This window comes from Amycolatopsis eburnea, from assembly GCF_003937945.1.
GTDB lineage: Bacteria > Actinomycetota > Actinomycetes > Mycobacteriales > Pseudonocardiaceae > Amycolatopsis > Amycolatopsis eburnea.
Genome location: NZ_RSEC01000059.1, coordinates 113,325 through 169,216, shown reverse-complemented (window position 1 = coordinate 169,216; position 55,892 = coordinate 113,325). Strand labels below are relative to the sequence as shown.

Annotated in this window: 57 protein-coding genes (1 of these 57 only partly in view); 33 read left to right on the top strand and 24 right to left on the bottom strand. The window is 71.0% G+C overall.

Annotation, left to right across the window (positions count from 1 at the left end; translation table 11 throughout):
- Positions 1-70: 70 nt before the first annotated feature.
- Positions 71-283 carry a hypothetical protein gene (locus tag EIY87_RS32830; RefSeq protein ID WP_125313798.1) on the bottom strand — a complete coding sequence of 71 codons (213 nt, stop codon included), beginning with the start codon at positions 281-283 and terminating at the stop codon, positions 71-73.
- A 42-nt stretch (positions 284-325) separates the two neighbouring features.
- Positions 326-1,498 carry a glycoside hydrolase family 64 protein gene (locus EIY87_RS32825; RefSeq protein WP_125313797.1) on the bottom strand — a complete coding sequence of 391 codons (1,173 nt, stop codon included), beginning with the start codon at positions 1,496-1,498 and terminating at the stop codon, positions 326-328.
- A gap of 324 nt (positions 1,499-1,822) precedes the next feature.
- On the opposite strand from EIY87_RS32825, the gene EIY87_RS32820 reads away from it, so the two are divergent.
- From EIY87_RS32820 to EIY87_RS32810, 3 genes are read left to right on the top strand one after another with little or no spacing between them, the layout of a single operon-like run.
- Positions 1,823-2,719: a glycoside hydrolase family 16 protein gene (locus tag EIY87_RS32820; protein WP_125313796.1), complete on the top strand. Its 897-nt coding sequence runs from the start codon at positions 1,823-1,825 to the stop codon at positions 2,717-2,719.
- Positions 2,720-2,736: 17 nt separating this feature from the next.
- Entirely contained in the window at positions 2,737-3,231 is a 495-nt protein-coding gene (locus EIY87_RS32815; RefSeq protein ID WP_125313795.1) for a methylated-DNA--[protein]-cysteine S-methyltransferase, read from the top strand.
- Positions 3,232-3,288: 57 nt separating this feature from the next.
- Positions 3,289-3,819, top strand: a complete 531-nt coding sequence (locus EIY87_RS32810) for a hypothetical protein (protein ID WP_125313794.1) — start codon at positions 3,289-3,291, stop codon at positions 3,817-3,819.
- Between the two features lie 49 nt (positions 3,820-3,868).
- Here the strand turns inward: EIY87_RS32810 and EIY87_RS49165 are convergent, their stop codons facing one another.
- Entirely contained in the window at positions 3,869-6,088 is a 2,220-nt protein-coding gene (locus tag EIY87_RS49165; RefSeq protein WP_125313793.1) for an extracellular catalytic domain type 1 short-chain-length polyhydroxyalkanoate depolymerase, read from the bottom strand.
- 135 nt (positions 6,089-6,223) lie between these two features.
- Here EIY87_RS49165 and EIY87_RS32800 point away from each other — a divergent pair, with 135 nt between their 5' ends.
- The 4 genes from EIY87_RS32800 to EIY87_RS32785 are packed head-to-tail and all read left to right on the top strand — an operon-like array spanning position 6,224 to position 10,261.
- Positions 6,224-7,786 carry an alkaline phosphatase D family protein gene (locus EIY87_RS32800; RefSeq protein WP_125313792.1) on the top strand — a complete coding sequence of 521 codons (1,563 nt, stop codon included), beginning with the start codon at positions 6,224-6,226 and terminating at the stop codon, positions 7,784-7,786.
- A 54-nt stretch (positions 7,787-7,840) separates the two neighbouring features.
- Complete coding sequence (locus EIY87_RS32795) at positions 7,841-8,659, top strand: helix-turn-helix transcriptional regulator (RefSeq protein WP_125313791.1); 819 nt, start codon at positions 7,841-7,843, stop codon at positions 8,657-8,659.
- Between the two features lie 40 nt (positions 8,660-8,699).
- A complete protein-coding gene (locus EIY87_RS32790) occupies positions 8,700-9,542 on the top strand; it encodes an oxidoreductase (RefSeq protein ID WP_125313790.1) in 843 nt (280 codons plus the stop codon).
- On the top strand, positions 9,539-10,261 hold the full coding sequence (locus EIY87_RS32785) for an SDR family oxidoreductase (RefSeq protein ID WP_125313789.1): 723 nt from the start codon (positions 9,539-9,541) through the stop codon (positions 10,259-10,261). The genes EIY87_RS32790 and EIY87_RS32785 overlap by 4 nt, the downstream gene beginning before the upstream one ends.
- Here EIY87_RS32785 and EIY87_RS32780 read toward each other — a convergent pair whose 3' ends face one another.
- Positions 10,262-11,104, bottom strand: a complete 843-nt coding sequence (locus tag EIY87_RS32780; protein ID WP_225440173.1) for an NAD(P)H-hydrate dehydratase — start codon at positions 11,102-11,104, stop codon at positions 10,262-10,264.
- Positions 11,105-11,108: 4 nt separating this feature from the next.
- Complete coding sequence (locus EIY87_RS32775) at positions 11,109-11,828, bottom strand: histidine phosphatase family protein (RefSeq protein ID WP_125313787.1); 720 nt, start codon at positions 11,826-11,828, stop codon at positions 11,109-11,111.
- A gap of 82 nt (positions 11,829-11,910) precedes the next feature.
- On the opposite strand from EIY87_RS32775, the gene EIY87_RS32770 reads away from it, so the two are divergent.
- The gene (locus tag EIY87_RS32770; protein ID WP_125313786.1) at positions 11,911-13,131 is read left to right on the top strand and encodes a PP2C family protein-serine/threonine phosphatase; all 1,221 of its coding nucleotides are present in this window, start codon (positions 11,911-11,913) and stop codon (positions 13,129-13,131) included.
- A 22-nt stretch (positions 13,132-13,153) separates the two neighbouring features.
- Here EIY87_RS32770 and EIY87_RS32765 read toward each other — a convergent pair whose 3' ends face one another.
- A complete protein-coding gene (locus EIY87_RS32765) occupies positions 13,154-13,537 on the bottom strand; it encodes an STAS domain-containing protein (protein WP_125313785.1) in 384 nt (127 codons plus the stop codon).
- Between the two features lie 167 nt (positions 13,538-13,704).
- Here EIY87_RS32765 and EIY87_RS32760 point away from each other — a divergent pair, with 167 nt between their 5' ends.
- The 6 genes from EIY87_RS32760 to EIY87_RS32735 all read left to right on the top strand — a co-directional run bounded on the left by EIY87_RS32760 (position 13,705) and on the right by EIY87_RS32735 (position 21,622).
- The gene (locus EIY87_RS32760) at positions 13,705-14,085 is read left to right on the top strand and encodes an STAS domain-containing protein (RefSeq protein ID WP_125313784.1); all 381 of its coding nucleotides are present in this window, start codon (positions 13,705-13,707) and stop codon (positions 14,083-14,085) included.
- The gene (locus EIY87_RS32755) at positions 14,085-15,662 is read left to right on the top strand and encodes a PP2C family protein-serine/threonine phosphatase (protein WP_125313783.1); all 1,578 of its coding nucleotides are present in this window, start codon (positions 14,085-14,087) and stop codon (positions 15,660-15,662) included. Before EIY87_RS32760 ends, EIY87_RS32755 begins: the two co-directional genes overlap by 1 nt.
- Entirely contained in the window at positions 15,659-16,084 is a 426-nt protein-coding gene (locus tag EIY87_RS32750; protein WP_125313782.1) for an ATP-binding protein, read from the top strand. Before EIY87_RS32755 ends, EIY87_RS32750 begins: the two co-directional genes overlap by 4 nt.
- Positions 16,085-16,163: 79 nt before the next feature.
- On the top strand, positions 16,164-20,243 hold the full coding sequence (locus EIY87_RS32745) for a SpoIIE family protein phosphatase (protein ID WP_125313781.1): 4,080 nt from the start codon (positions 16,164-16,166) through the stop codon (positions 20,241-20,243).
- Positions 20,240-20,542: an STAS domain-containing protein gene (locus EIY87_RS32740; protein ID WP_125313780.1), complete on the top strand. Its 303-nt coding sequence runs from the start codon at positions 20,240-20,242 to the stop codon at positions 20,540-20,542. The genes EIY87_RS32745 and EIY87_RS32740 overlap by 4 nt, the downstream gene beginning before the upstream one ends.
- A gap of 357 nt (positions 20,543-20,899) precedes the next feature.
- Positions 20,900-21,622, top strand: a complete 723-nt coding sequence (locus EIY87_RS32735) for a GAF and ANTAR domain-containing protein (protein WP_125313779.1) — start codon at positions 20,900-20,902, stop codon at positions 21,620-21,622.
- Positions 21,623-21,627: 5 nt separating this feature from the next.
- Here EIY87_RS32735 and EIY87_RS32730 read toward each other — a convergent pair whose 3' ends face one another.
- On the bottom strand, positions 21,628-22,038 hold the full coding sequence (locus EIY87_RS32730; RefSeq protein ID WP_125313778.1) for an ATP-binding protein: 411 nt from the start codon (positions 22,036-22,038) through the stop codon (positions 21,628-21,630).
- Positions 22,039-22,161: 123 nt separating this feature from the next.
- Between EIY87_RS32730 and EIY87_RS32725 the strand changes: the two genes are divergently transcribed.
- Positions 22,162-25,428: a glucodextranase DOMON-like domain-containing protein gene (locus tag EIY87_RS32725; protein ID WP_125313777.1), complete on the top strand. Its 3,267-nt coding sequence runs from the start codon at positions 22,162-22,164 to the stop codon at positions 25,426-25,428.
- A 152-nt stretch (positions 25,429-25,580) separates the two neighbouring features.
- On the opposite strand, the gene EIY87_RS32720 is transcribed toward EIY87_RS32725, so the two are convergent.
- Positions 25,581-26,597, bottom strand: a complete 1,017-nt coding sequence (locus EIY87_RS32720; RefSeq protein ID WP_125313776.1) for an aldo/keto reductase — start codon at positions 26,595-26,597, stop codon at positions 25,581-25,583.
- A gap of 177 nt (positions 26,598-26,774) precedes the next feature.
- Here EIY87_RS32720 and EIY87_RS32715 point away from each other — a divergent pair, with 177 nt between their 5' ends.
- The 3 genes from EIY87_RS32715 to EIY87_RS48595 are packed head-to-tail and all read left to right on the top strand — an operon-like array spanning position 26,775 to position 29,205.
- A complete protein-coding gene (locus EIY87_RS32715) occupies positions 26,775-27,281 on the top strand; it encodes a YbaB/EbfC family nucleoid-associated protein (RefSeq protein ID WP_125314289.1) in 507 nt (168 codons plus the stop codon).
- The gene (locus tag EIY87_RS32710) at positions 27,278-27,592 is read left to right on the top strand and encodes a hypothetical protein (RefSeq protein WP_225440172.1); all 315 of its coding nucleotides are present in this window, start codon (positions 27,278-27,280) and stop codon (positions 27,590-27,592) included. Before EIY87_RS32715 ends, EIY87_RS32710 begins: the two co-directional genes overlap by 4 nt.
- Positions 27,592-29,205 (top strand): WXG100 family type VII secretion target, encoded by a 1,614-nt coding sequence (locus EIY87_RS48595; RefSeq protein WP_225440171.1) that lies wholly within the window; start codon positions 27,592-27,594, stop codon positions 29,203-29,205. The genes EIY87_RS32710 and EIY87_RS48595 overlap by 1 nt, the downstream gene beginning before the upstream one ends.
- On the opposite strand, the gene EIY87_RS32700 is transcribed toward EIY87_RS48595, so the two are convergent.
- The 7 genes from EIY87_RS32700 to EIY87_RS32670 form a co-directional block, all read right to left on the bottom strand.
- A complete protein-coding gene (locus EIY87_RS32700; RefSeq protein WP_125313775.1) occupies positions 29,202-30,683 on the bottom strand; it encodes a helix-turn-helix domain-containing protein in 1,482 nt (493 codons plus the stop codon). The genes EIY87_RS48595 and EIY87_RS32700 overlap by 4 nt on opposite strands.
- A gap of 118 nt (positions 30,684-30,801) precedes the next feature.
- Positions 30,802-31,869 carry a DUF917 domain-containing protein gene (locus tag EIY87_RS32695; RefSeq protein ID WP_125313774.1) on the bottom strand — a complete coding sequence of 356 codons (1,068 nt, stop codon included), beginning with the start codon at positions 31,867-31,869 and terminating at the stop codon, positions 30,802-30,804.
- A 21-nt stretch (positions 31,870-31,890) separates the two neighbouring features.
- On the bottom strand, positions 31,891-32,601 hold the full coding sequence (locus EIY87_RS32690) for an SDR family oxidoreductase (RefSeq protein ID WP_125313773.1): 711 nt from the start codon (positions 32,599-32,601) through the stop codon (positions 31,891-31,893).
- Positions 32,598-33,692, bottom strand: a complete 1,095-nt coding sequence (locus EIY87_RS32685) for a DUF917 domain-containing protein (RefSeq protein WP_125313772.1) — start codon at positions 33,690-33,692, stop codon at positions 32,598-32,600. Before EIY87_RS32685 ends, EIY87_RS32690 begins: the two co-directional genes overlap by 4 nt.
- Complete coding sequence (locus EIY87_RS32680; protein ID WP_125313771.1) at positions 33,689-34,759, bottom strand: DUF917 domain-containing protein; 1,071 nt, start codon at positions 34,757-34,759, stop codon at positions 33,689-33,691. The genes EIY87_RS32685 and EIY87_RS32680 overlap by 4 nt, the downstream gene beginning before the upstream one ends.
- Positions 34,759-36,300, bottom strand: a complete 1,542-nt coding sequence (locus EIY87_RS32675; RefSeq protein ID WP_125313770.1) for a hydantoinase/oxoprolinase N-terminal domain-containing protein — start codon at positions 36,298-36,300, stop codon at positions 34,759-34,761. The genes EIY87_RS32680 and EIY87_RS32675 overlap by 1 nt, the downstream gene beginning before the upstream one ends.
- Before the next feature lie 20 nt (positions 36,301-36,320).
- Positions 36,321-37,646, bottom strand: coding sequence for a purine-cytosine permease family protein (locus tag EIY87_RS32670; RefSeq protein ID WP_125313769.1), 1,326 nt, complete (start codon positions 37,644-37,646; stop codon positions 36,321-36,323).
- A gap of 159 nt (positions 37,647-37,805) precedes the next feature.
- On the opposite strand from EIY87_RS32670, the gene EIY87_RS32665 reads away from it, so the two are divergent.
- Positions 37,806-38,423 carry a TetR/AcrR family transcriptional regulator gene (locus tag EIY87_RS32665; protein ID WP_125313768.1) on the top strand — a complete coding sequence of 206 codons (618 nt, stop codon included), beginning with the start codon at positions 37,806-37,808 and terminating at the stop codon, positions 38,421-38,423.
- 21 nt (positions 38,424-38,444) lie between these two features.
- Positions 38,445-39,275, top strand: coding sequence for an alpha/beta fold hydrolase (locus EIY87_RS32660; RefSeq protein WP_125313767.1), 831 nt, complete (start codon positions 38,445-38,447; stop codon positions 39,273-39,275).
- 7 nt (positions 39,276-39,282) lie between these two features.
- Here the strand turns inward: EIY87_RS32660 and EIY87_RS32655 are convergent, their stop codons facing one another.
- Positions 39,283-39,654, bottom strand: a complete 372-nt coding sequence (locus tag EIY87_RS32655) for a DUF742 domain-containing protein (RefSeq protein WP_125313766.1) — start codon at positions 39,652-39,654, stop codon at positions 39,283-39,285.
- 102 nt (positions 39,655-39,756) lie between these two features.
- A complete protein-coding gene (locus EIY87_RS32650) occupies positions 39,757-40,779 on the bottom strand; it encodes a LacI family DNA-binding transcriptional regulator (protein ID WP_225440170.1) in 1,023 nt (340 codons plus the stop codon).
- Between the two features lie 124 nt (positions 40,780-40,903).
- On the opposite strand from EIY87_RS32650, the gene EIY87_RS32645 reads away from it, so the two are divergent.
- Together EIY87_RS32645 and EIY87_RS32640 are read left to right on the top strand one after the other, a co-directional pair.
- Positions 40,904-42,190, top strand: a complete 1,287-nt coding sequence (locus EIY87_RS32645) for an ABC transporter substrate-binding protein (protein WP_125313764.1) — start codon at positions 40,904-40,906, stop codon at positions 42,188-42,190.
- 27 nt (positions 42,191-42,217) lie between these two features.
- Positions 42,218-42,601, top strand: coding sequence for a hypothetical protein (locus tag EIY87_RS32640; RefSeq protein WP_125313763.1), 384 nt, complete (start codon positions 42,218-42,220; stop codon positions 42,599-42,601).
- Here EIY87_RS32640 and EIY87_RS32635 read toward each other — a convergent pair.
- Positions 42,593-43,273, bottom strand: a complete 681-nt coding sequence (locus EIY87_RS32635; RefSeq protein ID WP_125313762.1) for a TetR/AcrR family transcriptional regulator — start codon at positions 43,271-43,273, stop codon at positions 42,593-42,595. The two genes, EIY87_RS32640 and EIY87_RS32635, sit on opposite strands and share 9 nt — an antisense overlap.
- Positions 43,274-43,339: 66 nt before the next feature.
- Here EIY87_RS32635 and EIY87_RS32630 point away from each other — a divergent pair, with 66 nt between their 5' ends.
- The 3 genes from EIY87_RS32630 (at position 43,340) to EIY87_RS32620 (ending at position 47,716) form a co-directional block, all read left to right on the top strand.
- Complete coding sequence (locus EIY87_RS32630) at positions 43,340-44,449, top strand: FAD-dependent oxidoreductase (protein ID WP_125313761.1); 1,110 nt, start codon at positions 43,340-43,342, stop codon at positions 44,447-44,449.
- A gap of 702 nt (positions 44,450-45,151) precedes the next feature.
- A complete protein-coding gene (locus tag EIY87_RS32625) occupies positions 45,152-46,813 on the top strand; it encodes an ATP-dependent nuclease (RefSeq protein ID WP_158641397.1) in 1,662 nt (553 codons plus the stop codon).
- 249 nt (positions 46,814-47,062) lie between these two features.
- A complete protein-coding gene (locus EIY87_RS32620) occupies positions 47,063-47,716 on the top strand; it encodes a hypothetical protein (protein ID WP_125313759.1) in 654 nt (217 codons plus the stop codon).
- A gap of 16 nt (positions 47,717-47,732) precedes the next feature.
- Here EIY87_RS32620 and EIY87_RS32615 read toward each other — a convergent pair whose 3' ends face one another.
- On the bottom strand, positions 47,733-48,203 hold the full coding sequence (locus EIY87_RS32615; protein WP_125313758.1) for an NUDIX hydrolase: 471 nt from the start codon (positions 48,201-48,203) through the stop codon (positions 47,733-47,735).
- An 8-nt stretch (positions 48,204-48,211) separates the two neighbouring features.
- The gene (locus tag EIY87_RS32610; RefSeq protein WP_125313757.1) at positions 48,212-48,955 is read right to left on the bottom strand and encodes a helix-turn-helix domain-containing protein; all 744 of its coding nucleotides are present in this window, start codon (positions 48,953-48,955) and stop codon (positions 48,212-48,214) included.
- Between the two features lie 225 nt (positions 48,956-49,180).
- On the opposite strand from EIY87_RS32610, the gene EIY87_RS32605 reads away from it, so the two are divergent.
- The 4 genes from EIY87_RS32605 (at position 49,181) to EIY87_RS49160 (ending at position 50,955) form a co-directional block, all read left to right on the top strand.
- Positions 49,181-49,405 (top strand): hypothetical protein, encoded by a 225-nt coding sequence (locus EIY87_RS32605; RefSeq protein ID WP_125313756.1) that lies wholly within the window; start codon positions 49,181-49,183, stop codon positions 49,403-49,405.
- A gap of 26 nt (positions 49,406-49,431) precedes the next feature.
- Positions 49,432-49,887 carry a hypothetical protein gene (locus EIY87_RS32600; RefSeq protein ID WP_125313755.1) on the top strand — a complete coding sequence of 152 codons (456 nt, stop codon included), beginning with the start codon at positions 49,432-49,434 and terminating at the stop codon, positions 49,885-49,887.
- A 272-nt stretch (positions 49,888-50,159) separates the two neighbouring features.
- On the top strand, positions 50,160-50,384 hold the full coding sequence (locus EIY87_RS32595) for a hypothetical protein (protein ID WP_225440169.1): 225 nt from the start codon (positions 50,160-50,162) through the stop codon (positions 50,382-50,384).
- Positions 50,359-50,955, top strand: a complete 597-nt coding sequence (locus EIY87_RS49160) for a helix-turn-helix domain-containing protein (protein WP_125313753.1) — start codon at positions 50,359-50,361, stop codon at positions 50,953-50,955. The genes EIY87_RS32595 and EIY87_RS49160 overlap by 26 nt, the downstream gene beginning before the upstream one ends.
- Positions 50,956-51,086: 131 nt before the next feature.
- On the opposite strand, the gene EIY87_RS32585 is transcribed toward EIY87_RS49160, so the two are convergent.
- Positions 51,087-52,448, bottom strand: coding sequence for an NAD-dependent succinate-semialdehyde dehydrogenase (locus EIY87_RS32585; protein ID WP_125313752.1), 1,362 nt, complete (start codon positions 52,446-52,448; stop codon positions 51,087-51,089).
- Between the two features lie 109 nt (positions 52,449-52,557).
- Here EIY87_RS32585 and EIY87_RS32580 point away from each other — a divergent pair, with 109 nt between their 5' ends.
- The gene (locus EIY87_RS32580; RefSeq protein WP_125313751.1) at positions 52,558-52,992 is read left to right on the top strand and encodes a hypothetical protein; all 435 of its coding nucleotides are present in this window, start codon (positions 52,558-52,560) and stop codon (positions 52,990-52,992) included.
- Between the two features lie 11 nt (positions 52,993-53,003).
- The gene (locus tag EIY87_RS32575) at positions 53,004-53,492 is read left to right on the top strand and encodes a hypothetical protein (RefSeq protein ID WP_225440168.1); all 489 of its coding nucleotides are present in this window, start codon (positions 53,004-53,006) and stop codon (positions 53,490-53,492) included.
- Here the strand turns inward: EIY87_RS32575 and EIY87_RS32570 are convergent.
- The gene (locus EIY87_RS32570) at positions 53,447-53,884 is read right to left on the bottom strand and encodes a L,D-transpeptidase (RefSeq protein WP_125313750.1); all 438 of its coding nucleotides are present in this window, start codon (positions 53,882-53,884) and stop codon (positions 53,447-53,449) included. The genes EIY87_RS32575 and EIY87_RS32570 overlap by 46 nt on opposite strands.
- A gap of 66 nt (positions 53,885-53,950) precedes the next feature.
- Complete coding sequence (locus EIY87_RS32565; RefSeq protein ID WP_125313749.1) at positions 53,951-54,865, bottom strand: hypothetical protein; 915 nt, start codon at positions 54,863-54,865, stop codon at positions 53,951-53,953.
- A 124-nt stretch (positions 54,866-54,989) separates the two neighbouring features.
- Here EIY87_RS32565 and EIY87_RS32560 point away from each other — a divergent pair, with 124 nt between their 5' ends.
- The gene (locus tag EIY87_RS32560) at positions 54,990-55,295 is read left to right on the top strand and encodes a hypothetical protein (RefSeq protein WP_125313748.1); all 306 of its coding nucleotides are present in this window, start codon (positions 54,990-54,992) and stop codon (positions 55,293-55,295) included.
- Between the two features lie 3 nt (positions 55,296-55,298).
- Here the strand turns inward: EIY87_RS32560 and EIY87_RS32555 are convergent, their stop codons facing one another.
- Positions 55,299-55,748: a nuclear transport factor 2 family protein gene (locus EIY87_RS32555; protein WP_125313747.1), complete on the bottom strand. Its 450-nt coding sequence runs from the start codon at positions 55,746-55,748 to the stop codon at positions 55,299-55,301.
- An 88-nt stretch (positions 55,749-55,836) separates the two neighbouring features.
- Here EIY87_RS32555 and EIY87_RS32550 point away from each other — a divergent pair, with 88 nt between their 5' ends.
- A protein-coding gene (locus EIY87_RS32550) for a LysR family transcriptional regulator (RefSeq protein WP_125313746.1) crosses the window boundary here: on the top strand, positions 55,837-55,892 show its 5' end (the start). Its footprint extends 811 nt past the window's final position; 56 of the gene's 867 nt are visible here — the first part of the coding sequence; the start codon lies at positions 55,837-55,839; its stop codon lies off the right edge, out of view.

Here is a 55,892-nt window from a genome sequence, read left to right as displayed (position 1 = left end):
CCGGCCCCACGAAACCTCCCCGCCTACCAGCGCGGCCCCACCCTCACCCCCAAGAAACCCCCCACTCCCCTCAAGCCGCCCCAGCGAGGCGGACCAGCCTGTTCCGCGGGTACGAAACCAGCTCGCGCTCATCATCCGTCGTGAAGATCTCGACCGAGTCCTCGACCAGCTCCGCCGACGTCACCTGCAGTTGCCACGCGGGCAGTCCCGGCGCCGGCTCGTGCCAGAACCACTGGCCCTTGGTCAGCTGGTGCGCCGGGACCGTCGCGTCGTCCGTGTTCATGCGAAGAGGCTAGCCGCCACCACCGACAGTTTTCGCACTGCCTCAGCCGTGCGTGGCACCCACTGTGATCGTCAGCACTTCCGGGTCGCCCGCGAAGACCGCTCCGCTGAAGTCCGGGCCCGGGCTCACGTCGTCGTATGGGAAGGCGTAGCCGCGGTTGTCCGGGAGTTTCGAGTGGACGATCCGCGCGTAGTGGTTCGTCACGTCACCCTGGTAGAACTTCGCCGGGTCCTCGTCGGTCGGCTGGTTCGGGTTGTCCAGCAACGTCGTGCGGTTCAGGGCCGCCGCCAGGCGGGGGACGATGGCCTTGCGCGCGTCGCTCGCTCCCGCCGCCAGTGCGAACGGGCCGCTGTCGCAGCTCCACACGTCCGCCGTGGCCGGTTTGGCGAAGGACTCCGCGCCGAAGACCAGCTGGCCGCCCGAGACGCGGCCGGTGAACTTGCCGACGCCCGGGTTCTGCGAGTCCACCACCAGGTCCGTGCCCTCGTACTTCGCCCACACCTGGTCGATGTAGGCGTCGAGGTAGCCGCCGAACTGGGACGCGTGGTGGTGCGGGGACAGCACGCGCAGGTTCCCGCCGCCGCCGGTCTGGACCAGGCCGGGCCACTCGCCGCCCAGCGCGGTCAGCGACGACGCGATCTGGTCGACCGAACCGGCCGGCAGGCCTTGGACCGTCGAGGTTCCGGAGCCCGCGGTGGTCAGCGAGAGTCCCATCGGGATGCCCACGAAGTCGACGTAGCTGATGTTCGCGAACAGCTGCGTGTCGTTGAACGTGAACTCGCTGAAAGACCAGTTCTTGCCGTAGTTGGCATCACCGGAGTTGAGGAAGCTCGGGTGGACCAGGTTCGGGCCCGGGTCGAGGAAGAAGTCCAGCTTCGCGTCCGTGACGACGTAGACGCGCGCGCCGCCCATCTTGGGTACCGTCACCTGCGCGCCCGAGCCGATCGGGATCGCGCAGTCTTCGGGCAACGGGGTCGTGGGCGCGCCCGGCGAGGCCGGGTAGTACGGCGTGCCGTCGGCGCGCAGCAGCACCAGCTTGCCGTCCGGGGTCGTGCCGGTGACGTAGGCGTACACCGTGCCGGAGCCGGAGTTGTTGACGAACTTGAGACCGAAGGTGTCGGGCGTCGCGGCGTAGGCTGACCGCGCGAGGGGCAGCACCGTGGCCGTGGCGAGCGTGGCCGCCGAAAGACCGAGGAACGAGCGCCGGGAGATCATGGTGTCCTCCACGTTGAGGAGACGGCGGAGTCCATAGTGGACGTCCGAGGGCGGTACGCAGGATTCGTTGTGGACGTAAACAAACTATGACCCGGGTTTGGTTACCTGGCAACCCTGCGAAAGAAGGTCCAGACCACCGTTTCACCGGGCCCGCGCAGTGCCCGGCCGCGGCGAATTCCAAACGCGACTCCCCCGGGTGTGCCCGCGGGTACCGGGTGCCGGGTACTTCCGGGCACACCCCTTGACGCCGTCGCGGACCGGCGGCGACAGTGGACGGCCTCGCAGGTCGTGGACGGCCCCGTTCCCCTCAGGAAGCGAGACCCCATGCACACCGTCAAGCGGCTCACCGCCGCGCTGGCAACGTTGTCGTTCCTCGCCCCGGCCGCTCCGGCGCACGCCGAGGAGGCCTGGACCACCGTCTTCCAGGACGACTTCGACGGCGCCGCGGGCACCGGCCTGAACGCCCAGGACTGGCTCTACGACAAGGGAACCGGCTACCCCGGCGGCGCGGCGAACTGGGGCACCGGCGAAATCGAGACCGCCACCGACTCGACCGCCAACGTCTACCACGACGGCCAGGGCCACCTGGCGATCAAGCCGCTGCGCGACGCCGCCGGGAACTGGACGTCCGGCCGCATCGAAACCCAGCGCACCGACTTCGCCGCCCCCGAAGGCGGCCAGCTCGAGATCAGCGCGACCCTGAAACAGCCCTCCCCCGCCAGCGGGCTCGGCTACTGGCCCGCGTTCTGGGCGATGGGCGCCGACGCCCGCCCGGTCGGCGCCACGAACTGGCCGAGCATCGGCGAGCTGGACATCATGGAAGACGTCAACGCGCTCAGCAAGCACTCCACGACGTTCCACTGTGGACAGTGGCAGGGCGAGTGCCACGACCCGGACGGCATCACCAGCGACCTGCAGGACTGCCCCGGTTGCCAGGAGGGCTACCACACGTACTCGGTGGTCGTGGACCGCCGCGACGCCGCCGCCGAAGAGCTGCGCTTCTTCCTCGACGGAAACCAGACGTTCGCGGTGAAGCAGAACCAGGTTTCCGCCGAGACCTGGAAAGCCGCCGTCGACCACGGGTTCTTCGTCATCTTCGACGTCGCGATCGGCGGCTCGTACCCGAACAAGGTCTGCGGCTGCACGAGCCCGTCCGCCGACATCACGCCGGGCGCCGAGATGAGCGTCGACTCCCTGTCGGTCCGGACCAGCCAGGGCTGACCCGTAGGCTGGGCACCATGAAGCACGCCGTCATCGCGTCACCGATCGGACCGCTGACCCTGGTCGGCGACGGCGAGGCGCTGGCCGGGCTCTACTTCGACGGCCACCTGCGGACGCCGAGGATCACCGACCTCGGACCCCGGGACGACGACGCCTTCGGGACGGCGAAGCGGCAGCTCGGCGAGTACTTCGCGGGCGCGCGGCGCGAGTTCGACCTCGAACTCGCGCCGCGCGGCTCCGCGTTCGAGAAGCAGGTCTGGGCCCTGCTCACGAAGATCCCGTACGGCGAGACCCGCACGTACGGGCAGCTGGCCGCCGAGCTGGGCGACCCCGGCGCCGCGCAGGCGGTCGGGAACGCCAACGGCTGGAACCCGATCAGCGTCGTCGTGCCGTGCCACCGCGTGGTCGGCACCGGCGGCGGCCTGACCGGCTACGCCGGCGGCCTCGACCGCAAGCGGTTCCTCCTGAGCCTGGAAGAACCACCCGCGGCCGAGGTCGGCCGGTTGTTCTAGTACTGCCCGTATGCTGCGGTGATGGGGCAGCCGGAGCTGGGTCACGAACGTGAACGCGTGGGGGCAGTGGCCCTGCGGACGACGGCGTACGGCCTGGCCTGGATCCCGGGTCTCGCGTTCCTGCTCAGCTACGGCGATGATGCGCACCGGAATACCGCGACAGCCATCCTGGCGCCCCTCGCGCTGGTGCTCATCGTGGCGTCGTTGTGCGTTGCGCCGAGCGTGGTTTCGTGGTGGCGGCGCTACGAGTCGGTCCGGCGCACCGGCTGGCGAGCCGCGACGGTCACGATCGAGATCGTGGCGGAACCGGGAGGTTGCCTCCCGCCTTTCAGCCACAGGATCAACGATCCCGGCAGAAAGCGCGACTACGTCGTCCGGTACCGCGACGGTGGCGGTGTCCGGCTGCGAGGTACCGGGAGCAGGTGGCACCGTCCTCCGCTGGTGGCCTTCGACCACGCGCAACCCGCTTGGGTCGGTGGCTCGGGCCGCTCGACCGTGGTCCTGTTCGGCACCGGTCGCTGGGGCCCCCGCCGTCCGCGTGCGGTACCCGCGAAGTTCATCGCCGCCCTGCCCGAACCCGCGCAGTAGACCAGGGGCATACCAGGCCCGCCAGGACCTGGTATGCCCCGTCGGTGCCCTAGCCCGCCGAGCAGGCGACGGTCGGCGCCGTCAGGTTGCCGCCGTGCTGCACGGTGAACCCGATGACGTTGCCGCTGCCGTTGGGCCGGGCGGTCAGCACGTACCCGGTGCTGTCCCAGGTGCCGGTGTAGTTCCAGCTGCCGATGACCTTCTGGGGCGCGTGGAAGGTGATCGTGAGCACCCAGTTGTTCGAGCCGGTCACCGTCACCTGGCCGTTGAAGCCGACGTTCCACTCCGCCGTCTTGAGGTACGTCCCGGTGCACCCGCCCGGCGGCGGGGTCGTGGTCGTCGTCGGCGGCGGCGGGGTGGTCGTCGTGGCCGGCGGCGGGGTGGTGCCGCCGTTCAGCGCGTCGAGCACCGCGGTGTAGGCGGCCTTCTTCTGACCGTTGCCGTCGAACAGCAGCGGTGTGGCCGACGCCCGCCACGAGTCGGTGTCCCGGATGCCCCACACGGTCATCCCGGTGCACCGCGTCACCGCGAGGCAGGCGTTCGTGACCGTGCGGTAGTTGTCCGCCTGCGCGGTGCCCGACCCTTCGATGTCCAGCTCGGTGATCTGCACGTCGACGCCGAGGTCGGCGAAGTTCTGCAGCGTCGTCCGGTAGTTCGACGGCACCGGGCTGTTGGGGTTGAAGTGCGACTGGAAGCCGACGCAGTCGATCGGGACGCCGCGGGACTTGAAGTCCTGCACCATCCGGTACACGGCCTGGGTCTTCGCCTGGTTCCAGTCGTCGGTGTTGTAGTCGTTGTAGCAGAGCTTCGCGTTCGGGTCGGCCGCCCGCGCGGCGCGGAACGCCGCCTCGATCCAGTCGTCGCCGGTGCGCTGCAGGTTCGAATCGCGCCGGGCACCCGAACCGCCGTCCGCGAAAGCCTCGTTGACGACGTCCCAGGCGTAGATCTTGCCGCTGTAGTGCCCGGCGACCTGGGTGATGTGGTTCAGCATCGCCGAGCGCAGCGCGGCTCCCTCCATGCTCTGCATCCAGCCCGGCTGCTGCGAGTACCACGCCAGCGTGTGCCCGCGCATCCGGGCGCCCTGGCTCGTCGCCTGGCTGACGATCCGGTCGGCGTTGCCGTAGGAGAACTGGCCCTGCGCCGGCTCGGTCGCGTCGATCTTCATCTCGTTCTCCGGCGTGATCATGGAGAACTCACGGCTCAGGATGCCGGTGTAGACGCTGTCCGAGAGCCTGCTCGCCGACACCGCGGTGCCGAAGTACCGGCCGGTCCCGCTCGCCGCGCTCCCGAGCGTGCTGCCCGCCGGCGGCGGAGCGGTGGTGGTCGTCGTCGACGTACCGCCGCTGTTCAGGCCGAGGAACGCGATCGCGTAGGCCACCATCCCGTTCTGCGGCAGCGAATGCCCGGCGCCCTGCACGCTGATGCCCTCGACCGGCGCCTGGACGCCGGTGCCGCCGTAGCGCGTGCGCGTCCAGCCGGACTGCGGGGCGTCACTCGACGACGGCGTCTGGCTCACGCCCTGCAGGTTCGTCCACTGCTTGATCTCCTCGCCGAAGTTCGGGTAGCGCAGGGTGTCGTCGGCGGTGCCGTGCCACAGCTGCATCCGCGGGTACGGGCCGCTTCGCCCACCGCTCATCTGCCGGGCCTGGTCGCCCCACTGCTGCGCGGTCTTGATGAGCTGGCCGTTCGAGCACTGGCTGTTCCAGCTCGACCCGTCGGTGGTGGCGAAGCAGCCGGCCGGCACACCCATGAACGCCGAACCGGCCGCGAACACGTCCGGGTACTCCGCGGCGAGCACGTTCGTCATCATCGCGCCCGAGGAGAACCCGGTGACGAAAACCCGCGCGGGGTCGACGTTGTAGCGCTGCTTGGCCCAGTTCACCATCGACAGGATGCCGACCGGGTCGCTGCCGCCGCCCCGGGTCAGTGCCTGCGGGGACGAGACGTCGAAGCACTGGCCGCTGCGGGTGGCTTCCGGGAAGACGATGACGTAGCCGTACTGGTCGGCCGCGGTGACGTAGTCGCGGGCGTAGCCGTTGAACACCGCGGACGCCGAGCCGGTGCAGTAGTGGACCGCGACCAGCAGCGCCGGCTTCGCCGCCAGCCGGTCCGGGACGTAGGTGTACATGTTGAGGTTGCTGGGGTTGCTGCCGAAATCGGTCACGCGCGTCAAGGTGGCCGCCGACGCGGGCTGCGCCGAGATCACCAGCACGATGGCGGTGGCGATCGAGAGCGCGGCGGCGAGGAGGGCGGTGAAGAGTCTTCGCACTCGACGAATCCTTTCCGGGGGCGGGGCGCAGCTGGGACGATCGTTCGTTCGCCGCCCGGGACCGGTCAACGATTATCGGAATGTTTCGCGACCTTTCGAACTGCCGCCGAACGGGACTGCTGCGAGGATTCCGGGATGACCGAGCTGCTGCTGGGACCGCTGCTGCGCCACGTGAACGCCGACTCCGCGACGATCTGGGTGGAGACGGACGGGCCGTGCGAAGTCGCCGCCGGCGGGGCGGCCACCCGGACGTTCGAGGTCGCCGGGCACCACTACGCCCTCGTCGTGCTGACCGGGCTGGAACCGGGGCGGAGCACGCCGTACGAAGTGCGGCTCGACGGCGAACTCGTGTGGCCCGAACCGGACAGCGCCCTGCCTCCCAGCCGGATCCGGACGCTGAGACCCGGCGACCCGCGGTTCCGGCTGGTCTTCGGCTCGTGCCGCAAGCCGCGGGAGCAGGACGCGCTGGGCCCGGACGCGCTCGCCGCGTACGCCCACCGGATGGCCGGGCTCGACGAGGCCGAATGGCCGGAGTCGCTGCTCCTGCTGGGCGATCAGGTCTACGCCGACGAAACCACCGACGCGACGCGGGAATGGCTCGCGAAACGGCGTGACACGAGCGAACCGCCGGGCAACGAGGTCGCCGACTTCGAGGAGTACTGCCACCTGTACTTCGAAGCCTGGTGCGACCCGGCGGTGCGCTGGCTGCTCTCGACCGTGCCGACGTCGATGATCTTCGACGACCACGACGTCCGCGACGACTGGAACACCTCGCAGGCCTGGCGCGACGAGATGGCCGCGACGTCGTGGTGGCCGGAGCGGATCCGGGGCGCGCTGGTCTCCTACTGGGTCTACCAGCACCTGGGCAACCTCGGCCCCGACGAGCTCGCCGAGGACGACGTCTACCAGCGGGTGATCAAGTCGGGCGAGGACAACGCGGAGCTGCTGCGCGAGTTCGCCGACCGCGCCGACGCCGAAGCCGACGGCGCCAAGGGCACGCGGTGGTCCTACCGGCGCGACTTCGGCCCGGTCCGGCTGCTGGTCGTCGACTCGCGGGCCGGGCGGATCCTCGCCGGCGGCGCCCGCTCGATGGTCGGCGAGGACGAGTTCCGCTGGATCGAGGAGCAGGCCGACGGCGACTTCGAGCACCTGCTGATCGGCACGTCGCTGCCGTGGCTGCTGCCGACCGCGCTGTCGGCCGCGCAGTCGGTCAACGAGCGGCTCTGCGCCCGGCCCGGGCTCGTCGGCCGGGTCAGCGAGTGGTTCCGGCAGCTCGCCGACCTGGAGCACTGGCCCGCGTTCCGCGAGTCGTTCGACCGGCTGGCGAGGCTCGTCGCCGGCGTCGCGGACCGGGGCGTCGCGTCGGTGAACGTGCTCTCGGGCGACGTCCACCACGCGTACGTGGCGCGGGCCGACCTGCCGGGCGCGCCGGTGCACCAGCTCACCTGCTCGCCGGTGCACAACACCGTGCCCTGGTACATGAACCGGCTGTTCCGCGCCGGCTGGGCGCGCGGGCTGACGCGGCTGAGCGAGGGGCTGGCCCGGCGCGTCGGGGTGCCGCCCGCGCCGCTGACCTGGAACTGCGTGTCGGGACCACACTTCGGCAACGCCGTGATGACGCTCGACGTCGACGGGCGCGAAGCCACCGCCACGCTCCTGCAGCCCGGCGAAGACGGGAAGCCGGTCCGGCTCACCTGAGGGTGGGTGCGGCGCGGCCACCCAGGTCCGGCCGATCGGCGTTAGCCTCGGATCATGCCCAGTGAGAACCCGCTCGGGGAATTCCTCCGGGCCCGCCGCGAACAGGTGGGTCCCGAAGACCTCGGCCTGCCCGCAGGCGGGTCGCGCCGGGTCGCGGGGCTGCGCCGCGAAGAGGTCGCGGTGCTCGCCGGGGTCAGCACCGACTACTACGTCCGGCTCGAACAGGGCCGGGAGCGCAACCCGTCGGCGCAGGTCCTCGACGCGCTCGCGCACGGGCTGGCCCTCGACGAGGACGCCACCGCCCACCTGCACCGGCTGGCCCGGCCGGCGCCGAAACGCCGCCGCCCGCGCCGGCGGGAGCAGGTCAGCCCGAACCTCCTGCGGCTGCTGGACGGCTGGCCGGACACGCCCGCGCTGGTGCTCGGCCGCTGCCTCGACGTGCTCGCGCACAACGCGCTGGGCCAGGCGCTGTTCGGCGGCCACCAGCACAGCGGCGACCTGGTCCGGCTGGTGTTCCTCGACCCGGACGCGCGCGAGTTCTACCCGGACTGGGAGCGCGTCGCCGTCAACACCGTCGGCGGCCTGCGGGCGGCCGCCGGGATCGACCCGGACGACCCGCGGCTGATCGAGACGGTCGGCGAGCTGTCGGTCAAGAGCGCGGACTTCCGCCGGCTGTGGGCCCGCCACGACATCCGGCAGAAAACGCGTGAGACCAAGCGGTTCCACCACCGGCTGGTCGGCGAGCTCGTGCTGAGCTACGAGGCGCTGACCGTCAACAGCGCGCCCGGCCAGCAGCTGGTCGTCTACCAGGCCGAGCCGGGCAGCGCGTCGGAAGCGGCGCTCGCCCTCCTGGGCAGCCTCGCCGCTTCCTGAACCCCTTTTCCGCATTCCACAATGGACGGAGTACTTCGTCGTGCCCGAAAACTGGTTCATCACCGGCTGCTCCACCGGCCTCGGCCGGGCGCTGGCCGGAGCCGTGCTCGATCGCGGCCTGCGTGCGGTGGTGACGGCCCGCGACCCGGCGAGCGTCGCCGACCTGGTCGCGGAGCACGGCGACCGCGCGCTCGCCCTCCCGCTCGACGTCACCGACCACGCCCAGGTGGCCGGCGCGGTCAAGCAAGCGGAAAGCGCGTTCGGCCGGATCGACGTCCTCGTGAACAACGCCGGCTACGGCTACCTCGCCGCGATCGAAGAAGGTGAGGACGAGGAGATCCGGAAGCTGTTCGACGCCAACGTGTTCGGCCTCGCGGACGTCACCCGCGCGGTGCTGCCGGGCATGCGCGCCCGGCGGAGCGGGCACGTTGTGAACGTGTCCTCGCTTGGCGGGCTCGCCGCCTTCGGGGCCACCGGCTACTACCACGCGACGAAGTTCGCCGTGGAAGGGCTTTCCGAGTCGCTCGCCGCCGAGGTCGCCCCGCTGGGGATCAAGGTGACGATCGTCGAACCCGCCGCGTTCCGCACCAACTGGTCAGGGCCGTCGATGCGGCAGTCCGCGATCCGCATCGGCGACTACGCCGAAACGGCCGGGGCACGCCGTGCGGCGACCACCGCCACCTACGGCAGGCAGCCCGGTGATCCGGTCCGCGCGGCCGCGGCGATCCTCGCCGCCGTCGACGCCGAAGAGCCGCCGTTGCGGCTGCTGCTCGGCAAGGCCGCCTACGACATCGCCTCCGCCCGGCTCGACACCCTGCGAGCCGGTTTCGACACCTGGCGCGAGACCACCCTCGGCGCCGACTTCCCGGAAGGAACACCGTGAGCAAGACCGTCCTCATCACCGGTGCCAGCAGCGGCATCGGGCACGCCACCGCGCTGCGCCTGGCCCGCGAAGGCCACCACGTCGTGCTCGGCGCCCGGCGCGAAGACCGCCTGAACGCGCTGGCCAAGGAGATCCACGACGCCGGCGGCACCGCCGACGTGCACCGCCTGGACGTCACCGACCGCGCCGAGGTCGCCGCGTTCGCCGACGCCGCCGTCGAAGCGCACGGACGGCTCGACGTCTTCGTCGCCAACGCGGGCGTGATGCCGTTGTCCCGCCTGGACTCCCTGCACGTCGAGGAGTGGGACCGGATGATCGACGTCAACGTCCGCGGCCTGCTGCACGGGATCGCGGCCGCCCTGCCGCACTTCGGGCGCCAGGGTGGCGGGCACTTCGTGACGATCGCCTCCACCGGCGCGCACGAAGTCGTGCCGACGGCCGCGGTCTACTGCGGCACCAAGTACGCGGCCCGGGCGATCACCGAAGGCCTGCGCCTCGAAGCCGGCCCCGGGATCCGCGTCACGACGGTCTCCCCCGGCGTCGTCGAGTCCGAACTCGCCGACACCATCACCGAACCGGGCGCGAAGGAGGCGATGCGCACCTACCGCGCGGCGACGATGTCGCCGGACACCATCGCCGGCGCGATCTCCTACGCGATCGGGCAGCCGGACGGCGTCGACGTCAACGAGATCGTCGTGCGGCCGACCGCGCAGCGGTGATCAGCGCTCCAGCTCGGCGATGACCCGCGGGATCTCGGCGATGAGTTCCCGCGCCAGCAGGCCGGTGCTGCCGGTGGCCGGGATCAGCCGCTGGCCGGCCACGGCGTGGACGTGCGTCGCCCACCAGGCGGCCTGGTCGGGTTCGGCGCCCCGGGCGAGGAACCCGCCGGTCAGCCCGGCCAGCACGTCCCCGCTGCCGGACGTCGCCAGCCCGACGTGGCCGCTGCCGTCCCGCCAGGTGCGGCCGTCGGGCGCGGCGACCACGCCCATCAGCAGCACCACCCCGCGGTAGCGCCGGGCGATCCGCACCGCCGTCGCCAGGTCGTCGACGTCCTTCTCCTCGCAGCCGTCCAGGAAGGCCGCTTCGACCCGGTTCGGGGTGAGGAGGAGCCGGTCGGCCAGCGGTTCGGCCAGCTCCGGGGCCCGGCTCAGCGCGCCGAGCGCGAACGCGTCGAGCACCACCCGCGCGTCCGGCGCGATCGCGGGAACCAGGCGCCGCAGCAGCGCTTCGGTCTCCTCGGCACCGGTCAGGCCGGGGCCGACCACGACGGTCCCGGCGCCCGGGAGGACGTCGGCCAGCCGGTCGGCGGCGTCGGCGGCGATCGCGCCCGACGTGGTTTCCGGCAGCCCGAGGACCGACGCCTCGGGTACCGCGACGCCGAGCGCCGTCGCGTGGCGTTCGGCGACCGCCAGCTGGAGCGTGCCCGCCCCGGCGCGCAGGGCGGCGGTGCCGGACAACGCGGGCGCGCCCGGCACCGTCCGGGCGCCGCCGACGACGAGCACGGTGCCGCGCTCGCCGGTGCCGATCCGCCGGTCCCGCACCAGGGCCGGGCTGATCGGCACCGGCTCAGGAAAGCTGTCGCGCGGCATCGTCGTCCGCCGTCGGCGGGGTGTCGGTGGCGTGCAGGTGCCCGACTTCCTGGGCGAGCACCATGGTGAACCCGCCGTCGCGGTCACGCTCCCAGGACGTCACCGAGCCGTTGGGGACCTCGGTCGCGTCGGCGGCGCGGAGCAGGTCGGGCTCCGGCAGTCCTTCGAGGAGGTAGCGCAGGGCGAAGACGGTCATCTCGTGCGCCGCCAGCAGAACGCGCTGCCCGGCGTGCTCCGCGCTCAGCTCGTGCAGCAGGGAACGCAGCCGCAGCACGACGTCGGCCCAGGATTCGCCGCCCGGCGGGCGGTAGTAGAACTTCCCCAGCCGCCGCTTGCGCCGCAGCTCGTCGGGCCACCGCTCGCGGACGCCGTGAGAGGTCAGCAGGTCCAGGACGCCGAGTTCGCGGTCGCGCAGCCGTTCGTCGGGGACGATCGCGACCCCGTCGGGCGTGGCCAGCCGGGCGGTGTCCCAGGCGCGGCGGTAGGTCGACGTGACCACGAGGTCCGGCGGGTGCCCGGCGAACAGCTCCCCCGCCGCCTCGGCTTGTTCCCGGCCCAGTTCCGTCAGCGGGACGTCGGCGTCGCGCTCGGCGATGTCGATCACATCCGCTCCGGCCGACTCCGCTTCCTCCCGGGCCACGTTCCCGGTGCTCTGCCCGTGGCGCAGCACCGCCACCCACTCCAAGTCGACGCTCACGCCCCGATGACTACCCCCGGCAACCCGCCGTCGAAACCCGGGATGGTTAGGCCCGCGAAGGGGTGACGGCTAGGGTCGTTCCATGTCGCGAAGTCTCGACGCCCACGATCGGCTGCAACAGGTGGAGACGATCATCGGCGCCCCGGCCGCCCACCTCGCGCTGGCCCGGATGATCGCCGAGACGTTGCACCGCTTGCGGGACGTCATGGGAGTCGACACGGCGACCGTGCTGCGGTACCAGCCCAGCGCCCGCCAGCTCGTGGCGTTCGCCGCGGCCGGCATCGAGGAAGAGGTCCACCAGGGCGTGCGGGTGCCGGTGGGCAGCGGGTTCGCCGGCCGGGTCGCGCTCGAGCGGGTCCCGGTCATCATCGACCACGTCGACGAAACCACCGTCTCGAACTCCCTGCTGTGGGAGCGGGGACTGCAGTCGATGCTCGGCGTGCCCATGCTCGCCGGCAGCGAGCTCGTCGGGGTGCTGCACATCGGCTCGGTCGAGCACCGGCTGTTCGGCGAGCCCGACGTCGCGATGATGCAGCTGCTCGCCGACCGCCTCGCGACGGCGATCCAGCTGGAAGCCCGGGAAGAGAACCGCACCGCCACCATGGCGCTGCAGCGCAGCCTCCTGCCGAGCACCCTGCCCGAGGTGCCCGGCCTGGCCTTCGGCGCCCGGTACGTCCCCGGCGCGGAAACCGGCCTCGGCGGCGACTGGTACGACCTCTTCACCCTGCCGGGCGACCGGGTCGGCGTCGTGATGGGCGACGTCTCGGGCCACGGCCTCGACGCGGCGGTGATCATGGGACGGCTGCGCAGCGCCCTGCGCGCCTACGCCCTCGACTGCGAGAGCCCGGCCGAGGTGCTCGCCAAGCTCGACCGCAAGGCCAACCACTTCGAACACGGGGCGATGGCCACGGTGGCCTACGGGATCATCGGCCCCGGCCGCGAAGCGGTGACGTTGTCGCTGGCCGGGCACCTGCCCCCGGTGCTGGCCGTGCCGGGTGAACCGGGCCGGCTGGTGGACGTGCCGCCGGATCCCCCGATCGGGCTGACGATCGGCGAGCCCGAACGCCGGACGTCCGTGGTCGCCCTCCCGCCGGAGAGCGTGCTGGCGTTCTACACCGACGGCCTGGTCGAACGCCGGGACCGGCCGGTGGACACCGGGATGGAGCTGCTGGCGGAGACCGTGCGCACCGGGGAGCCCGAGCGGGCCTGCGCGCAGATCATGGCGACGCTGATCGGCGGCCGGGCGGCCCAGGACGACGTCGCCCTGCTGGCCATCCAGCGCCTCGCCGTCCCGGCCGGCTGAAGCGCGACCGGGACGACGGGGGTCAGGACCCGGCCAGTGCCGCTTCCCGGGTCGGGAAGAGCGAGAGGCTGTCCTCGAGGCCGGTGAGCTGGATCGGGCGCAGGGTGGCCCGGCCGGACGCGACGATCCGCACCGCGGTGCTCGCGGGAGCGTTGCGGTGGATCGTCAGCAACGCCGTCAGCCCCGGCGAGGCGAGGAACTCGACCCGGGTCAGGTCGACGACGACCACCGGCGGCGCCGCCGCCAGCACCTCGTCCGCGGCCGCCACGAGCGCGGGCGCCGTGGTCGTGTCCACGTCCCCGACGACCTCGACGACGACGGCACCGTCCTGCTCCGTTCTGGTGATCCCGAATTCCCCGAACGACACAGCGGCCGACGCGAAACCACTGTGGGTGTGCTCTGTCATGGCACGTACTCCTGCCTTCGGCACGCCACCGGGGTGTCCGGCGGACGTGCGTGATCACGAAGGCTGTTTGCTCAACCGGTGTCAATCATGCCCGTCCTGGCGCCGCTCCGCCGCGCCAGCGGCCGGTCGACTTTCCGGCAGGCCCGCGAACAGGCAGGATGGGCGCCATGGCCGAGAGAGACGTGACCGGGGACGCACTCGGCGATGCGGTCGGTCCGGCCGGATCCGTGGTGCTGGAGGACCGGGCCGGCGTCGCGGTGCTCCACGTCGAAGGCGCTCTGGACCTCGCGCTGGCACCGAAACTCCGCCAATTGGCCGAACGCGCGGCCCGGTCGCGGCCGGCGCTGCTCGTCATCGACCTCACCGACGTCACCTTCCTGGCGTCGGCGGGCATGGCCGAGCTGGTCCGGGCGCACCGCGGGCAGGCCGCGACCGCGCCGCTGCGGGTGGTCGCCCGCGGCCGGATCACCCTGCGCCCGCTGGAACTGACCCGGCTGACCGACGAGCTCGCCATCTACCCCTCGCTGTCCGAAGCGCTGGCGCGCTGATGGCGTCCGGTCCGGGGGCCGAAGGAGTGCTGGAAGCCGTGCGCCGCGCGTTCGTCGGCGGCGACGGCGCCCCGGCCGCCACCGGGATCCGCCCGCTCTGCCCCGCCGAAGCACGCGCGGTGCTGGGCGACCGGACCGCCGTGGCCGTGACCGACCCGGCGGTGCTGGCGGAGCTGCTGCCCGGTGCGGAGGTCACGCGGGCGGTCGCCGTCGCCGACGGCGAGCACGGCACAGTGGTCTACACCACCGAGTGCGTCGGGGACCTGCCCGCGCTCGTCGCCGCCGCCGTCGAGGCCGCCACCGCGGACCTGACCGCGACCGTCCGGCGGCTGCGGGGCGAGGCCGTGGTGCTGGACGCGCTGCACTCCATCGGCCGCGAGCTGACCGCCCAGCTCGACATCGACCGCATCGTGCAGGACGCGACCGACGCCGCCACGGAGGCGACCGGAGCCGGCTTCGGCGCGTTCTTCTACAACCTGGTGAACGACCTCGGCGAGTCCTACACGCTGTACACGATTTCGGGTGTGCCGCGGGAGAAGTTCACGCGGTTCCCGATGCCGCGCAACACCTCGGTCTTCGCGCCGACGTTCGACGGTACCGCCACCGTGCGCAGCCCCGACATCACGAAGGACGCGCGGTTCGGGAAGAACGCGCCGTACCACGGGATGCCGGCGGGGCACCTGCCCGTGTGCAGCTACCTGGCGGTTTCGGCGCTCAGCCCGACCACCGGCGAGGTGCTGGGCGGGTTCTTCTTCGGCCACCCCGAACCGGACCGGTTCACCGCCCGGCACGAGTACCTCGCCGAAGGCATCGCCGCGTACACGGCCATCGCGCTCGACAACGCCCGCCTCTACGAACGCGAGCGCACGCTGGCCACCGAGCTGTCCCGCAGCATGCTGCCGGTCGCCCCGCCCACGCCGGGACTCACCGTGCTCACCCGGTACCTGCCCGCGGTCACCGGCAGCAAGGTGGGCGGCGACTGGTTCGACGTGATCCGGCTGCCCTCCGGCGGGACGGCGTTCGTCATCGGCGACGTCGTCGGCCACGGCGTCACGGCCGCGACGGTGATGGGCCAGGTCCGGACCGCGATCCGCTGCTACGCCCGGCTCGAGCTGCCGCCGTCGGAGGTCCTGCGCCACGTTTCCGACCTCACCGCCGGGCTGTTCGGCGAGAGTTTCGTGACGTGTTTCTACGCGGTCCACCAGCCGGCCGACGGCACGCTGACCTTCGCGAACGCCGGCCACCTGCCCGCGATCCTGATCCGCCCCGGCGAGCCGCCCGAGCAGATCGGCGAGGCGCTGGCGCAGCCGCTCGGCGTCGGTTCGGTCTTCCCCCAGCGCTCCACCGGGTTCCCGCCCGGCGCGGACCTGGTGCTCTACACCGACGGGCTCGTCGAGAGCCTCACCCGCGACCTCACGCTGGGCATCGAATGGCTGCTGGCGGGTATCCCCGGCCTGCTGGCCGCAGCCGACCTCGAAACGGCGTGGGACAAGCTCGTGCAGGAACTGACGCGTGGACGGCACGACGACGACGTCGCGGTCATCCACGTGCGCCACCGCGGAGAGGACGCCCCGTGACGGACCCCCTCCCCCCGGGAGCGCCACCCGCTCCCCCGGCGTCGTTCCACCGGCGCACCCCCGCGATCGCCGGCCGCCTGCCGGACCTGCGCGAGGCGCTGACCGAGTGGCTGCGCGCGCTCGGCCTGAGCGAGGAACGGCAGGAGGACATCGTCCTGGCGGGCTACGAAGCGATGGCCAACTCGGCGGAGCACGCCTACCGCGACCGCGAACCGGGGTCGATCGACGTCCGGGCGGAGGCGCTGTCCGGCCGGCTCACGGTGACGGTGACCGACTACGGCACTTGGCAACCGCCGGCGGAGACGAACGGCCTGCGCGGGCGCGGGCTGTTGCTGATCGATTCGCTCGCGGACCAGAGCGCAAAGGTGCACCGTGAGGACGGGACCACGGTCACCATGACCTGGCTGCTCGACGTGAGCTGACGGTCACGCGTCAACTCGTCCCCGGCTGGGCACTCACCGGTCGAGTAGTCTCGTCGAGGGCGCGCGAACCGGGAGTGTGATGAGCGTCGGTGAAGAGTCCGGCCGTCGCGCCGTGTTTCCCGGGGCCAGCCGGATGGCCGCCCGGATGCGGGACTTCGACTGGGCTTCCTCGCCGCTCGGCGACCCGGCGGGCTGGCCCGCGAGCCTGACGACCGCGGTCCGCATCTGCCTCACCTCCCGCTTCCCCATGATCGTCTGGTGGGGGCCGGAGCTGCGCTTCCTCTACAACGACGCCTACCTGCCGCTGCTCGGCACCAAGCACCCCGCGCTCGACAAGCCCGGTGCGCGCGTCTGGGACGAGATCTGGCACATCATCGGCCCGATGCTCGACAGCGTGATGACCACCGGCGAGGCGACCTGGTCCGAAGACCTGCTGCTGCCGATGAACCGCCACGGCTACTGGGAAGAGACGTACTGGACGTACTCCTACAGCCCGGTGCACGACGACGAGGGCACGGTCCGCGCGGTCTTCACCGCGGTCACCGACACGACCGAGCGCGTGATCGGCGGGCGCCGGTTGGCGACGCTGCGCGAACTCGGCACCCGGACCGTCGGCGCCCGGACCGTCGGCGAGGCGTGTGACCTGGTCACCGCGGTGCTGGGGCGGGCCGGTGCCGACGTCCCGTACGCCGCCATCCACGTCCGCGGCGACGACGGCGAACTCGAACTGGCCGCGGTCACCCCCGGCGGCGAAGGAGCGGGCCGCCCGGGCGCCTGGCCGCTCGCTGAGGTGCTCGCCGACGGCGTGCCGCGGACGGTGTCGGACGCGGAGTTCGGCGAGCTGCCGGCGGGCGGCTGGTCCACGCCGCCCACCGAGGCCGTGGTGCTGCCGCTGCCGGGCGACCCCGGGAACTCCGCGACGGGCGTGATCGTGCTCGCGGCGAGCGCCGGGCGCGCGCTCGACGAGTCGTACCGGACGTTCCTGAGCCTGGTCGCGCAGCAGACGGCGGCCCTGATCAACGGCGCGATCGCCTACCGGCTGCAGCAGCGGCGGGCCGAGGAGCTGACCGCGCTGGACGCGGCGAAGACGACGTTCTTCGCCAACATCAGCCACGAGTTCCGCACCCCGCTCACGCTGATCCTGAGCCCGGCGGCCGAACTGCGGGACGCGGTCGGTGACGCCGACGAGCGGATCCGCGAAGAGGTGGCCGTCATCCACCGCAACGCGTTGCGGCTGGGCCGGCTGGTGAACAACCTGCTCGACTTCTCCCGGATCGAGGCCGGCCGGATGCAGGCCCGCTTCGAGCCGGTGGACCTGGCGGCGTTCACCGCGGAGCTGGCGAGCCTCTTCCGCGCCGCGGCCGAACGGGCGGGGCTCGCGTTCGAAGTGGACTGCCGCCCGCTGGGCGAGCCGGTGCACGTCGACCGCGGGATGTGGGAGAAGGTCGTCTTCAACCTGCTGTCCAACGCGGTCAAGTTCACCTTCGACGGCGCGATCCGCGTGACCGCCGTCCTCGACGGCCGGGACGCCGTGGTCGCCGTGTCCGACACCGGGACCGGCATCGACGCCGCCGAGCTGCCGCGCCTGTTCGAGCGGTTCCACCGGATCCCGTCGGCGCGGGCCCGCTCGAACGAGGGCAGCGGGATCGGCTTGGCGCTGGTGCGCGAGCTCGTCGGCATGCACGGCGGCACCATCGCCGTCGAGAGCGAGCCCGGCGCCGGGACGACGTTCCGGATCCGGCTGCCGCTGGGCACCCGGCACCTGCCCGCCGACCAGGTCGCCGCGGAGCCTGTCGCGGCCGGGATCGCCGCGGACACCGCGGAACCGTACGTGCAGGAAGCGCTGCGGTGGCTGCCCGAAGCGGACCAGACGGCGACGTCCGCGCCGGCCACGGCCGCCGGGGCGCGCGTGCTGATCGCCGACGACAACGCCGACATGCGCGACTACCTCGTGCGGCTGCTGCGGGACGACTACGCGGTGACGTCCGTGCGGGACGGCGCCGAGGCGTTCGAAGCCGCGTGCGCCGAGCCGCCCGAGCTGATCATCAGCGACGTGATGATGCCCCGGCTGGACGGCCTCGGCCTGCTCGCCGAGTTGCGGGGCGACCCGCGCACCACCGCCGTGCCCGTGCTGCTGCTCTCGGCCAGGGCCGGGCAGGAGGCCGCCGTCGACGGGCTGGCCGCCGGGGCCGACGACTACCTCGTGAAGCCGTTCTCGGCCCCGGAACTGCTCGCCCGCGTCCGCACGACCATCCAGCTGGCGCGGCTGCGGTCGCAGCACGCCCGGTGGCGCGCGGCGCTGATCGAGTCCCTGCAGGAGGGATTCTTCGTCAGCGACGCCGAAGGCCGGGTCGTGGAGATCAACGCGGCGTTCACCGACGTGCTGGGCGTGGGCCCGGAGGGACTGCCCTACTCCGAGCCGTTCCCGTGGTGGCCGGACCCCGGCACCGACCCCGACGCCCACCGCCAGGTCGTCGCGGCCTACGAGCAGGCCCGGACCGCGCCGGCCGGCAGCTTCGTGGTGCCGCTGCGGCACCGCGACGGGCACCGCGTGTGGGCCGCGATCGCCTACAACGCGCTGCACGACGACGAGGGCCGCCGCCGGCTGGTCGGCACGGTCCGCGACGTCACGACCGAGCGCTACGCCGTGCAGCGCGAGACCGCGCTCGCCGCGATGAACCAGCGCCTCACCGGGGTCAGTGGGGTGCCGGAGGTGCTCCGCGCCGCGCTCGAGCTGGTGCGCGAGCTGTGGGCGGCCGAGCGGGTCCTCACGGTGACCTGGCCGGGCGACGGCGAGCCGGAGATCGCCTCGACCGACCCCCGCGACCGCGGCTGGACCGATCTCGCCGCGCCGCTGCGCGAGACCCTCGGCCGGCTCCGCTCGCTCCCGGCGTTGCACACGACGGTGGTGGACGGCGGGGCCGGCGCGTCCGTCGAGCACCCCGGCGGCCGGCTGACGCTCTGGGTCGAACCCGCACCGGGCCGTCTTCTCGGCACCGAAGACCGGACGCTGCTGGCGCTGCTGGCCGGGACGCTCGCGCACGCCCTGCAGCGCGCGCACCGCGACGACCGGCAGCGGGAGGTCGCGGTCGCGCTGCAGCGCTCGATCCTCGGCCCGGCCCGGCTCCCCGACGGCTTCGCGGTGCGCTACGAGCCGGCGACCCCGCCCCTGGAGGTCGGCGGCGACTGGTACGACGTCATCGCGCTGGGCGGCGACCGGATCGGCATCGTCGTCGGCGACTGCGTCGGCCGGGGGCTCACGGCGGCCGCGGTGATGGGCCAGCTCCGCAGCGCCTGCCGCGCGCTGCTGCTGGAGGCCAACGGCCCGGCGCACACCCTGAACACCCTCGACCGCTTCGCCGACCGGCTGCCGGGTGCCTTGTGCACCACCGTTTTCTGCGGGGTCCTCGACCCGGCCACCGGCACGCTGACCTACAGCAGCGCCGGGCACCCGCCCGCCACCCTGGTGCACAGCGACGGCTCGGCGGAGTTCCTCGACGCGGGTGGCAGCGTGCCGCTCGCCGTGCGCGTCGAGGCGAACCGGCCGGAGGCCACCGCGGTCGTCCCCGTCGGCTCGTTGCTGATGCTCTACACCGACGGGCTCGTCGAACGCCGCCGCGAATCCCTCGACGACGGCATCACCCGGGCCACCGAGGTGGCCCACGACGTGCGGGAGGCCGACCTGACCGACCTCGCGGCCACCCTGATGGGCCGGCTCCGGCCCGACGACGGCTACGAAGACGACGTCGCCCTGCTGCTCTACCGCCGTTCGGTGCCCCCGCTGGAACTCGACTTCGCGGCGCACCCGGACAGCCTCGCCTCGACCCGCACCTGGCTGCGCGCGTGGCTCGCCAACGCGGAACTCGAGCCCGAACTCGCCCAGGACGTCCTCGTCGCGACGGGCGAGGCGTGCGCCAACGCCGTCGAGCACGCCTACCCCGGCGCGACGGGCGGCAACGCGCACCTCGCCGCCCGGTTCAGCGGCTCCCGCCTGGTCGTCGTGGTCACCGACGACGGCCGCTGGAAGCAACCACCACCGGACAACCAGGTGCTGCGCGGCCGCGGCATGCCGATGATGGAGGCACTGGCCGACGCGGTCACCGTCCGGCACGACGCCGACGGCACCACCGTCACGCTGGAATGGAGAACCGGTTCGTGAGAACGCCGCTCACCCTGGACGCCGGCCGCGGCGACGACGGCGGCCCGGCCCTGCGCGTCACCGGCGAGATCGACATGAGCAACGCCGCCGAGTTCGGCGCGGCCCTGGACCGCGAGCTGGCGGCGGCGACCGCGATCACCGTGGACCTCACCGGCGTGGCCTACCTCGACAGCGCGGGCGTGGCGGTGCTGTTCGACCGGGCCGAGGCGCACGACCTGCGCCTGATCGCCCCGCGGCTGCTCGAACGCGTCCTGCGGGTGTCGGGCCTCGCGCAGGTCGCGAAGGTGACCGTCCGCTGAAGGGTTGACCCGTTCCGCACGGGGTACGTCACCCGAAGCGACGGTCGCGGGGTGGGTTGTGCCGCCGGCCGGCGCGAGGTGGTTCCCGGCGCCAACCCACGACGTTCAGCAGCGAGCGCCGGGCCGGAACCACCGCTTCACCGCCTGGCTCCCCCTCCCGGCCGGCTCCCCCGATGTCATGAAAGAGTCGTTCACCTCGCCAGACGACATGAACGACCCTTTCATGACATCCCCGCGGCGCCGGGCGGACCACGCGGGTGTTGCGGAAGACGCACCACCCGCGGGTAAGGTTTCGCCGTTCCGTTGAAGCAGCAGCGGTGCGCTCGACGACCGCCGTCCGGGACGGGAGATGATCGCGTGACCGGTGAACCGCTCCCGCCGGAGCACCTCGACGAGCTGACCGCCGCCATGGCGGGGCTGACGGACGCGCTCGAGTCCGAGCCCGCCGAGGCCGAAATACTGGACGCCGTCTGCGCGGAAGCCGTCCGCGCCGTGCCCGGTGCCGACATGGCCAGCATCACCGCGATCCGGGACGGCGAGCCGGCGACCGTGGCGTCCACCGACGAGCGCGCCGTCGAGATCGACCGGTTCCAGTACGCGGCGGGCGAAGGCCCGTGCCTGCGGGCCGCCGCGACCGGGGAGATCGTGCGGCTGCCGCTGGCCGTCGCGGACGACGTGTGGCCGTCGTTCACCACGCACGCGCGCGGTCTCGGCGTCGGCAGCTACCTCGCCGCGCCGCTGCGGGTGGACGAGCACCTCTCCGGCGCGCTCAACCTCTTCGGCTACGGCGACCACGGGTTCGCCGAGACCGACTCGCGGTTGCTGCAGCTCTACACCACGATCGTCGCGTTCGGGCTGCGCACCACCCGGCGCTACCGCCAGGCCCGAAGACAGGCGATCGAGCTGGAAGCGGCGATGCGCACGCGGGCGGTGATCGAGCAGGCCAAGGGCATCCTGATGGCCGTGCACCGGATCGGTGCCGACGACGCGATGAAGCGGCTGGTCGCGGAGTCCCAGCACACCAACGTGAAGCTGCGGGACGTCGCGGCCCGGTTCGTCGAAGACCTCTCCGCCGGCTGAGCCGCTCAGGCGGTGCGGCGCACGGGGAACGGCCAGGTCAGCGTGATCACGGTGCCGTCGTCGGTGGAGCGCAGGTCGAGCCCGTCGACGAGCGCCTGGATCAGGCGCAGGCCGCGGCCGCCGTCGTCGCGCTCGGTGATCGACTCCCAGCGGCCCTGGTCGGCGACGGTGATGACCAGCACCTCCTCGTCGACCCGGGCGCGGACGTCGATCAGCCCCGGCCGGCCGCCGTAGGCGTGGTCGAGCACGTTGGCCATGGCTTCCCAGCACGCCAGCACGACGTCGTCGGCCTGCCTGCCGACCTCGTCGCCGGCCCGTCGCCGCAGCCAGGAAATCAGGTGTCTGCGCAGGCTGGGCAACGTCCGTGGCGAAATCGTGCCGCGGTACCGCCAGCCGTCCGATCCCAGCTCTTCCACGTTCACCTCCCCGGGGGACTGTCGGTTTGCTACCCACCGGTTCGCTATCTCAATCACGAGTAACGACTTTCCTGCTGCGTTCGGCCCTGGTGCGTGGCGCGCCCGCCGTGATCGGATGGGCGGATGACTCGGTCGACGTGGTCCGTGGTGCTGAGCGCGGTGCTGGCCGCGCCCCTGCTGTCCGCCCCGGTGGCCTCGGCCGCCTCCGCGCCGGGGCCGGGTGCGGTGTCGCACTTCGGCCTGGCCCGCAAGGACTGCCTGGGCACCGCCCGGAACACGGCGAGCAAGGCGTGGTTCACGGTGGCGGGCGGTGTGCTGTCCGACGTCTACGCCCCGGTGATCGACAACACGAACGTCGAGTCGCTGCAGTTCGCCGTCACCGACGGGCGCAGCTTCACCGACCTGCAGGCGCGCGACATGACCTACACGGTCCGCACCAGCGCGGGCGGGATGGCCTGCGAGGTGACGTCGACCCCGCGCAGCGGCCGGTACCGGCTGGTCACCGAGTACCTGGCCGACCCGGCCCGGACCGGCGTCCTGATCCGGACGCGCCTCGAACCGCTGCGGGGCTCCGGCGACGACCTCAAGGTCTACGTCCGGTACGACGCCAGCATCAACGGCAACGGCGGGGGCGGCCCGGCCAACGGCGGCGGGGACACCGCCACCGTCGACGCGGCGACGAGCGCGCTGGTCAGCGCCGACGCGAACACCGCCTCCAGCGCCCCGGCCCGCGACTACGGCACGCCGCTGGCCGCCGCGCTGCGCGCCGACCGCCGGTTTCTGGCGACGTCCAGCGGGTTCGCCGGCACCGCGGGCGACGGGCTCGCGCAGCTGGACCGCGACCACCGGCTCACCGACCCGACGCCGTCGGCGGTGAACGGGAACGTGGTGCAGACCGCGCAGCTGGACCTGCGGCCGCACCGGCCCGCCGTGCTGGCGCTCGGGTTCGGCGCCGACGCGCGCGCCGCCGTCGCTGCTGCCGGGGCGAGCCTGCGCACGCCGTTCGACCAGAGCCTGCGCCAGTACGCGCGCGAGTGGCGCGACTACGACAACGGGCTGGTCCCGGTGCGCGGCAAGGACTCCGACGCGTACTTCCAGTCGGTCAACGTGCTGAAAGCCAGTGAGGACAAGACCTTCCCCGGCGCGGTGGTCGCGTCGCTCGGCAGCCCGTGGGGGCAGGCGGTCTCCGCGGGCGACGCGCCCGGCGGCAAGCCGGTGTACTTCGGGTCCTACCGCGAGATCTTCGCCCGCGACCTCTACGAAAGCTTCTCCGGCCTGCTCGCGGCCGGCGACCGCGAAACGGCGCGGGCGAGCGTGCGCTGGCTGTTCACCCGCCAGCAGCAGCCGGACGGCCGGTTCCCGCGCAACTCCCTGCTCAACGGCAAGAAGGCACCCGACTCCGGTGGTGACCAGCTCGACGAAAGCGCGTACCCGATCCTGATGGCGCTGCAAGCCGGGCTCGACCGCGACCGCACGCTCTACACCGACCACATCCGCGCGGCCGCGGACTTCGTCGTCGCGCACGGGCCGGCGTTCGGTTCGGAGCGCTGGGAAGAACAGGGCGGCTACTCCCCCTCGACCATCGCCGCCGAGATCGCCGGGCTGGTCGCCGCGGGCGTGATCGCCGACCGCAACGGCGACCCGGCGCGCGCGAACGTCTACCGGGCCACCGCGGACCACTTCCAGCGCAGCATCAAGGGCTGGACGGTCACGTCGAACGGCCCGTACGGCGGCCGGTACTTCCTGCGGCTGACCAAGAACGGCGATCCGGACTCCGAGTGGATCTACAACCTCGGCAACGGTTCGGTCGACGCCGACCAGCGCGCGGTCGTCGACGCCGGGTTCCTCGAGCTGCCGCGCCTGGGCGTGCTGCCCGCGAACGACCCGGACGTCGCCGCGTCGCTCGCCGTCGTGGACCGCGTGATCAAGAAGGACACCCCCGCCGGGCCGGGCTGGTACCGCTACGGCACGTCGGCGGCGGGCAGCGAGGACGGCTACGGCGACTGCTACGAACCGGACCCGACGAACTGCGGCCCGACCGGGGCGCCGTGGCCCTCGACGAACACCGGGTCCGGGCACCTGTGGCCGGTGCTGGCCGGCGAACGCGGCGAGCACGCCGTGCAGACGGGAGACCGGGCCGGCGCGGCGGCGCTGCTGGGCGCGATGCGGGCGCAGACCGGCGGCACCGGGCTGATCCCCGAGCAGATCTGGGAGAACCCGGCGCTGCCCGCGTCCCCGTACGGCACGGACCCGCGGACCGCGTCGATCGGCTTCACCCCGGGCCAGTCGGTGGGTTCGGTGGCGCCCTTGAGCTGGGCGCAGTCGCAGTCGGTGCGGCTGGCCCGCGCGCTCGACGACGGGCGGCTGCCCGAGCAGCCCGCCGAGGTCCGCGCCCGGTACGTCACGCACGCGCCGCCCGCGGCACTGGCGGTGACGCTCGACGCGCCTGCGTCCGTGTCGACCGCGACCGCCGAGGTCACCGGCACCGCGCCGGCCGGCAGCCGGGTCGACCTCGCGGTGTCGGCCACCGACGCCGGGACGACATCGGTGGTGACGGTCCGGGCGTCGGCGGCCGGGACGTTCGCCGCGACCGTGCCGACCCCGCTCGGCGCGAACGTCGTCACGGCGGCCGCGACCGGCGCGGGCACCGGGTACGCGCAGAAGACGATCAGCTCCGACTTCGTCACCGGCACGGTCCTGCTCGACACCGCCGACCCGGACGGCGACGACAACGGCCCGGGCACGTACACCTACCCGACGGCGGGCGACTTCCACGCCGGCGCGTTCGACCTGCAGCGCTTCCAGGTCATCGACTCGGGCGCGAACCTGGTGTTCCGCGCCCAGCTCCGCGACCTGTCCCCGACGTTCGGCTCCCCGCTGGGCGCGCAGCTGCTGACGATCTACGCGCACGACCCGGCCGCGACGGCGACGTCGACCGCGCCGCCGTTCCCGAGCCGGGCGTACACGATCGCGCCGCAGGACGCGTGGAGCCGCCGCATCGAGGTCCAGGGCTTCGCCGAACCGGCGCTCGTCGACGCTTCGGGCGCTTCGCTCGCTTCGCCGTCTGTGCAGGCTTCGCAGGCGACGCGGTACATCACGGTGAGCGTGGCGAAGTCCGCGTTCGGGACGCCGTCGGCCGGGTGGACGTTCGCGGTGGTCCTCACCGGCCAGGACGGCAACTCCCCGGACCAGGCGCGCCCGTTCACGCCGACGGCCGGGCAGTACACGTTCGGCCTGTGCGCACCGGGCGCGACGTCCCCGGTGTGCGCGGTGGACCCGGCCACGGCCCCGAAGGCGTTCGACGTGCTGACGCCGTCCGGGGTCGAGCAGGCGGCCGAGCTGGACCCGACCCGCGGCCCGGTCGCCATCCGAGGGGTCCCGGTCGGCTGAGGTCCGATGTGGACCGGCCCCGGGTCGGCCCGCGATGTCATGAAAGGGTCGTTCACCTCGCCAGACGACATGAACGACCCTTTCACGACATCCCCGCCCAGGGCTCCGGCGAAGTCGCCGGCCCTGCGGACCCGGCACCATCCACAGTGGACTCAGTGCGGCAGGCCGGCGTTGAGCCGCGCCAGGATGCCGTGCGGGAAGGGCAGTTCCGGCGCGCTCACCTCGGTCAGCCGGTCGAGCTGGGCGCCGGTCACCTCGAGCGTCAGCGCGCCCAGGGTTTCGGCCAGCTGCTCGGGTGACCGCGCGCCGATCAGCGGGGCGGGCATCGCCGGGCGGCGCGTCACCCAGTGCAGCGCCACCTGGGCCGGGGTCGCGCCGACCTCGGCCGCGACGTCGCGGACCGCGTCCAGCACCGCCCAGCGGTTCCCGGGCGAGGCGCGGAGACCGGCGTCGCCCGGGGCGGCGAGCCGGCCGGTGCCCCCGCCGTCGCGGGTGTACTTGCCGGTGAGGAAGCCGCCGCCGATCGCGCCCCACGGCTGGATCGCGATGCCGAACTCCCGCGCCAGCGGCACGAACTCGGCCTCGATCGCGCGCTCGATCAGGGAGTACTCCAGCTGCAGCGCCGTCACCGGCGGCCCGCCGAGCATCGCGGCCTTCGTCGCGTACCACGCCGGGACGTCGCTGAGGCCGGCCGCGCGGATCTTGCCGGCCCGCACGAGGTCGTCGAACGCCGCCACGACCTCCTCCGCCGGGGTGAAGCCGTCCCAGATGTGCAGCCAGTACAGGTCGACGTGGTCGACGCCGAGCCGGCGCAGCGACGCTTCCAGCGAGGCGACCATGTTCTTGCGGCCGTTGCTGCGGCGGCGGGGATCGGAGTGCGGCCTGCCGTCGCGGAACCCGGGCCCGGAGTACTTGGTCGCGAGCACGACGTCGTCGCGCTCGACGTCGCGGAGGAACTCGCCGACCAGCTCCTCGCTGCGCCCGGCGCTGTAGTTGTCGGCGGTGTCGACGAAGTTGCCGCCGCGCTCGGTGTAGGCGCGGAAGACCTTGCGGGCGGTGTCGTCGTCGGCGCACAGGGGGCCGGTACCGAAGGTCATCGCGCCGAGCGCGAGCGGCGAAACGCGCAGCCCGGAACGGCCCAGCGGCCGGTAGTCGTCCAGTTCGGTCATGACTCGATCGTGCAACCCGGAGCGCGGTCCGGGTCAACCCGATCGGGGGGCATTCGCGGGCAACTTCGGGGAGTCATCCAGGCATATGTCCGGCAAGCACCGGATGAACGTCCGGGGTGCGCTAGCCTGGCCGGATCACGGGCGCCGGCCCGATCCCCGTCTCGAGGAGGCGAATTCGTGCAACCGAACTTGGGGCCAGGTGAAGACTTCCAGCTGCTGCTCGAACGGCAGGTCCGGGAAATGCAGTCGAAGGCCGCGGCGCTGAACGAAGCGATTTCCGCCGCCGGGGCCACGGTCCGCACCCGCGACGGCGCGGTCACCGTGACCCTCGCCCCGAACGGCGCGCTGACGAACCTCGAGCTCGGGCACCGCGCGTGCGAACTGGGCCCGGCGCGGCTGACCAAGGCGATCATGGGCGCGGTGCGCGACGCCCAGCGCCAGACCGCCCGCGCCGTCGCCGACTCCTTCGCGACCATCAACGGCGACGGCGAGTCGACCGACATGGTCCGGTCCTTCCTGCCGCCGGACCCGCCACCGGACGGCGACTTCGCGGCACCCGAGAGCGCGGCCGAACCGGAGCGGACCCCGCCGCCCGCACCGCCGCGCCCGCCGGCGCCGCCGTCCGCACCGCGTCGCCGTCCCCCGGCCGACGACCACCTCGACGACGAATCGAACCCCTGGTGAGCGGCGGCGGCTTCAAGGTCTCTTCGGAGCCCCTGGCCACCTTCGGCAAGCACCTCGACGAGCTGCAGAGCAACCTCAAGAGCACGTCCGACCTGGTCGGCGGCATGGTCTGCGACCCGGGCATGTTCGGCATCAACCCGGCGTGCCAGCTGATGGCCGCGGGCGCGAGCGCCTGGACGGACAAGGCGCGGCACCAGTTCGACGCCTACTCGAAGACCATCGGCGAGTTCGCCGACAAGGTCACCGAGGCCGCGAAGCGCTACCAGTCGGGTGAAGAGGACGCCGTGAACTCGATCGTGAGGTTCGACTAGTGGGCGACGACTACCAGAGCAAGGACGTCAGCCTCCACGGCTCGGAACTGTTCAACAGCGACAACGCATCGGCCGGCGCGGGCTTCTTCGAGGCGGCGATCGGCCTCGACAAGGCCGTCAAGGAGAACGACAAGGTCGCGATCGGCATCGGCTCGGCGGGCATGGCGCTGGAGACGATCGGCCTCGTGCTCGACCCGATCGGCAGCCTGCTCACGGCGGGGATCGGCTGGCTCATCGAGCACATCACGATCCTGCGCTGGCCGCTGGACATCCTGATGGGCGACCCGATCGGCATCGCGGCGGCCAGTGAAGCGCTTTCCGCGGAGAAGAAGAAGCTCGAGGAGTGGTCGGCGCAGCACCAGCAGGCGCTCGACACACTGCTGAAGGAGTGGAGCGGCAACGCCGCGGACCAGTTCAAGAAGGACATGGACGCGGTCACCGAGCAGCTGGGTTCCCTCGGCTGGTACCTCGACCAGGCCGGCAAGAACATGAAGATCGCGGGCGGCATCGTCGGCGCCTTCCGCGGCATCCTGCGCGACCTGATCGCGATGCTCCTCGCGACGATCATCAAGGGCGCCCTGATCGCGGCGGCCCTCGCCCCGGTGACGTTCGGCGCGTCGATCGCCATCTTCATCGGCACGACCATCGGCACGGTGGCCACGGCCCTCGGCAAGATCGGCGCGAAGCTCGCCCAGCTGGCGAAGAAGCTCGGCGACCTGCTGCAGGCCCTGACGAAGATGGGCAAGGCAGGCGACGACCTGGCGGCGGTCAAACCCCCGTCGAGCAGCCTCACGCCGACGCCCACCCCGAAACCGGACGCGACTCCGGCCCCGAAGCCGGACCCCAAGCCGACTTCGGCGACGCCGGAACCGAAACCCGAGCCGAAGCCGGACCCCAAACCCGACACCACCCCGTCCTCGGCCACGCCCGAGCCGAAGCCCGAGCCCAAGCCGGAGCCCGCGCCCTCCTCATCCTCGGCGACGCCCGAACCCAAGCCCGACACCACCCCGTCCTCCGCGACGCCGGAACCGAAACCCGAACCCAAACCCGACACCACTCCGGAACCGAAACCGGACCCCAAGCCCGAACCCGCGCCGTCCTCATCCTCGGCGACGCCCGAACCGAAACCCGAACCCAAGCCGGACCCCAAGCCCGAGCCCAAGCCGGAGCCCGCGCCCTCCTCATCCTCGGCGACGCCCGAGCCCAAGCCCGAGCCGAAACCGGACCCCAAGCCCGAGCCCGCGCCCTCCTCGTCCTCGGCCACCCCGGAGCCCAAGCCGGACCCGAAACCGGACCCCACCCCGGCCCCCGATCCCAAGCCGCACAAGCCCTTCACCGATCAGATGACCGACGTCATCAAGAACAAACTGTCCCAAGTGGACGGCGTAACCCCCGAGATCATGCAGAAGTTCGACAAGATCTCCAACTTCTCCGTGCACGAACTGGGCAAGCTCTTCGGCAAGGAAGGCGCCGAAAGGTTCGAGTCGGCCATCAAGGTCATGACCGACCCGTGGTTCGGCAAGTCGGGCCTGGCGGGCAAGACCGTCGTCGACATGATCAAGGGCGTGCCCGCCAGCATCGGCAACGTCACCGGCGGCGGGGACGACGACTAGTCCAGCGTCACCGCCCGGGACGCGAGGTGCAGGGCCAGCCGCTCGTCCGGGCGGGACAGGTCCACGCCGAGCAGCTGCGAAATCCGCGCCACCCGCGCGGCCACGGTGTTGCGGTGCACGCCCAGCACCGTGGCCGTCTCGGCGAGGGACGACTCCGCGTCCAGGTACGCCGCCAGGGTGCGGACCAGGTCGCCCGGGGCGTCCAGCAGCGGGGCGATCAGTGCCCGCGCGGCCGGCTCGAACGTGTCCGTGCGGGTCCACTCGAGCAGCAGCTGGGCCATGCCGAGCTGGTCGACGTGCAGGAAGTGCCCGGTTTCCGGCCGAGTCGCGGCGAGCCGGGCCGCGTCGCGGGCTTCCGCGACCGTCGCCGCGAGGCCTTCCGGGCGCGCGTGCGGCCGGCCGACGCCCATGTGCGCGCCCAGGTGGAGCGTCCGGTGCGCCGCCTGCAGCCGGGTCGCCAGCGACCGGACGCGGGCCGCGGTCGGCTCGTGGTCGAAGGTGACCCAGCCGGTCCAGCCGTCGCCGTGCTCCACGACCACCGCCTCGACGTCCTCCGCCCGCAGCGCGCGCACCACGTCCTGGGTGCGGGCCACGGTGTCGACCGCCGCGGGGACGCCGATGTGCAGCCCGACGTGCCAGCCGCCGAGCCGCCAGCCGGCGTCCGCGACCCGGCGGCGCAGGTCCGCGCCGGGCTCGGTGTCCAGGCGCAGCAGGTCGCCGAGCAACGCCGTGCGCGACCGCGCGTCCCGCTCCAGCTCCAGCCGGTTGGCCAGCAGCCAGCGCTGGAGCGCGCCGGCGGCCACCGCGAGCGCGGGCGGGACGACGTCGGCGCGGGCGGCTTCGGTCCCCCGCAGCTCGGCCGCCAGCCACAGCGCCGGGCGCTGCAGCAGCACCGGATGGGCCACCAGCACGCCGTCGTCGAGGTCGGTGCGCTGCGGGACCGGCTCGTCGAGCCGGACGCGCCCGGTGACTTCGCCTGCCAGCGGCGCGCCGCGGTCGTCCAGCACGGCGACCGGGGACCGCAGCAGCCGCCGCAGCACCGCGACGACCTCCTCCGGCGGGCGCAGCCGGTCGCCGAGCGCGCGGTGGGTGGCCAGCAGCAGCTCGGCGCGGTCCAGTTCGGGTGCCGCGAGCAGCAGCCGGGCCTCGACGAGCAGGTCCAGCGGCGACGCGCCGGTGCCCAGCAGCGGCACGGCCAGGCGGTCGGCGAGCAGGCGCGACGCGGTGAGCGGCGCGGCGCCGGGCAGCAGCACCGCGGCAGCCCCGGCGTCGGCGCACCGGCGCAGCAGGGCGTCGATCCGCCAGTCGGTCCCGGCGACCGGCCGGACGACGACGGTCAGCTCGCCGGCCACCGGCGTCCGCGAAGCGTCCAAAGTGGCCTGAACCGTCGCGAGTGGACGGTCGAGCCCGGCCGCGCCGGCGACCACCCGGACGTGCTCCGCCCAGCCCGGCAACGCGAGCACCCGCCGCAGGCTCACGGGAGCCCCCTCCCGCCATGCGCCCCAATGTGGCGTTCGGTGCGCTGGACGCACCGAACGCCACATTGGGTGCGCTGGACGCAACCAACGCCACATTGGGGCGCTGGGGGCCGCGCGGTCACGGGAGTCCCACCGGGTCGGAGTCGATGCCGTACGCGCGGGGGCGGACCACCGGCAGCCAGCGCGGGTCGGTCCAGAACGGCGCCGCCGCCAGGCGGACCACGTCGACCTCCACGCCCGCGCGGATCGCGTCGCACGGCACCGGGACGCCGGTGCAGTGGTCGAGCACCGACAGCACGTCCGGGGTGGACGCCACCGGCGCGCCGTCGCGCAAAGCCAGCAGGTATTCGTTCTCCATTTCCAGTCGCAGCAGGGCGCCGTCGCGGTGGTCGGCGAGCGTGACGCTGCCGCGGCCGAAGCCCGGGCTGCCGTGCTGGCCCGGCCCGACGTGCCGGGCGACTTCGAGGACCCGGCCGCGGCCCAGCACCGAGCCGTCCAGCGCCGCCTCGAGCGCCGCGCGCGCCGGGCTCTCCCCCGCCGCCAGCACGCGGCGGCCGAGGGCCAGCGCACCGCTCGTCGTGCCCGGCACCGCGCACCCGGCCAGTTCCCCGGCCGGGATGGGCGCGAGGGCGAACGCCGCCCAGCCGCCGGAACCGGCCAGGAACGCGCGGGTCCCCCGCTCGATGACGGCGTCGGACCCGGCCGCCAGCACCACCACCTGACCGCCGGGTTCGGCCAGCGCGGCCGGCGCGATCCCGCGGCCCGTCGCCGCGACGGAGAACTGGTCGAGCCGGGGCAATCCGCGGCCCGAAAGGTCGGCGTCGACGTACCCCAGACCCAGTTGATCCGCCACGACCAGCGGCAGCCCGTTGAGGCCGCCGATCTCGATGGACATCAGCGCGTCGGCGCGCGCACCGGTCCACCGTTCGACGGCGGCCACCGCGGCCGCGAACTCGTCCCCGCCGGGCAGCTTCTCGGTGAACGCCGCCGTGGCGCCGACGACGCCGACCGGCACCACCCGGGCCGCCGGGGCCAGCTCCGCCACCGGGGAAACTTCGAGCGCGCCGCCGTCGGAGAGCAGCCGGCGCAGCAGCACGGCGGCGGTGACGGTGTCCCCGCCACCGCCGGACCCGAGCAGGGCCACCCCGCGTTCGAGGGCGGCCACGTCACCGGCCGTGATGCGCATGACTGACCACAGTAGACGAGCTCAGCGCAGCGCGTACCCGCCGTCGGGGTAGAGCGTCGACCCCGTGGTGTACGTGCTGCCGAACAGGTACAGCACCGCGTCGGCCACTTCGGACTCCTTGCCGACGCGGTGCAGCAGCGTGTCCCGCGAGTACTGGCCGAAGCTCGCCTCCCGCACGGCGGCGGGCCGCGCGGCCCACAGGTCGCCGTCGATGGTCCCCGGCGCTACGACGTTCACCCGGATCGGTGCCAGCTCGACCGCGAGCCCCCGGCCGAGCCCCTCGACAGCGGCGTTGCAAGCGACGTACGCGGGCGCGGCGCCCGGCGGACGAACGCTCGCCGCGCCGGACACCAGCACGATCGACGCGTCGGGCGCCAGCTTCGGGACCACGTGCTTGACGGCGTGGTACTGGCCCCAGAACTTCGTCACGAACGGGCTGGCCGCGTCGGAGTCGCTCAGCTCCCGCAGCGGCCCGACCGTGTAGGACGCGCCGGGCGTGAAGAGGTGGTCGACGCGGTCGAGGGCGCCGAAGAACGCTGCCAGGGAGTCCTGGTCGGTGGTGTCGACGACCTGCCAGGTCCCGCCGATCTCCCCGGCCGCCGCCGCCAGCTTCTCCGGCGTCCGCCCGCCGAGGTGGACCGAAGCCCCGGCCGCGGCGGCCCGCCGGGCCACCTCCCGCCCGATGCCTGAGCCACCGCCGATGATCACGACTTGCTTCCCGGCCAGGCTCATCCGATCTCCTCCACGGGCGCGAACGCGTGCGGCAGCCCGAACGCGGCCGGGCCGAAGGTGGCCAGCGCTTCCGGTGTCCGCATCAGCGGCGGGGTCGAGATGCCGACGACGGTGACGCGCTGGCCGTAGCGCAGGGTTTCGGTGGTGATCGGCTCGGCCGTGGCCGACTCGAGCACGCAGATCAGGTCCGGCACCAGGCACCGCACCACACCGTCCACAGTGGCCAGCAGGTTCTCGTTCTGGAACAGGATCTCCAGCTTGCTCGCCCCGTCGAAGGACACCGCCGCCGCCCGGCCGCGCGCGAAGCCGGCCTCGGTGCGACGCTCCACATCGGACACCTTGCCGCGGAACAGCACCCGCAGGTGCTGGTACGGCGTCGAGCGCAACGCCGAAGCCAGCCGGTCGACCGGGTCCTCGTTGCGCTCACGCGCTTCCCGGATCGTCCGGCCCACGGTCAGCGCCAGCGACAGCGTTTGCGACACGGCGGTCCGCTTCACGTCGGCGCCGCTCATCGCGTACTCGGCGATGTGCGCGACCCCGCCGAGCCGGATGGTGATCCCGCGGGCCAGCCACTCCATCCGCTTGTTGTCCGCGCCGGTGTCGATCACGGTCGTCTCGCCGCGTTCGCCACCGATCGCCATCGGCGAGCCCGGGATACCGTATACCCCGAACGTCTCCATCTGCAGCTCCGGGAACGCCCGGCCCATGCCGTCGGCGTCCACCACCGGCAGCCCGAGCCGGGCGCCGACGATCAGCGGGATCATCGAGTTGATGCCCCCGCACTCGATCGGCATGGTCGCGTCCGCGCGCTTCCCGAGGTGCTTCTCCAGCGTTCGCAAGGCCAGCACGGGCTCGGCGCCGTTGGGCAGCTTCTCGTGCACCACGGTCGGCGCGCCCATCTGCGCGGTCGGGATCACCAGGGCGTCGTCGGCCACTTCGGCCGGGTCGAGGACTGTGATCGGCCCGTGCGCCCGGATGGCTTCGCGCACGAGCAGGCGCCCGACGTACGGGTCGCCGCCCCCGCCGGTGCCGAGCACGGCGGCGCCGCGGGCGAGGTCGGGCAGGTCGTCCTCGGTCAGGGTCCAGCTCACCCGGCCACCCCGATCGGGTCGATGTCGTAGCCGAAGTACCGCGGTCCGGCCAGCGCGATGCCCTCCGGCGTGTGCCAGCGCGGGTCGGCGGGCGCGGCGAGCACCGTGACGCGCTGGCCGTACCGCAGGCCTTCGGTCGTCACAGCCTCGCCGGACTCGCGCTCCAGCGTGCAGATCAGGTCGGGCACCGACGCCTGGACGACGCCGTCGCGCTCGGCCACCAGGTGCTCGTTCTGGAAGCGCAGCACCAGTTCCGCGCCGCTGTCGCCGTCCATTCCGGACAGTTTCGCTTCCCCGCGGGCGAACCCGGTGACCGTCCGGCGCGCGACGTCGACGACCTTGCCGCTGAACAGCCGCCGGCCGCCCAGCCGCTCGATGACGCGGGATACCGGATCCACATGCGCCTCACGTGCCGCGCGCACCAGCGCACCCAGCTCGGCGCACAGGCTGAGCGTGCCCGGCACCAGCGACTCCCGCGCCTGCCCGCCGGACATCGCGTAGTTGCTGATCATCGCCGAGCAGCCCATGTCGATCGTCGCCGACCGGGCCAGACGCTCCGCCCAGCGGTTGTCGACTGTATCCAATACTCCGCGGTTGCCCTTTTCGTCGGCAATGGACATCGGAGTGGCGCGGATTCCATACAGTGTGGGAAGTACCATCTGCAGCTCGGGGAACGCGCGGCCCATGCCGTCGGCGTCGACCAGCGGCAGGCCGAGCTGCGCGGCCGCGACGACCGGGATGAGCGAGTTGACGCCGCCGGCTTCGGCGCACGCGATGTGCGTCAGCTCCTTGCCGAGGTAACCGGCGAGCGTGCGGGCGGCGAGGCCCACCTGCTCGGCCGAGGGCAGCTTCTCGATCATCACCGTCGGCGCGCCCATCATGGCGACCGGCAGCACGACGGCGTCGTCCGGCACGTCCGCCAGCGGCACCAGCGGCACCGGGCCGTGCGAGCGCACCGCCGAGGACGCCAGCAGCCGCCCGATGTACGGGTCGCCACCGCCCCCGGTGCCGAGGATGGCGGCACCGCGGGCGATGTCGTCGAGGTCGTGTTCGGTGATCTCGCGCATCACGCCCCCAGCTGCAGGTCGCCGACGGCCTTGACGCGGATGCGCGTGGCGTTGCCGGGCAGGTACGGGATGGGCACCTCGTCGAAGTCGACGATGCCGACCGACGCGGGCGACGCGCCGGCGGCGACCGCGCGGTCGACGGCCTCCTGCTTCGCCTCGTCGACGACGGCTTCACGGCGGCCGGGCTCGATCACGTAGACGCGGTCGACCTCGCCGCCGATCTGCGCGATGGCCGCGCCGATCGCGTTGGCCACCGCGTAGTTCTCCGGCCGGTGCACCTCGCCGCACCCGGCCAGCTCGTCCGGCAGCAGCACCGAGCCACCGCCGACCGCCACCACCGGTAGCGGCTCGGCCGAGGTCCGCATCCGTTCGACCACATCGGACACGTCCGCGGCGATGCGATCGAGCGCCGCCCGGACCAGACCCTTGTCCAACTGCGACACCAGCGACGGGTCGCCGATCTCCGCGCGCCCCGCGGCGACCGCGATGTCGGTCGCCGTCAAAGTGTCGCCGCCGAACACGAGGGCCTTAGACGTCAGCTCGTAGCCGACCGAATCCGGGCCCACGGTGACATTCCCCCGTACCCGGCTGCCGCCGCCGATGCCGATCGACAGCACGTCCGGCATCCGGAAGTTGGTGCGGATCCCGGCCACGCTGACGTCCGTGGTCGCCTCGCGGGGAAACCCTTGCCGCAGCACGCCGACGTCCGAAGTGGTGCCGCCGACGTCGACCACCGCGCAGGTGTCCAAACCGGACAGCACGGCCGCGCCGCGCATCGAGTTCGTCGGCCCGGACGCGAACGTCGCCACCGGGTAGCGGCGGGCGAAGTCGACGTCCATCAGCGTGCCGTCGTTCTGGCTCAGGTAGAGCGGCGCGGTGATGCCCGCGCCGGTGACCGACGCGGACAGCCCGTCGACGATGTGCGCGGCCAGCTCGCGCAGCGCCGCGTTGATCACCGTCGCGTTTTCCCGCTCCAGCAAGCCGATCCGGCCGATCTCGTGGGACAGCGAGATCGCGACGTCCGGCAGCTGCGCGCCGATGATCTCGGCCGCGCGGGCCTCGAACTCGGCGTTGACCGGGGAGAAGACCGAGGTGATCGCGACGCTGCGCACCCCGGCCGCTCCCATGTCGTCGGCGGCCTTGCGCAGCTCGCTCTCGTCGAGCTCCGCGATGTGCCGCCCGTCGAACTCGTGCCCACCGTGGACGAGGTAGCTGCGCCCCGACACCGCGTCGACGAGCCGCTGCGGCCAGTCGACCATCGGCGGCAGCGACGCCCCGGCCGGCAGGCTCAGCCGCACGGCCGCGGTCGGCGCGAGCCGGTGGGCCTCGACGAGGGCGTTGATGAAGTGCGTGGTGCCGATCATCACCGCCCGCACCGCCGCCGGGTCGAACGCGCGTTGCCGTTGCAGGCCGTCGATCGCGGCGACGATGCCCGAGGTGACGTCCGCGGTCGTGCTGGTCTTGACCGAGGCGAGCACCTGACGGCCGTCGAGCAGGACAGCGTCGGTGTTGGTGCCGCCGACGTCGATGCCGATGCGCACGAATCTTTCTCCTTTGTGGACTAGACGGCGGGAGCGGGCTCGGCGTCGGCGGTCCGGCTGCTGCCGATCCCCCGCACGAGCCCGAGCTTCCCGGCGACGACGTACAGGACGAAGGCCACGACGAGCGAGTTGATGCTCGGCAGGCCCCAGTCGACGAATTCCCCGAACAGCGCGGCGGCGATCCAGACGACGAGGGTGGCGGGCACCCACACCGGCGCGTCCTCGGGCACGGTTCCCCGCGCCCGCGCGGCTTCCAGGTCCCCGCGCCACTTCTTCACCACGAAGTACTCGGCGACCATGATCCCGGCGATCGGCGGGAACGCGACGCCGAGCACGGTGAGGAAGTCGGTGAACTTGGCCAGGATCCCGGCCGCGGCGAGCAGGCTGCCCGCGACGCCGAGGATCGCCGTCACCAGGCCGCGGTGGGCCTTGCGCCCGGACACCGTGCCGATGAAGTTCACGACGCCCAGGCCCGACGAGTACAGGTTCCAGTCGTTGATCTTCATCGTGCCGGCGATGACGATGAGCAGGCCGACCCAGCCGACCGACGACGTCACGATGGTGGTGATGCCGGCGCTGCCGACGGCGTGCGCGAGCAGGACGCCGGACAGGCCGATGACGTACTCGCCGAGGGTGACCCCGACGAGCGTCTGCTTGACGACGTCGCCGGTGGTGCGGTTGAAGCGGGTCATGTCCGGGGTGATCACGGCGCCGACGATGAAGCCGCCCGCGACCAGCGTGGTGCCCTGCAGCAGGCTCAGCGCCGGGCCGGGCGGGGCCGAGGACACGAGCGTGCCGAGGTCGTGGCGGGTCAGCTCGGAGATCACCGACCAGCCGACCAGGACCAGGAACGCCGGCACGGTCAGGTACGCCGTCCAGGCCATGGAGTGGAAGCCGCGGACGACGATCGCGGTGACGAGCAGGCCGAACAGCAGCGCCCAGCCCCACTCCGGCAGGCCGCCGATGAGCGCGACGAGCCCCTGCGCGGATACTGCCGACTGGATACCGAACCAGCCGATGAGGCTGATCCCGATGGCGAGCCCGATGAGCGCCGAGCCACCGCGGCCGAAGCCGGTCCAGCGGGCGATCATGGACGTCGAGAGGCCCTCGCGGACGCCGATGACGCCGACGAGGATGGTGATGAGCTCCAGGATGACCGAGCCGAGCGTGAACGCCAGTACCGCGTTCCAGAAGCTCATCCCGAAGCCGACGGTGGCTCCGAGCAGGAACTGGGACAGGGCGGACACCTGGCCGAACCGCTGGACGGCGACCGACCACCACGAGTACCGGGCGTGGTCCGGCACTCTGGTGAGGGCATAGTCATCGACACCGACTGTTGAGGCCACGCCGACCTCCTATCCGGGAAGGGAAACGGTTCCCCGCACCGTAAGCAGCGGTCCCGGCGACGTCACCGTGCGATGTGCACAGTCCGGACGTCCGAGCTGTGCACTCAGGCCAGTCCGTCGGCTTCGGTAAGCGTGGCTCCCCGTGCCAAGCTGTGCCGCATGGAGAACGCTACCGGCTACCGGCGGTCGGCAGGCTCGGCCCGCGGCGAGGCCCGGCGGCGCGAGCTGCTGGCGAAAGTGACCGACGACGTCGCCGAAAACGGCCTGGTGGACTTCTCGCTGCGCCGTGCCGCACGGGCCGCCGGGACGACCCACAAGGTGCTGCTCTACCACTTCGAAAGCGCCGAAGACCTGCTCCGCCAGGCGGTCTTCGCGTTGCGCGAGCGGCGGATCGGCAACGCGCTGGCCGCGATCGCCGCCGAACCGGCGACGCTGAGCGACCGCGTCCGGGCCGCCTGGGTGAGCCTGCGCGACGAGGAAACGCAGCTGCGGCGCGTGCTCGACCAGGCGATGGGCCTGGCGATGTACGACCCGGGCCGGTACGCCGCACTCGGCCGTGGCGCATCCGAGCAGTACCTCCCGACGCTGATCTCGTTCTGCCCGGCAGGCTGGCCGGAGCGGCGCAAGCACGAGGTCGCGTCGATGATCCTCGCGACCCTGCGCGGGTTCCTCGTCGACCTGCTGACCAGCGCGGACGGCGCCGGCGCTGCCGCCGGGTTCGAGGCGCTGCTGCGCGCGGTCGAACGGGAGGAAGCGGCACCCCTCGACACTTTGTGAACCACGTGGTTCACTTCCGGCATGCAGATCGAACTGACCGCGGGCACCGTCGAGTACACCGACACGGGCGGGCCGGGCCCGGTGGTGGTGTTCGTCCACGGCCTGCTGATGGACGGCTCGCTGTGGGACGGCCCGGTCGCTTCGCTGACCGGCCACCGGTGCGTGGTCCCGACGCTGCCGCTGGGCGCGCACCGGAAGCCGATGCGGCCTGGCGCCGACCTGTCGCCGGCCGGGATCGCCCGGCTGCTGACGGAGTTCCTCGAGCGCCTCGACCTGCGCGAGGTGACCCTGGTCGGCGTCGACACCGGCGGTGCGCTGGTGCAGTTCCTCATGGCCGACGGCGTTTCGCGCGTCAGCCGCGTGGTGCTGGCTTCATGCGACGCGTTCGACAACTTCCCGCCGGGACTGACCGGGAAGACGTTGTTCCTGACCGGAAAGCTGTCGCCGGGGCTCTTCGGGTTGTTCATGCAGCAGCTGCGGCTGCGCTTGGTGCGGCGGCTTCCGATCGCGTTCGGGTGGTTGACCAAACGGGGTGACGACGTTGCGGCGCGCTGGATCCGGCCGTTGCTCGGCGACGCGGACATCCGCCGCGACGCGGTTCGGCTCCTGCGGGCGTTCGCGGCCGAGCCGGGAATCCTGCGGGAGGTGGCCGAGCGGCTGCCGGCGTTCGACCGGCCGGCACTGGTGGTGTGGGCCCGCGAGGACCGCGTGATGCCGCCGGAGCACGGCGAACGGCTGGCCTCGTTGCTGCCCAAGGGAAAACTGGTGCTGGTCGACGACAGCTACACGCTGCTGCCGCTCGATCAGCCCGAGGAGTTCGCCCGGCTGGTCCGCGAGACCACCACGGCGTGAAAGCGCTTCAGATGCGGCTCAGACCGTGGAGGATGCGCTCCATCAGCTCGAGGCTCGGCCGGTTGCCCGATCCCTTGGTGCGGGCGGTGTGCACGGCGATGATGCCCCGGTCCGCCAGGTCCGACAGCAGGACCCGCGCCACCCCCAGCGGGATCCGGCGCCGCGCGGCGACCTCCGCGACCGACTGCGACGTCCGGAGCAGAGCGCAGATCTCGGTTTCCTCCTGCGTGCTCCCCCGGACCACCGCCCGCCCCCGCTGCGTGATCGAGACGAGCGTCTCGACCGGCAGGTCCCGGGTCGGGCGGGTGCGGCCATGGGTGCGGAAGTACGGACGGACCATCCCCGCTCCGCCTTCTTCGAGCACGGACCCCCAGTGCACAGCCAGCTCCTCACGGCGATTAATCCTTGTCGGCGATTATTTGACCTAATGATCGAGTAGGCCGCAATCGACCGGACGGAGTAGTGCCGGAAAAACCGCTGATCAACGGCCCGGCGGCGGCGCAGTACTACCCCGAAGGACCAGGTGCGTCCCGACAATCGCGGGCGATGTCGCGATTTTTCCGCCGGACAATCGCGCCAGGATGAGACGCCCGGCCCGCTCGCCCAGGTCCGCCACCGGCTGCGCCACGGTGCTCAGCTCGAGCAGGTCGGCGAGGTCGTGGTCGTCGAAACCGAGCACCGAGACGTCCGACGGCACCCGCAGCCCGGCCCGGCGCAGCGTCCGCAGCGCCCCGAACGCCATCTCGTCGGACGCGGCGAACACCGCGGTCGGCCGCCGGGGCAGGCCCAGCAGCGCGCCCATCGCCCGCTCGCCGCCCGCGACGGTGAAGCCGCCGCCGGTCTCGAACGCGGGGTCCGGCTCGCGCCCGTCCGCCCGGCACACCGCGTGGTAGACCTCGCGGTAGGCCGCGAGCCGGCGCAACGGCGTCGTGAACCCGAGCGGGACCGGGTCGTCCTCGCCGATGAACGCGATCTCGCGGTGCCCGAGCTGGACCAGGTGCCGCATCGCGGTGACCGCCGCGGCGTGGTCGTCGATCCCGACCGAGTCCGCGCCGGGCTCCTCGGTGCCGACCGTGACCAGCGGCGTGCCGAGCCCCAGCAGCAGCTCGCGTTCGGCCGCCGCGAGCGGCAGGGAGAGCACGAGCACCGCGTCGACCCGGCGGCGCAGCGGCAGGCCGGCGAAGAACCGCGCGCGGCCCGCGTCGTCGCCGAGGTTGTAGAGCAGCAGGCTGATCCCGGCCTCGCGCAGCACCCGCTCGACGCCGGAGATGAGCCGCGAGAAGTACCAGCGGTCGACGTACGGCACGAGCACGCCGACCGTCCCGGTGCGGCCGGTCGCCAGTGTCGACGCCGCGGGCGAGACCGTGTAGCCCAGCTGCGCGGCGGCCGCGAGCACGCGGGTCCGCGTGCGTTCGGCGACGCCCGGGATCCCGCGCAGCGCTCGCGACGCGGTGGCCGTCGAGACCCCGGCGCGCCGGGCGACGTCGTCGAGCTTCTCCGGCACCGCCCCTCCCATCGCAAGCGCTTGCAACCAACCGTGTGGCCGGCATTGACACCTGCCTTGATCAAGGCTAATCATCGATGCAAGCGCTTGCAATCGCGCGTCGCTGTCCGGCAAGGAGGCCGACATGCGCCAGCTCCTCCCCCTCGCGGGCGCGGCCGTGCTGGCCGGCACCGCGCTCGCCGCGTGCTCCTCGGCCGCGGGCCTGACGATCAACCTGTACATCTCGCCCGAAGACCACCTGCAGACGGTGGTCGACCGCTGCACCGCGGCGGCCGGCGGCAAGTACAAGATCGTCTACAACAAACTGCCGCGCGGCGCGGACGGCCAGCGCGAGCAGATGGTCCGCCGGCTCGCCGCGGGCGACGCGTCGCTGGACGTGCTCGGCCTCGACGTCACGTGGGTGCCGGAATTCGCCGAAGCCGGCTGGGCCGAGGAATGGACCGGCGCGAACGCGGAGGCGGCCACCCGGGACGTGCTGCCCGGCCCGCTGGCCACGGCCAAGTGGAACGGAAAGCTTTACGGCGCAACGAAGAACACCAACGTCCAGCTGCTCTGGTACGACGACCGGATCACGCCGTCGCCGCCGAAGACGTTCGACGAGCTGATGACGCAGGCGGAGCAGCTGAAGGCGGCCGGGAAGCCGTACCAGGTGCTGTTCACCGGCGCGCAGTACGAGGGCCTGGTCGTCTTCTACAACACGCTGGTCGCGTCGGCGGGCGGGCACATCCTGTCCGACGACGGCCGGTCGGTCGTGATGGACGACGGCGCGGTGCGGGCGCTGGAGCTCCTCAAACTGCTCACGACGGCGGGGATCACCGATCCGTCGCTGACGAACCAGAAGGAGGACGACATCCGCCAGGCGTTCCAGCGCGGCCAGGCGGCGACGGAGCTGAACTGGCCGTTCGTCTACGCCTCCTACGCCAAGGAAAAGCCGCAGGAGCTGGCGCACTTCAAGTGGACGCGCTACCCGTCGGTGACCGCGGACCGGCCGAGCCGGGTGACCATCGGCGGGTTCAACCTCGCGGTCAGCACGTACTCCCGGCACAAGCCGGAGGCGTTCGAGGCGGCGCTGTGCCTGCGGAACGCGGCGAGCCAGAAGTACCAGGCGCTGGTCGACGGCGTCCCGCCGAGCATCGCGTCGATCTACCGCGACACCAGTCCCCTCGACGCGGCGAAACCGGCTGATGCCAAGGAAAACCCGACGATGGCCGACCAGTACCCGATGAAGGACGACATCCAGGCGGCGCTGACGGACGCCGCGGTCCGCCCGCTCACCCCCGCGTACCAGAACCTGTCGACGGTGATGTCGAAGGTCCTGTCGCCTCCGGCGGAGATCGACGTCCAGGCCACGGCGCAGGAATTGCGCGAGCGGCTGGCCGACGCCCTGGATTCGCGGGGGATCATCCCCTGAGCCGCCCGGCGGCCGTACCCTGGGAGCATGGGCGAATCGGAAGACCGCGGAATCGCCCGCGCGAACCTGGCCGACGAACGCGACCGGCGGGCGGACGAACGCGACCAGCGAGCCGACGAGCGCGAGCGGCGAGCCGACGAACGCGAACGGGTCGCCGACGAACGCGAAGCGCGGGCGGACAAGCGCGAGCAGCGGATCAGGTACTACGAAGCCCGCTTCGAGGGCGGTGCGCACCAGGATTCGCAGGCGGTGCTGACCGAGCTCGACGCGGAAGTCCTCGACCGCGCCGGCGACGAGGTGGCCCGGGCGAAGGCCCGCCTGATCGCGGCGTCCGACCGCACGAGGCGCGAACAGGCGGAGATCGACCGCGAGGTGGCGAAGTCGCTCAGGAGAGGCGCGGCTTCACCGTGACAGGCGCGCCTCGATGCCGTCGAGCAGGAAGTCGAGGCCCCGCCGGAAGGTCTCGTCGGCGTCCAGGTGGGCGGCGTCGCGGATGACGGTGGCCAGCGCCGGGTAGCGGCCGGTGGCCAAGGTCCGCTGCAGGTACGGCCCGTGGGACCGCTGCCACTGCTCCTTGTCCAGCCCGGAGCTGCGCTCGGCCCGGCGTTCGGCGGTCTCGCGCCGCACCGCGCCGATCACGTACGCGTCGACCGCGGAGACCACCGGCATGACGTCGTCCACGTCGACGCCCGCCATCGCGGCCACCACCGCCTCCCCCTTGGCCAGCGCGTTCGGCCCGAGTGACGGCCGCCCGCCGATCAGGTCGGCGAACCACTCGTGCCGCCGGACGGCCTGCCGGGTGATTTCGGCCAGCGACCGCAGCACCTCCCGCCAGCCGTCCCCGGTGGGCCGGATCCCGGCGTGGACCGCGTCGGCCATCAGGTCGAGCAGCTCCTCCTTGGTGGCGATGTAGCCGTAGAGCCGCATCGGCCCGACGTCCAGCGCCGCGGCGACCTTGCGCAGCGACACCGCCGCCAGGCCGTCCGCGTCGGCCAGCCGGACCGCGGCCTGGACGATCAATTCCCTGCTCAGCGGGGCCGGAACCGGCCGTTCCGGCGGCTCCGGCCGCTCCCACACCACCATGCCGCGGACAATACAACGCCCGCTGCGATACAGTGTATCGATCGATACAGTGAATCGGAGGACGTCATGGGGATTGCCATCGTGGGGGCGGGCGTGGGCGGCTTGGCCCTGGCCCGGGTGCTGCACGTCAACGGGATCGACGCCGTCGTGTACGAGCGGGAGCCGTCACGCGAGGCCCGCGGCCAGGGCGGCATGCTGGACATCCATTCCGGGCAGCGAGCGCTGCGCGAAGCCGGCTTGCTCGACCGCTTCTTCGAGATCGCCCGCGGCGAAGGCCAGGACATGCGCCTCCTCGAACCGGACGGCACCCTCCTGCTCCAGGAGGACACCCCCGACGACGCGCCGATGCTGCGCCCGGAGGTCGACCGCGCCGACCTGCGCGACCTGCTGCTCGATTCCCTCCCCGACGGCACGGTGCGCTGGGACCACGCGTTCACGTCGGCGGCCGACGGCGTCGTCCACTTCGCGAACGGCAACACGGCGACGTACGACCTGCTGGTCGGCGCGGACGGCGCCCAGTCGCGGGTGCGCGCCCTGCTCACCGACACCCGCCCGGCGCACCTCGGCCAGAACATGGTCGAGGTCGGCATCCCCGACATCGACCACACCCACCCACACCTGGCGGCCATGGTCGGCCGCGGCAACTACTGGGTGTTCGGCAACGGCATTTCCCTGGCCGCCCAACGCAACGGCGACGGCCGCGTCCGCATCGGCATCAACTTCTACAACACGGACGAGAACTGGTTCACCACGGCCGCGATCCCGTTCGACGACCCGGCCGCCGCCCGCGCCCGCCTGATCGCCCTCCTCCCCGGCTGGCACCCGAGCATCACAGCGCTGATCGAGGCCTGCGACGACACGGTCATCCCCCGCGCACTCCCCACCCTCCCACCCGGCTTCACTTGGCCGTCCCGGCCGGACGTGACCCTGATCGGCGACGCGGCCCACCTGATGCCGCCGGTGGGCGAGGGGGCGAACATGGCTCTCCTCGACGGCGCGGTGTTGGGTCTCGCGCTCGCTGCTCATCCGGGGGACATTCCGGTGGCGGTGGCTGAGTACGAGCGGGAGATGTACGAGCGGACGGGGGCGGCCGCGCGGATGTCGGCGGAGATGCAGGAACTGCTGATGTCCCCGGACGCGAGCCGGCGGTTGCTGGAGTTCTTCCAGCCGAGCTGAGGGGTCAGAGGCGGATTGGTTTCTTGTTCATGAACTATCCAGGCGGTCAGTGGGCATGGGGGCGTTCTTGGGCTAACCGCCTCTGACCTGCTCTTTTGCGTCTGTTGGGCCCGGTCGCGTCCGGGCCTGTCTGGACGTCTGACGGCCTGTAGACGGCCTGGCTTCTCGCTGCCCCTGTGCCTGTCTGGCCTGGTGGCAGCTCTCCCCCGTCTTCCTCGTCCCTGCAGCTGTTAGCGCCGGAGGGTCGGTGTCAAGGGTGGGCGCTTGCGTCCATCGCGTAGCGACGCCGTAGGCGCCCTTGATGGCGGTCGGCCGGTGTTAAACGATCGCTGACGAGGGAGCGGGTCACCCGATCGTGACGCCGAACGGCGTAACACCGATCGACTCGCCGACGTCTCTGGGCGTATGGGGACGAGTGGATCAACCAGCTCGCGGCGGCGCGCGTGCGCGGCCGGCCCTCCGGCGGGTCGCCCGGCGACCGGCGGCCGAAGCGGAGCGGCAGGCCGTCCGTGTCGCATGCGGGCGGGCCCGCCGCACGGGTGGTGACGTGCGCGCCGCCGCTGGCGGCGCGCCTTGATCCCATAGAGCCAAATTCGGCAACGCCGGGGCTGGATACAAACAAAGTTACAGCGAGCGAGGTACGCAATGCGCTTAGTTGGTCTTCGGGTACGGCATTACCGAACCATTGGAGCCGCCGAGCAAGTGTTGCCACTCGAATCGAGCCTGACTATCGTCGGCCCAAACAATACAGGAAAAACAAGCTTACTGAGATCAATACTCTTATTTTTTATCGGACACGATAATGACGGCCGATATGACGTCGCGATAGATAAACCTTTCAGCGGTGGCAATGTAAAAACTAGCATGGTTGCCACATTCGAAGGGGACGATTCCGGACCCGACAGCCCAGACTGGTCGATTTATCAGCAACTGGATAAGCTACTTGGACTTTATGAACGTAGTCGCGGCAGTTCATCGTTTACCCTAAACCTGGTCTTCAGCCCAAGCGGCGTCCCGGTCTATCAGTTCTTTCCCAATTTGCGGAAACCCCGTGATAACTCCGGCAAGGTCCAGATATCACGCCTGCAACGCCAACTGGTAACCGACCTACTGGGAAAATTCGCGATTCACTACGTACCATCAGCAAAGAACGTCACTGAGATATACGAGGAAGTACTCACACCATTCCTTCGCAGGGTTGCGCAAACAGTAATCCAGCCACACGTCGCGGAGATTCGAAGAGAACTTCAACTAGTATCCAGCAGCATTACAGCAGAACTCCAAGCCGCAGGACTCAAGAACATCTCCACGTCTTTCGACCTCCCCAAATCGAAAGAATTCTTGTCCGGCTTCGACTTCAACATGAGCGACCCGTATCTAACCCCAATATTTAGCAAAGGACTCGGCATTCAGACGACGGCGATTCTTGCAAGCTTCTCGTGGGTTACAGACGAGGAAGCTAAGCTTGGCAAGTCGTCCATATGGCTACTCGAAGAGCCAGAGTCATACCTTCATCCAGAACTGACGACAACTTCACGTTCTATCCTTGGACGCCTATCCGAAAAGTCGCTGGTCGTTACCAGCACTCACTCTCTTTCATTCGTACCCCAGGACCCATCCCGAACAGTCGGCACCGAGTTGACCGGAAGAAACACAAACGTCGTTCGGTTCACCACGTACGCAGAAGCAACAGCCGCTCTTCGCAAGTCGCTAGGCGTCAGGTTCTCCGACTATTTCAACCTCACTGAGTTTAATATTTTAGTAGAAGGACCAACGGACCGAGAGGCTGTCGACTGGTTTCTTGCAGCAACTTCAGACAAGATGGAACGAAGCTGGCCGCGACTACGGGCCGCGTCTATCTTAGATTTCGGCGGAGTGCGAGGTCTAGGCAGCTTCGTCCGCGCAACTTTTTCCATGATAAGAGACGAACGCGCAGCAGTCTGCATTTTCGACGGTGATCCCGCCGGCGACAAAGAGCGAAGAGATCTAAACCAGTTCTTTGGCCAAAAGAGTATCCCCTTTCAGTCAGGACAAGACTATTTGGTCGTTCGCGACAGGTTCGCCCTGGAAGGCTTGTTCCCCGATGAATGGATCATAGACGCAGGGGGCAAACACGCGACATGGTTCGTAGATATCTCCACGGATGTTTCGGGCAACCTTCTTCCGTTTCAAGTGAAGGACGCTCACAAGCGGAGTCTTCTAGGACTTCTGATGCGAACAGCTGAATCATCAACCGGCCTCGATTGGGCCAAGCGTTGGATTGCCTTGATGGATGCAGCAGAGACGGCGTTAACCTGGCACGAGCAGCGCCTAAGCTCGAACACACCCACAACATCCGCATTCCAACCAGCTTTGACAAGTTGAGCGATCAGTTCGATTAACCCTAGTAAGCAATCAGGAGGCCCATTGCAAGGCAACATACCCGACGATGTTCGACATGACTACGGCGGAAAGTGCTGGTGGTGCGGCGCAGTCGCCGACTCACGCGAACACCGATATAAGCGCTCGGATTTGAACCGTGAGTTCGGGTCTGGGACTTGGCGTGACCATGACGCAGTGGTGCGGGTAGTCGACGGAACAGAAATAAGAATTCAAGGATCGAACTCTAAGAATGTGAAGTTCGAGAAGAACCTATGCGCCAACTGCAACAATGCTCGCAGCCAGCCATTCGATCTAGCCTACGACGAGTTTATGACCTACATTCGCGAACACGAAGACAGGATCGTTGCCGATCAGTCGTTCGAACTGTCCCACATCTTCGGGGCAAACTGGACTAGTCGCCGCAAACTACTTGAGCGCTACATCGTAAAGTATATCTGCTGCAGACTTGCGGAAGATCGTGTTAAGATCCCAACTTCAGTCATCGAATATCTCGATGACCCGAATCAGCCTTACCCGCCACACCTAAGCATATGGCTTGAGATTCGCCTGGATATCTATGATCTTATGAAGCAATCAAACGAGGATGGATTTTCCGGAGGAAGCCTTTGGAAAGGCGACATGCTCGTCAATATTAGCCAGTCCAGGCGCACCATAGAGGAAGCCTGGAGTTTCTACGGCTATCGGTGGCTACGTATCAACTATCGACTTGACACTCGCACAAGGATAGGAAAAACCAACTTTTACAGGGATAAGGTCCAACTGCCCGTAGATCGAAACTTGAGCGCTCGCGCCCTGCAAGAACATTTCAAGAGGGTAAAAGCCGAAAAGGGCCTTCCGCGCGGAGCGAACCCCGGAGATCTTCCCAGCAAGACCGATAGTCCTTGACTGAAGCTTACGCAAATTACGTAAAGAACACTTCTTGATCACCACTTAGAGCATGCCGAATTCGAAGTCTAATAGAGTCATGAATATTCAAATCATCGATTTTATCAGGTGAGACCCACTGCACTTCTCGACTCTCTTCACTACCTCGCAGACTGCCGCCTGTCGGGCTTGCACGGAAACAGATAGAAAACTCCTGCCGAACCTCGCCATCGTCGTACGCAATGACATGATTCGGATTGGAATAAAGTCCGATCACAGCCAAGACCGTACACGTTACACCAGTCTCTTCCTGAACTTCCCTGACCGCGGCTTGCGCTAGCGTCTCACCGAGCTCAAGTTGGCCACCAGGGATTGAATACAAGTCGTTATCCGTTCGCCTGATCATCAAGATCCGACCGTCGTCGTCCTGGATAAAGGCCGACACCGCCACCGCAATGCTGTTCGCCTTGGGAGCGTTCGGGTCGTTGTAGTAATCGACTCGGGTCATGCTGAATCCTAGAAGGTGGCGGGCTTGGCGAGGTTCCAAACTGACTCGAAGCTCTCTGAGTACGTCTCGAACAGGTCCCCGGCGGATAGTCGCCGGAGATGGAGAGATGGGGCGTGGGCTCCCTGGAACCCGTACACGTGCGTATTGATGATCATCTCGTCGTCGAATCGGAAGATCGAATTGTAGAGCGTCGTGTTGTGGAACCGCATCTCGATGCCTTCCACGCCGATCAGCGGTCGGTAGAACGCTAGCGCGTTACGGATACGCGCCGGAAGCGTCCCGTCGCCGAGTTGCTCCTCCTCGCCGCGTAGCGCGACGCTGTCGCCCTCCGGGTCACCGAAGGCCAACCGGATCTTCGCGCCGGCCACAGCCTTGGCCCTCAGGTCCTTGATGAAGCGCGGGCGCTCGACCAGGAACAGGGCAGCGTGCACCAGGACCTCAACGGTCTCGGACGCCTCCTTGATCAGCCGGTCCCAAAGCTCGACCGGAATGGCGTTCCGGTGCGGGAACACCCGAACGACTTCGGCGGCCGCCGTCTCGGCCTTGCGTTCCGGTGCCACCGAGTCTGGCCACAGGTACGTCTCCGACTCGCGCGCCATCGCCGCAATCTTGTGCCGGTGCTTCGGGTACGGCAGGCGCCCCTTGGTGATCCAGCGTTCAACGGTCTTCTGGTCGACGCCGACGGCCCTGGCGACCTGTTCCAAGGTCAGGCCGTTGCGCAGCAGCGCGTCACGCAGGCGATCGTTCGGCATCAGCACCCCTTGGGACTTTTAGGGACGTCTTCGACCGTACCAGGGACGTCCCGAGATGTCCCGCCACGTGGTGATCATGTCCCCGCCTTTTGCCGGAGATTGGAGGTCAGATTGCCGGGGTCCGCCCGGCGGCGAAGAGAGGAAGGCAGGCATGACGACTCGAAGCGTGTCGCGTGGTGGGGGAACACGGGTACTCGACCGGCTTGCGGCGTAGGCGCGACCGGCATGCGTGACACGGTCCAAATCCACGTCACGGCAGACCTCCCCATCCGGGTCCGCGCCCTTGCCTACGCGAACCGGGCAGAGATCCGGTTCGGCAAGGCGTTCCCGGTGGTTCTGCTCGTGGATTCGGACGCCATTGCGGTGCTGAGCAAGGAACTCGAAGAGGTGCGAACCGCACTGAACTCGACGGCGCGAGTCGACGACCAGGCGCCGGAAGTCACTGACTGAGAAGCAATATCCAGGGAGCTAACAACATGGCTATCACCAAGGGTTTCGGGGTCGAAATTGCGTTTGACCAGGCGTGCCCTCAAGGGCTCGTCATGATCGGAGAGGTTACGGCCGACACCGAGTACCAGTCTCGGGAGGACCGAACCGCAGGTCGCCCGGCGCGTCAGCGGGTGGATGAGGTGACGGGCAAGCGCCGCTGGAAGGCGACGGGCACCGCCCCGGACGAGACGAAGGCGAAGCGCGCTTCGTTCGAGATCGCGTTGCTGGCCTGCGTCCAGCTGGTCCCGGCAACCTCGGAAGCGTTGCCCGGGATGCGCCCGATCGAGCTGGAGGGGCTGACGGCCGAGCCGAAGGTGGCCGGCAAGGGTGAGTTCAAGTACGAGTCCTACGTCTTCCGCGCGACTGGCTTCGAGGCGGCCGGGAGCGGTTCGAAGTCGGCGCGCTCCGCCACAGCTGGCGAAGCTGCGACCAAGGCGGCGTGAGCGGGATGAACGCGTCCGGCCGGTTCGCGATGCTGCGGCGTTCAACGAGCTGGTCCAGGCGTGGGAATCGGCGTACCGCGACTACATGGTGGCGTGGGAGCACGGCACACGGGTCTTCTCGCCGGGCGCCTCGCTCAACGCATCGAATGCAGCCGTGCGCGTGTCGCGGGCGTGGCATGAGCTGGCACGGGATTGGGCGAGTAAGGCAGACAGTGATGAGGCTTCGAGTCGACGGGTTCGGCGTGACATGGGCAGTGGAGCCATGGGACTCGGTGACGGTGGAGGAGACCGGCCCGCATCCGGCCAGTCCCCCGATGCTCGTCGTGACAGGCGAGACCGTGGTTTCGCTCGCGGTGCCGGAGGACCTGGGCAAGTGGCCCGCCTGCGTGGCGTTCCTTCTCCGGCTCCGCGACGGGGTGGACGACCTGGCGGCGCTGCTGACGGCTCGCGTGGCGGTTCCGGGCGGTCGTGATGGGGACGGCGACCGTGAAGGCTAGTGCGCCTCGGACGTTGCAGGAGGCGCACGAAGATTCGTATGCGCGGATGCCGGGACGCGACGCGCCCGTGTCGGCGTGGGTGGCGTTTCGGCGGGCGAACGCGCGGATGTACCGGGCAGTGGCCGACCTCGACCGTGGACACCACCACGAAGCGCTCTACTGGTCCGACCGAGAGCGGCGCGAAGTGGAGGCCTTGACCAAGCAGCCCGAGTGGAAATCGGACTACGGACGGGAGGGAATTGATTCCACAGCCGCCCCCATTGCTCCTGTGGCACGTCTGAGCGAGGTACAGCTTCCGCCGCTGCCGGACGTCGAAATCGGTGCGTACCTCCGAGCAGCGCGGGAACGGGAGTCGTTGAGCCTCACGGCCGTTGCGGCGCGTGCGAAGGTCGGAAAGTCGACCTTGCAAGCGATCGAGACGGGATCGCGTCGCCCAGGGTCACTACAGTTGATCGCCGCGCTCGCTGACGCGCTGGGTGAGGATCGTGTCGTACTGGCCCTGCTGGCCTTGCGTGGGCACACGGATGCCTCTGGGCGGCAGGAAACGTCGAAAGAACTGAACATCGAGTAATCCGCACGTGGGGACGTGCCACAAGCGGGCACGGGCGGCGACCAACCGCGTTTTCAACCCCCGCCGGCCGCCGCAGATTTCATGACGGCCTGACGACGGCCTGGCGGGACCAAACGCAACAAAACTCCAGGTCAGAGGCGGATGGGTTTCTTGTTCATGAACTCCTCGATCCCCAACGGCCCCAACTCCCGGCCGATCCCCGACCGCTTGATGCCGCCGAACGGAAGATCCGCCTCCGACCCACCGGACTTGTTGATGTAGACCATCCCCGCCTCGATGCCCCGCGCGACCCGGGCCGCGCGGGTTCGGTCCGTGCTGAAAACGCTTGCGCCGAGGCCGAACGGGGTGTCGTTGGCCAGGGCGATCGCCTCCTCCTCCGTCTCGGCGCGGAAGAGGAGGGCGACCGGGCCGAAGATTTCCTCGTGGTACGCCGCCATTTCCGGGGTCACGCCCGTGAGCACCGTCGCCTCCAGGTACGCGCCCGGGCCCGGGATGCGGTGGCCGCCCGCGCGGACGGTCGCGCCGTCGCGGATCGCTCGGTCGACCTGGGCGGCCACCTCGTCCGCGGCGGCCACGGAGGCCAGCGGCGGTAGCGTCGTCGCCGGGTCCGCCGGGTCGCCCGGGACGTAGTACGACGCGACGCGCTTGGCGAACCGGTCGGCGAACTCGTCGTAAAGCTCGCCCAGCACGATGATCCGCTTCGGCGCGTTGCACGACTGGCCGCAGTTGCGCATCCGGGCCGTCGCCGTGATCTTGACCGTTTCGTCCAGGTCGTCGGTGTCCAGCACGATCAGCGGGTCGGACCCGCCCAGCTCGAGGACGCTCTTCTTGAGGTTCCGCCCGGCTTCGGCCGCGACCGAGATGCCGGCCTGCTCGCTGCCGGTCAGCGACACGCCCTGGATGCGCGGGTCGGCGAGGATCCACGGGACCTGCCGGCTCGACGCGAAGACGTTCACGTACGCGTCTTCGGGCACGCCGGCGTCGCGCAGCACGCGCTCGATGGCCACCGCCGAGCGCGGGCAGATCGAGGCGTGCTTGAGCAGGATCGTGTTGCCCAGCACCAGGTTCGGCGCGACGAACCGGGCGACCTGGTAGCACGGGAAGTTCCACGGCATGACGCCGAGGAGCGGCCCGATCGGCTCCTTCGTCAGGACGGCCTCGCCGCCGCGGATCGGCAGCGGCTCGTCGGCCAGCAGCTGCGGGCCGCGCTCGCCGTAGTAGCGGAAGATGTCGACGACGACGCCGACCTCGCCGCGGCCTTCGTTGATCCGCTTCCCCATCTCCAGGGTCATGATCGCGGCGAGCTCGTCGGCGCGTTCGGCGAACAGCTCGGCGGCGCGGCGCACGACCGCGGCCCGCTCGGCGACGGGCCGGGCCCGCCAGCCGGCGTACCCGCGGTGCACCCGGCCGATGGCGGCGCGGACCTCCTCGTCGGTCGCGTTCGGGATCTCCTCGACCCGCTCACCCGTCGCGGGGTCGGTGACTGAGTACATGGCGGCCTCCGTGTCCGACGCGGCTACTGCATACTGTATACACTATTGGACCAGTGATCGATACCCGCGCGGCGGTACTCCCCGGCGCTTGATCGCCTATCGTTTTCCCATGACGCTGGAGATCACCGGCGGCCACGAATTCGACGCACTGGCAACGGAAAGTGCTCGCTGGACCCGCCACTACGCGGGCGGCGAGGTCACGTTCGGCTGCCCGGGGCGCCCGCCGGAACGCACCCCTCGGGTCTGGGGCGGCCGCGGCCTCGGACTGCCGGAAGCCGAGCTGCCCCGCTTCGCCCGGCAGCTCGCCCGCGCGATGAAGCACCCGGCGTACTGGGAGGCCAGGGTGCCGGGCGCGGTCCAGCGCTGGTCACGCGGCCGCTACGACGACGAAGACGGCTTCGTGTACTTCCTGGGCCCGTGCACGCACGGTGATCCCTGGCCGGGGTACCGGCCGGCGCACGCGTTCACCATCGCGCTCCCCGACGTCCGTGGGCTGCGGATCCGGCTGGCGGCGTACCTCGCGGCGGCCGGGCAAACGACGTGAACGACTCTTTCATGTCGTCAGACGAGGTGAAAGGGTCGTTCACGGCATCGGGACGCCGCCGGATCCGCCAGGCCGTGCGCGCCGGGGCCGTCGCGGCCGTGGTGAGCGGTATACCGTCGACTGCGCACGCGCTCCTCACCGGCGGTGACCTCCTCGCCGCCACGCGCGCCGCGGGCACCCTCATCCCCGGCCGGCGCGACCGGCCCGGCGTCGCCGCCGGACTGGTCGCGCACCTGACCATCGCCGCCGGGTGGACCGGCGTGCTCGCCTGGGCCGGCTGCCGCGGCGTCACCCGCGGCGCGGTGGCGGGGCTGGCGATCGCCGTGCTCGACCTCGGCGTCGCGGCCCGGGCCTACCCCGCCGTGCGGGCGCTTCCCCGCGCGCCGCAGCTGGCCGATCACCTGGTGTTCGGGGCCGTCCTCGGCGCACTCCTAAACCGTCCACAAGGGACGGATCAGGGCACGACCTCGACGACGTCACCCGGCTGCAGGGTGTTGTAGAACGTCACCGCGGCCGCGTGCGAAAGGTGCACGCACCCGTGGGACTTCACCTTCAGGCTGCCCTGGTGGAAAGCGACCCCAGTGGTGGTGAAGAACACCGAGTACGGCATCGGCCCGTTGTACTGCTTGCTGTAGTGGTCGATGTCCTTGTACTGCACGTGGAACTTCCCCAGCGGCGTCGGGTACTTCGCCAGCCCGACGGTGATCGGGACGCCGCCGTAGGTGACGTTCCCGGCGCCGTCGGTCAACCACGCCGTATTCGAACCGCGCTGGACGCAGGCCTTCGCGTCGGCACTGCACGGCGTCGACGCCGCTTCGGCCGTTCCCGCGAACGCCACGGTCCCCGCCATCGCGGCGACCCCGCCCAGTAGTGCGATCATCCTCCGGTTCATCGCGTGCCTCCCGTTGTCGTTCGGCTACAGGAGGTAGGGTGCCCCGTTTCCCGATCTTCGAACCGATCAGTTCCGCGGTTGCGAAAGCCGGAGGAATTCCTCCTGCTCGCGGTCGTACCGCTGGGTCAGGCCGTTTCCGTAGCGATCCCACCAGTTCTGCGTGTGCCCGCCCTGGCGGGTGGTGGTGTCGCCGTAGATCTGGCGGTCGTATTCGACGCGGGCGTCGCGGAACTCCTGCTGGAACTGCTCCGGCGTCAGGCCCTGCACGTGCTGGATCGTCGCGTCGCTCAGCGTCCGCGAGCTGCGCACGATGTCGTCGCCTGCCATGTGGTTGAGGATCGCGCGCACGCCGCCGGCGCCGCGCATGTGCGCGCCGGACATGATCGCGGCCTGGGTGCCCGGGTCGGTGAAGTTGAGCGCGCCCGCCGTGCGCGCGTTCGCCGTCATCAGGTCCGAGACGACCGCGCGTTCCTCGGCGCTGCCGATGCCGTACTGCTCGCGCGCCGCGATGATCCGGTCGTAGCCGTTGTGCATGTTCTGCCGGAAGCCGTACGCCTCGGGCACGCCGCCCTGCTCGCCCGTCGCGCCTTCCGAGCGCATGATCGAGTCGACCACGCGCGGGTCCAGCTGCTGCGGCGCCGCCGCGGCCGCCGCTCCCCCGCCGCCGGCCTGGGCCTGGCCGCCGCCGTAGGCCTGCGCGACGTCGGAGTCGGCCGCGTTGTAGCGGTTCGCGGCCGTCTGGACGTTCTGGTTGACGTTCGTGATCAGGCTCAGGAACTTCTGCAGCGCGCTGCCCAGCGAGGAGTGCAGCGCCGAGTTCGCGGCGGCCACCCCGCTCCCGATCCCGGCGAACGACAACGCGTCGAGCACCAGGCCCTCCAGGTCACGGGTCACCGAATGGAAGGACGACCCGACTTCCTCGACCGCCTTGGCGACCGTCCCCATTTCCGTGGTTTCGGCGCGGTAGGCCCCGGCACCCATGGTCTGCTCCTTCCGGACACCTGCTGTGCGGATCGAGAATCGCGCACCGCGCGGGCGGGCCCAACGGCCGAATTACCCACTGCGCTACCGGCGGGAGTGCCCACTCCGGCGCTAGATTGGGCAGATGACCACACCCGACGGCGACCCGAACGTCCTGGACGGCGAGATCGTCGACGAAACCCCCACGGCCGCGATCGCGGTGCCCTCGCCGCCGCTGCCGGAGCCGGACTACAGCGAGGGCGGCGTGCCCAGCTTCGACTTCGTGCGCGACAAGATCGAGAACCGGTACACGACGTCGGTCGGTGCCACCGAGGTCGCCGGGCTCGGCACCGAGCACACGGCGGAAGCCCTCGACAAGCAGATCGCCGACCGCGACCAGGCGGCCAAGGACCGGCTGGCCGAGATCCGCCGGTCGATGCGCGGCGAGTAGCGCTCAGCCGAAGATGGCCACCGGGTCACCGGTGTACCAGGCGTTCTCGATGACCACCCGGCGCAGCACCCAGCGGTCGCCGTCGCGGACCAGGTCGGTGTCGTAGCGGTTCTTGAGCAGCGCGTGCGTGGCGTGGTCGGCGCTGAGCAGGTGCTGGGCCTCGACGAGCGCGGTGAGGTGCGCCGTGTCGCCGTCGACGGTGACGCGCGGGTTCGTGACCTGGTGGGTCGTGTCGACGCGCCCGTCGAACAGCGCGAGGATCGTGTCGACGATCGCGTCCCGACCGGTCATCAGCGGCGGCTCCGCGCCCCACCTGGCGGCCGCGGGCCGGAAGTCCAGCACGGCGTCTTCGGCGAACGAGGACGCGAACAGCTCGCGGTCCTTGAGGTCCTGGCCGAGGCCGAAGCGGTAGAGCGCGTCGACGATCTCGTGCCGGTCGGTTGCGGTGATCATGCCGTCAAGGCTGGCGCGGCCCGCGAAGCCGATCAACGCGCTTGTGTGCCACGATCGTTAAGCGAGAATTGACGATGGGGGGGCGGGCATGCCGGAGTGGCGCGAGCTGGAGACGGTCCTGACGCTGGCCGAGGAGCTGCACTT

Excerpts from the sequence above, each read along its gene's own strand:
- EIY87_RS32560 (WP_125313748.1), top strand. The coding sequence starts at position 54,990 with ATGACCACACCCGACGGCGACCCGAACGTCCTGGACGGCGAGATCGTC.
- EIY87_RS32745 (WP_125313781.1), top strand. The coding sequence starts at position 16,164 with ATGAGCGTCGGTGAAGAGTCCGGCCGTCGCGCCGTGTTTCCCGGGGCC.
- EIY87_RS32680 (WP_125313771.1), bottom strand. The coding sequence starts at position 34,759 with ATGCGCGAGATCACCGAACACGACCTCGACGACATCGCCCGCGGTGCC.
- EIY87_RS32725 (WP_125313777.1), top strand. The coding sequence starts at position 22,162 with ATGACTCGGTCGACGTGGTCCGTGGTGCTGAGCGCGGTGCTGGCCGCG.
- EIY87_RS32645 (WP_125313764.1), top strand. The coding sequence starts at position 40,904 with ATGCGCCAGCTCCTCCCCCTCGCGGGCGCGGCCGTGCTGGCCGGCACC.
- EIY87_RS32770 (WP_125313786.1), top strand. The coding sequence starts at position 11,911 with ATGTCGCGAAGTCTCGACGCCCACGATCGGCTGCAACAGGTGGAGACG.
- EIY87_RS32830 (WP_125313798.1), bottom strand. The coding sequence starts at position 283 with ATGAACACGGACGACGCGACGGTCCCGGCGCACCAGCTGACCAAGGGC.
- EIY87_RS32720 (WP_125313776.1), bottom strand. The coding sequence starts at position 26,597 with ATGACCGAACTGGACGACTACCGGCCGCTGGGCCGTTCCGGGCTGCGC.
- EIY87_RS32575 (WP_225440168.1), top strand. The coding sequence starts at position 53,004 with ATGTCGTCAGACGAGGTGAAAGGGTCGTTCACGGCATCGGGACGCCGC.
- EIY87_RS49160 (WP_125313753.1), top strand. The coding sequence starts at position 50,359 with ATGGGGACGGCGACCGTGAAGGCTAGTGCGCCTCGGACGTTGCAGGAG.
- EIY87_RS32605 (WP_125313756.1), top strand. The coding sequence starts at position 49,181 with ATGCGTGACACGGTCCAAATCCACGTCACGGCAGACCTCCCCATCCGG.
- EIY87_RS32565 (WP_125313749.1), bottom strand. The coding sequence starts at position 54,865 with ATGGGTGCCGGGGCCTACCGCGCCGAAACCACGGAAATGGGGACGGTC.
- EIY87_RS32765 (WP_125313785.1), bottom strand. The coding sequence starts at position 13,537 with ATGACAGAGCACACCCACAGTGGTTTCGCGTCGGCCGCTGTGTCGTTC.
- EIY87_RS32630 (WP_125313761.1), top strand. The coding sequence starts at position 43,340 with ATGGGGATTGCCATCGTGGGGGCGGGCGTGGGCGGCTTGGCCCTGGCC.
- EIY87_RS32820 (WP_125313796.1), top strand. The coding sequence starts at position 1,823 with ATGCACACCGTCAAGCGGCTCACCGCCGCGCTGGCAACGTTGTCGTTC.
- EIY87_RS32795 (WP_125313791.1), top strand. The coding sequence starts at position 7,841 with ATGCCCAGTGAGAACCCGCTCGGGGAATTCCTCCGGGCCCGCCGCGAA.
- EIY87_RS32615 (WP_125313758.1), bottom strand. The coding sequence starts at position 48,203 with ATGACCCGAGTCGATTACTACAACGACCCGAACGCTCCCAAGGCGAAC.
- EIY87_RS32610 (WP_125313757.1), bottom strand. The coding sequence starts at position 48,955 with ATGCCGAACGATCGCCTGCGTGACGCGCTGCTGCGCAACGGCCTGACC.
- EIY87_RS32815 (WP_125313795.1), top strand. The coding sequence starts at position 2,737 with ATGAAGCACGCCGTCATCGCGTCACCGATCGGACCGCTGACCCTGGTC.
- EIY87_RS32755 (WP_125313783.1), top strand. The coding sequence starts at position 14,085 with ATGGCGTCCGGTCCGGGGGCCGAAGGAGTGCTGGAAGCCGTGCGCCGC.
- EIY87_RS32635 (WP_125313762.1), bottom strand. The coding sequence starts at position 43,273 with ATGGTGGTGTGGGAGCGGCCGGAGCCGCCGGAACGGCCGGTTCCGGCC.
- EIY87_RS32660 (WP_125313767.1), top strand. The coding sequence starts at position 38,445 with ATGCAGATCGAACTGACCGCGGGCACCGTCGAGTACACCGACACGGGC.
- EIY87_RS32760 (WP_125313784.1), top strand. The coding sequence starts at position 13,705 with ATGGCCGAGAGAGACGTGACCGGGGACGCACTCGGCGATGCGGTCGGT.
- EIY87_RS32600 (WP_125313755.1), top strand. The coding sequence starts at position 49,432 with ATGGCTATCACCAAGGGTTTCGGGGTCGAAATTGCGTTTGACCAGGCG.
- EIY87_RS32695 (WP_125313774.1), bottom strand. The coding sequence starts at position 31,869 with ATGCGCATCACGGCCGGTGACGTGGCCGCCCTCGAACGCGGGGTGGCC.
- EIY87_RS32640 (WP_125313763.1), top strand. The coding sequence starts at position 42,218 with ATGGGCGAATCGGAAGACCGCGGAATCGCCCGCGCGAACCTGGCCGAC.
- EIY87_RS32555 (WP_125313747.1), bottom strand. The coding sequence starts at position 55,748 with ATGATCACCGCAACCGACCGGCACGAGATCGTCGACGCGCTCTACCGC.
- EIY87_RS32825 (WP_125313797.1), bottom strand. The coding sequence starts at position 1,498 with ATGATCTCCCGGCGCTCGTTCCTCGGTCTTTCGGCGGCCACGCTCGCC.
- EIY87_RS32665 (WP_125313768.1), top strand. The coding sequence starts at position 37,806 with ATGGAGAACGCTACCGGCTACCGGCGGTCGGCAGGCTCGGCCCGCGGC.
- EIY87_RS32570 (WP_125313750.1), bottom strand. The coding sequence starts at position 53,884 with ATGAACCGGAGGATGATCGCACTACTGGGCGGGGTCGCCGCGATGGCG.
- EIY87_RS32800 (WP_125313792.1), top strand. The coding sequence starts at position 6,224 with ATGACCGAGCTGCTGCTGGGACCGCTGCTGCGCCACGTGAACGCCGAC.
- EIY87_RS32580 (WP_125313751.1), top strand. The coding sequence starts at position 52,558 with ATGACGCTGGAGATCACCGGCGGCCACGAATTCGACGCACTGGCAACG.
- EIY87_RS32690 (WP_125313773.1), bottom strand. The coding sequence starts at position 32,601 with ATGAGCCTGGCCGGGAAGCAAGTCGTGATCATCGGCGGTGGCTCAGGC.
- EIY87_RS32585 (WP_125313752.1), bottom strand. The coding sequence starts at position 52,448 with ATGTACTCAGTCACCGACCCCGCGACGGGTGAGCGGGTCGAGGAGATC.